Here is a 57,142-nt window from a genome sequence, read left to right on the forward strand (position 1 = left end):
AACCCCGCCCCGGCGCCCGCGCCCCCCGCGGCCCCCCAAAAAAACAAAAAAAAAAAACACCCGGGCCCGGCCGCCCGCCGGCCCCCCCCGGCATCGCCCCCAACGGAATCAAACCAATGCGTTTGACAGAACGGCCGGCATGGCTCCGGACCCTCGTCCGCTTTTCCATCCCCGGCGTCCTCCTCCTCGGCACGGTCCCGGCGGCCCACGCCTCGGACGTCACGCTGGGCATCATCGGCCCGCACGAATACGACCTGCCGGTCGATTTCAAACCGTTCAACGTGCTGGTGCAGTACGGCGACGGCAACGCGGCCGGCTCGTACTATAACGGCTCGGGCCAGCGCACGGCGGGGCAGGGCAGCCACACCTGGTCGGGCCTGACCAAATACGTCCATTTCCGCAGTTTCGACGCCCTTCCCGGTGTCGGCTTCGCCTTCGAAATCATCCAGGGCGAGAGCTTCACGCTGGCCAACGGCAAGAATTACGGCGGTCTCGGCCCCACCATCGTCGGCCCCGCCGCATGGTTCAAACCTAACGCGCACAGCACCTTCGGCTTCCAGACCTTCATGCAGACGCCGGTCGGCACGCGTGATGCCACCTCGCCCAATTACTGGTCGAACATCTCAAGCTTCATCTTCGATTACGAATGGAAGCATTTCAGCTTCGATGGCGACGCGGGCACTGTGGTCGGTTCGACCAAGCATATCAGGGGCCAGAACAGCTATTTCCCCGGCGTCGTGTTCTATTCCAACCTGCGCTGGAGCTGGAAGGCCACCAAACTGCTCGAACCGTTCTTCGCGCTCGACTGGCAGAACGTGACCGGCACCTACAACAACACCCGCCGCGCCTACGTAAAGGATTCCAGCAGCCGCGAAGTGGCGCTCGGTGTCGGCATGATGTTCAATATCGCGAAGAATTTTTCCTTCACAACACGCTATACGCATTCGGTCGAGGGTCGAAACACCCCCGAGAGCAACGCCTATTACATCAAGCTCGTCTATCTCTGGTAGCTCCCTGTCCCGGAACAGGGGCGGTCATCGCGCCCTCCTGCTCTCCGCGCCCTGTTCAGGAGCCCGTTCAGGGGACTGACTCGGTGAAGACTACAGAATGCATATAGGTTTTATGCGCAAAATAGGGCACGGAAGAGCCCGACAGGCTCAAGCGATGCCGTTCCTGCACGGAAGAGGCAGGTGCGGCAGGGCTGGGCGTATTGTGAGCGATGCAGGCGCGGCAAGCGATGGAATGGGCAATTCCCAATAAGAACAATACCAGCACGGCGCGAAACAGCGCCGGCGGCATCATGGTGGAACGGTCGTGGCACCGATGCGCCGCCTCCCACCACGTCGATCCGGCCCAGAACTGGGTGGCCGATATTTTCAGCGGAGCCGAATTCCGCCATCTCAGCGGGCGTTCCGCTCCGCTGATGCGGGCGGCCCAGCCCGAAATGCGGCGTCTGTTCGATCTGGCGCATCCCATGGGCCTGCTGGTCCTGCTGGCGGATACCGACGCCATGCTCCTGGCCCGCTGCGCGGACGAGGCCCAGTCGACGCATTGCCGCCGGATGGGCCTGCAACAGGGCGCGGTCTGGGACGAAGCGATTGCCGGCACCAACGGCGTCGGCACCTGCGTCCGCGACGGCACCCCCATCTTCCTGGGCCAGGGGGAACATTGGCGTTTCTGCTTTTCCCTGCTCGCCAGTTTCGCAACCCCGATCTTCGATGCGCAGGGCCAGATCATCGGCGCGCTCAACCTCGCCGCCTTCCATGGCGATTCCTCGCGCCATGCCGCCCCCCTGCTGATGGACACGCTCACGCAGGCCGGCCGGCGGATCGAAGATCAACTGTTCCGTAACCGCTATGAGGGGCGCAAGATCGTGCTCCTCGACACGGCCGACGGCGTGTCCGCGCCGCTGGTCGCGGTCGATGACGACGGCCAGGTCGTCGGTGCCACGCGCGCCGCCCGCACCCTGATGCAGTGGACCGACGAGATGCTCCGCGAGCAGCCCAACCTGCTCTCGACGCTGGAGGGCGACGCTTCCCCCAGTTTCCGCAAAGCCGAAGAGAGCGTCATCCGCTCCGCCCTGGCCACCACGCAAGGCAATGTAACCCGCGCGGCCCGCGGCCTGGGCATCAGCCGCGCCACTTTCTATCGGAAGATGCGCATGCTGGGCATCGAATAACCCGCGCGGAACCTCACCGAAAATACGGCCCGGCCGCAGGTTCCGTGCGCCCGCTCCGACGCGCGCCAACCAGCACCCGCCAGCACGGGCCGCGCGCCGGATGCCCCGCTCCTGTCCCCCGCCCCCATCGGCGCTTCCGCACCCTCTCCAGACCGCGCATCACCCGCCCGGACTGTGCCGCCTTGCACGAACGTTGCATGTTCGATAATGTGCGAATAATTCGCATTAACATGGTGGCGCGTGCTTCGGAAAATTCATCGCTGGATCGGGCTGGCCCTGATCCTGCCGTTCGCGTTGCAGGGCCTGACCGGGCTGCTGCTGGTGGTCCTGCCGCTGATGCTGGCGGGCCGTCCCGCCGCCCCGGTGGCCGGCCCGCCCATGGGGGCCGAGGCCATGATCGGCGCCGCGCGCGCCGTGGCTCCCACCGGCACGCAGCCCCTGCGCTTCGACCCCGCCCGCTGGCCGGGCGACAGCGCGGTCGTCGCCTTCGGGCCGCCCGGCGAACGCCACCCGGAATACGAGGTGATGGTCGATCCATCCCACGCCGCGGTCATCCGCACGCATATCCTCCCCCACGGGCTGCGCGTGCTGCATAACCTGCACGCCGACCTGCTGCTGCTGCCCTACGGCCAGTATGCCACCGGTGCCATGGGCATCCTGCTCAGCGTCATGGCCATCACCGGCCTGCTCCTGTGGTGGCCGCACCCGGCTTTGTGGGCTTCGGGCAAATGGCGCCGCACGGTCCTCGTCTCGTCCAGGGCAAGGGGCTATCGCCTGTGGCGCGAAACCCATATCAGCTTCGGCTTCTGGACGCTGGCGGTCATGCTGTTCCTCGCCCTCAGCGGCGCGGTCCTGGCCTTCCCGTTCTCCCGCCCGCTCTTCGGCGTCCAGGGCGGCGGCGTCCACCCGGCCCAAAGCCGCCCGCATCACCCCGACCGCACGCCCGCCATTCCCGGCGAACAGGGCCTGGACGCCGCCCTGGCCGCCGTGCACACCCAGATGCCCGATGTCGTCCTCATGTCAGCCCATTTGGGCGGCAACCCGGCCGAGCAATCCTTCAATATCGTCCTGCCGGCCTACGGCCCCAACCGCCCGGCCACCGTGCGGTACGATGCCGATGCCGGCACGGTGCGCTTCACCCGCGACCCGGCCCGGCAGCGCACGGGCGAATTGACCTTCATGTGGCTGCACACGCTGCACGAGGCCAAGCTGGCCGGCCCCGCCGTCATCGCCGGCCTCTGGCGCACGGCGGTCGGCATCGCCGGCGCGGCGCTGCTCTATTTCTCCATCTCCGGGGGCGTCATGTGGGTCCTGCGCCGACGCGGCGCCGCCACCCGCAAGGCCCGCGTGGCAGCCGTGCCCGACCCCAAGCGCACCGCCTGAACACCCCACCATCCGGCGGCGCGGGGAGGGGGACGTACACCGCCGCGCCCCCAGCCCGGCATATCCTCCGCTCCAATGCGCGAAAAGACAGAACGGGCGCGCCCCGCGCCCCGCTCCCGCCGTGTCATGTCTTCCGTAACCGGACAATCCGTAACCCATCGCGAAAATTCAGGGTCATAAGCGCAAGATTGACGGACCCGGCCAGAAGTTCCACGCTCTGCACGCCATAGAACACCCCGTCCAGGCGCAGTTCCGCTGCGCGGGCCGCAAGGAAAAAGGCACAGGGAACGAGCATGCAGATGCCATTGATCCCTATGATCCGCATGCGCTTCAGCTTCACGATTGCCAGACCGCGCGGCGTCCCGCCTGCCGCGCGGTAACCCGACAGACCGGTCAGGGCCAGACAGGGAATGAGAATCATCAGTCCCCACAGAATATGGCCTTTGGTGGCAGCGATGATGAGAGCGTCTCCGTATAATTCAGAGGCGACAGACGCCGTCATGAAACTGACGATGCAAAGGATAGCGATCCCGCCTGCCAGGGGATGGAGGCGGTGGAGCAGTTTTTGCATGATATCGCCCTTGCGAGAATGAACGGGAAGCATTTACATAGCTAGCCATGATAGAAGATAGCAAGCCATATAAATGGCAGGCCCGAGAGCACTCCCTTGGCTATATGGTCAACTGGGCGGCCAGACTCTTCGCACGAGAGATGGATGACGCTTTGCGTCCTTTCGGTCTCATGTCGGGGCAATTGCCGGTATTTTTCGCTCTGGCGGATGGACAGCCACGGTCCCAGAGCGCGCTGGTGCGCCTCGCGGCGGTGGAACAGTCCACCATGGCCAAGACCCTCTCGCGGATGGAGCGGGACGGGCTGATCGAGCGCACGCCCGATCCGAATGATCGACGGAGTGCATTGATCTCGTTATCGTCCGCAGCGTCGGAAAAACTGCCTGATATCGCTGCCGCCGTCGCGACCATCAATGCCAGAAGTCACGTATGCCTCTCCGGCGACGAAAGCCGATTGCTGCTGCAATTGTTACATCAGGTCGTCAACGGTCTGGCAACCTGATCCGGCCCCCCGCCATCCCGATCCATTAGGACCGGATTCTCCTGTAAAATGACGACGTGTGCAGGACACGCATCACGAAAATCGACGGCAAAAAAATGGGTTTCCAAAGGCACCGCCTTTGGCGGGTCCAGGGTGGAACCCTGGCCTTCCACCGCCTCCGCCCCACCCGACACACCCTCTCCTCGTCCACCCGCGCCACGTTGAACCACAGTCACTCGGCGGCAATCCCATCGGCGCTGAACAGCGTCCCCGGCGCGAGAACCACCCCACGCGCCCCAACAGACCGAAGCATGACCATCAGCATCCCACCGAAAAGACAGGCAATGCCGACCCCGACGCACGACCCGGCGGAAAACAGGGCGACGATCCACCCCAACCGCGCCGCCGGCACGACATCGGCCAGGAGGGAATAGACGTCCGCCACCAGCGCCGCGCCGCCGATCCCACCCCCCATCCGGCAGATGAACAGACGCGCAAACCCGTTGGAGAGTCCCCAGCCGATCGTGGCGAGGTTCCACAGGACCACACCGCCAACGACGATTGGCGGCCGCAAAACCGGCCGGCCACCATCGAGATCGCCAGCCCGAGCACCGAATACAGCAGCGCGAACGCGAAACCGTTCAGGATGGTCAACCGAACATCATTCAGATGCAGATCGGCCCTTCCCGGACCGATCATCAGCGAAAGGATCTGCCGATCGATCAACGACAGCACATAAGCGCAGCCGAACAGGATCGTCGTGGCCACCGGATGCACCGCGCGCGGCGGATATGGACATCTTTATCCCCGCTCCCGACCGGCCCTCTGCCCGATGCAGCACCCGCCGCAAAGAATCATGCGGACCCGCGTGAGGGAGTTCCGCTGCCGCGTCAAAACCAGGCTGGAACAGGCTTCCGTCCGGCATGTGTTTTGCACATCGCAGCCTCGTTGACGGCGACCGGCCGCGAAGGACCGCAAACGCCCATCGGCCTGCCGGCAGCATCATGTTTCAAACAGGTCTAACGGCTCCGTCCCCCGTTTCCTCTGCCAGGACCGTGGACCGGCCCAGGGGCGGCGAGGGGACGCCACCCCGGAATGCCGCCGATGAGGATTCGAAAGGCGCGCCTCCACCCCTGATCGTGATTGCCGACAGATTGACCGGTATGGGGCAACCCTGCACTCTGCATGGCATGACACATGATTCCGCCTTCACCCCCCTGCCGGCCGTCGGTTCATGACGGCCCCTTCGAACATCTGCATCGCGGGGATCGGCGCCATCGGCGGCACGCTGGCGGCCTGTCTGACACGCGGAGGCGCATCGGTCTCGCTGATCGCGCGCGGCGAAACCCTGTCGCGCCTGCGCACGCACGGCCTGACCGTGACCGAAGGCGATACCACCTTCACCTGCCACCCCGCCGCCGCCGAGCGCGCGCCCGGCCCGATGGACGTCCTGTTCCTCGCCGTCAAATCGCATCAATTGCCCGACCTGCTGCCGGCGGTCCTGCCGGCGGTCGGCCCCGACACACTGATCGTCCCCATCATCAACGGCATCCCCTGGTGGATGACGGCAGACGACGCCCCGCCGGCCTTCCGCACGCTCGCCCCCCTGCTGGACCCGACGGGCCAACTGGCGGCCCACCTGCCGGCACGACAGATCGCGGGCTGCGTCGCCTACGCCTTTTGCGCCATCGAAGCCCCCGGACAGATCCGCTCCCTGCGGCCGATGCGCCTGGTGCTGGGGCGTTCCGCACCCGACAAGCCCGACACGCCCGGCACGCCCGACGCACCCGGCCCGACCCGCGACCGACTGACCCATCTCGCCGGCCTGCTCAACGCCTGCGGGATCGACGCTCACGTCACCGACGCCATCCACGCCGAAATCTGGACCAAGCTCGCCACCAACGTGGCCACGAATCCCCTGTCGGTGATCACGGGCGCCACGCTCGAAGCCATGGCGACCGACCCGGCCACCCGCGCGATCATTCGCGCCTCACTGGACGAGGCGATCGCCACCGGCGCGGCCTGTGGCATTTCCACCCTCAAACCGGCCGAGACGATCTGCGCCATGATGGCGGCAGCAGGCCCCCACGAAACCTCGATGTTGCAGGATTTCCGCGCTGGCCGAACCCTGGAGACGGTAGCGATCGGCGACGCGCTGGTGGCGCTGGCGCGCGCACTGGCCGTGCCGACACCGATCATCGACACCCTGCTCGGCCTCGTGGCCTTTCAACGCCGTTCCGTAGCTGGAAAGGAACAGACATCATGACCAGCGGCGCGATGCAGGACGAATGGAGCCTCCAGGTCCGTCTGGCCGAATGCTATCACCTCGTCAGCCAGCTCGGCTGGACCGAGATGACTTCAACCACATCTCGCTGGGCCTGCCCGGCGAGCCGACGCGCTATCTCGTCAATCCGTTCGGCCTGCATTACGAGGAAGTGACGCCGGAAAACCTGCTGGTGGTCAACGCCAGCGGCGAACTGGTCACCCAGTCGGACGACAAGCCCAATCCCGCCGGCTTCGCCCTGCACGGCGCCATCCAAGCCGCGCGCGACGACATCCATTGCGTCATCCACACGCACACCAGCGCCGTCACCGCCGTCGCGATGAAGGAAGCCGGCTTCAGCCACGATAATTTCTACGGCGCCCAGTTATTCGGCCGCGTCGGCTATCACGCCTTCGAAGGCATCACGCTCTATGACGAAGAACGTCCGCGCATGCTGGAAAGCCTGGGCGACAAGCATGTGCTGGTCCTGCGCAATCACGGCCTCGCGGTCGGCGAGGCCGACGTCGCGCGCACCTTCTTCCTGCTCTGGATCTGCCAGCGCGCCGCCGAAATCCAGTGCCATACCGGCATGATTCCCGGCACCGACGTCAAACTGTCCGACGAGATCCGGCGTGGCTGCGCCCGCGACGCCGCCGTATGCAAGATGCGCCGCGAACGCGGGCCACTCTGGCCCGGCGACAACGCCGCCTGACGGAAGACCCGTCAGCCAACCCCCAACTATCAGCCCTCAGCCCCCAGCCGTCCGTCCCGATAACCGCGTTTCCCGGAATCCGGGCTGGCGCATGCGTTCACGGTTCGCGCGCCAGCCCGCATTGTCAGATGCGAACGGGCTCAGAAGTTGAAATCAACTGCCGCGCCATGAAAATAGACGCAATTGCCACCACTTCATGTGAACTCGCCACTTCCGTCCCCGCCACCTTGACCTCGACGGAGCAGGTCTGCTTGTCTTCATGGGTCGTGACGATGAAGCTGTCGCCTTTCTTGACGACGGTCGCATGAGGAAGTTCGGCCATCCCTTCCTGCGAGGACAGGTAATAGTCGCTCTGGCTGCCGTTCAGCACCAGTTCGGCCGCCAGGCCACCTCGCTTGGTGGTATAGTGCGTCGGCGCCGCATGGGCCGCAGAGATCACACATAGTGAAAAAAAACCAAAAACAGCCTTTTTCATCGCAGACGGTCCTGTCCGTTCAAGTGAAGGCGCCCGTATAGACCAAGTATCCGGCCCCGATCCAGAGAGCGAACCGCCTGGGCAGCCATCCGATATTGATGCGTCAAAAGTGACGAGTGAATCGGCATCGCCGCCCCAACGACGCCGTCCGACCGCGCACAATTTTTTCGACGCTTCCACCATGTGCGCAAATAGGGGGTGACGCGGTAGGGTATTTAACCCTGTTGCCGCAGGCTATGGTTTATCTCCCCATTTTTTTCAAGCCGAGGGGCAACTTTGGGGGGGAAAGCTGTCATTGGCGGCAGAGGGGCCGAATGTCAGCTTCGCGCCCCATTCCGGTCAACCGGCCGCCGATCGAGCAATCTCGGAAGCCGACATTCAGCACGGATCGGTATCGGCATGGCGGTATCCGTGTCGGAGGTTCTGAACTAAATATCGTCTTTCCAAAACCGGACATGACGACCTCTCCTTTGATCTATAGTTTTCGGGACAAACACCGTTGCGGCCTCGGAGACTTCATGGAGGACCAAGTGCAAGAGCGCATGAATAAAGTGCCAAGGAACAACTTACCGATCACCGGACTGGGACCACTCCTCGATATCCCGCGCGATGTTGTCCAGCACCAAGTGAAATTCTGCATTGAGTTCTTCGGCAGACATCGAAAAAAGGTTTACTTTGATGGCGTCAAAGCGCTCATTAAATTCATCAGTCGGGACATGGCGACAATCAAGATCGTTTTTGAGAACTTGAATGCCTTTCCGAATGATTTGCATTTTGATTGAGCAATCATCCGAAAATTCCTTCCATATATCATCCGATAGCCAGTCGTTATTTTGTAGAAACCGCTCGATCACATGGGGTGCTCTATATTCCAGCTCTTCAAGTAAAGTTATCCATTTCAACTGCTGTGGCCAAGTAATTCCCGAGAAATTCAAGCGGAACCCATAAGTGGGCTCCGTACTTCCTCGATCGATAGGTTCAGAAAACATAGTGATTTGCCGCCACTCGTCGAAATACGCTTGGGCGATTTCTTCGTTTTCTATGTATACCGCGTTTTCAAAAGAGACCGATGCGTTGTATGAGAAGTTGGCTGAACCGGTCCATACAGCCTGGGGAACAGGAAGGGTTCCGTCCAAGCTACAGAAAACCAGAAATTTGTTGTGCATTCTGGGTACGGCTTGTTGGCCGTCAGTGTACCCGACACATCTGAGAGGAGCTATGCCAATTTGAGCTGGGTCATTATCTAACCAGTTTAAGGCGTCAGGGTATATTCGATTGCATATGTCGGAGGTCAAACCGCGTAACAAAGGAGGCACTGAGACCGCGTGTGACGGTTTGTTGATGATCAGAGATAGTCCAGCTTTTTGAACTAACGCTTCCAGAATATCAGTGTCTGTTATCCAAGCCACGCAGCCCACGACTATACTGTATGTTGGGGTTTGGATAATTTCCAAGAGACGTTTCTTTATGTCACGGAAGCAACATTCCAAGTCAGGAGTTTTATGAGAATTATCTTGTTGCAAGACCTTATATTGAGCTCTCCATTCTTCGTCGCTTCCGAAAATCGGAAGGTCCGACAGGCTCATCAATCTCCTGTTTCCCCATGTTGGCTTCGCCATAAACTTACTCTCTGAAGAAACACCGTAGAATAAAATTCTACCCCGGTGTTCTAATTTTGGCAATCTCGAGAAACTGGTGGCAGCATCTCATCCCCTTATTCTGGAGGCCAGAAATGGTCTCCATCCTCTGTCGAGAGGACATAGGAGCTTAGGATGTACACTGACACTACTCGGCACGAGAAATGTCTGTTTTACCGCCCAGCCACCTGAAACCGGCCAGTCCGCTTCCGGCCCAAGCCGGACATGGGCCTCATTTTGCCGAATGTCGCAGTTAAAGCGAAAGCAGCCACGTCCGGAAAGGACAAGACAATCCTCATTCCGCCTTCGACGGATCATCCCCAGGGTTGACGTAAGTCATGCCGAAAGGCCCAACACCGGAAATCTCCATGATAACCGACGCATCGGCCGTTCGCAGGGCGTGCGGGGTCTCCCTGGGCAGATGGACGAATCCCCCCGCCGCGAGTTCGTTCGTCTGCGCGCCGGTAAAGCTCTTGCCGATGTAATGGGTGAAATGGCCGGACAGAACGGTTAAGGTCTCGTCCATGTTATGGGTATGCGGCGCGATCTGCGCATGGGGCGGCATCTTCACGCGGATCACAAACGGGCCAGGCTGGGCCACATTCCCGTAAACATACGCAATTTCGATCCCCTTTGGAAAATCCGCCGGCGCAGCCTGCCATCTGATATCCTGCGGCGTCAGAACGATCGGCCTCTCCTCAGCGCGGGCGCCCGGCCCGACAGTCGCGAATCCCACAGTCACCAACAAGGCAAGAAACGGAATCCTGAACATCGTGCTGTCCCTCCAAAGCGTGGCCGCAAAACCCTTCCAGCCCACCCCTCCCTTGCTAAAACGTCGCCGGATCCGGTCCGATGCGACCATCCGCCCGATCCAGACCTGCAATCCGCTGCATGTCCTCCGCATCCAGGGCAAAATCGAAGACTGAAATATTCTCCACGATCCGCTTCGGCGTGACCGATTTGGGAATAACGATCAGCCCGCTGTCGAGATGCCAGCGAATGACCACCTGCGCCGGCGTCTTGTCGTATTTCCGGCCGATCTCCGCAATCACAGGGTCTTCCAGCACCTGCCCCTGCCCAAGCGGGCTCCAGGATTCGGTCCTGATGCCGTGTTTTTCATGAAAGGCACGCAGCGCACGCTGCTGGAAACGCGGATGCAGTTCGATCTGGTTGACGGCCGGCACCACACCCGTCGCCGCGATGACGCGGTCCAGATCCTCCGCGCGGAAATTCGAAACACCGATCGACCGCACCCGCCCGTCTTTCTGGAGCGCCACCATCGCCTTCCACGTCTCGACAAACCTGCCCTCGGCGGCCCGCGGCCAGTGGATCAGATACAGGTCCAGCACCTCGCGGCGCAGCTTGCGCAGGCTGGTCTCGAATGCGCGCATTGTCGCGTCATACCCCTGGTCATCGTTCCAGAGCTTGGTCGTGACATAAATGCCAGGGCGATCCGCCAACCCATCGCCCACCCCCTCTTCGTTTTTGTAGATCGCGGCCGTATCCACGGCCAGATATCCCGCATCGGCCGCATAGCGCACGATGTCGGCCGTCTTGTCCGCCGGCGTCCGCCACACGCCCAGACCCAGTTGCGGCATCGTCGTGCCGTCATTGAGCGGGATACGCGGCTGCGTGCCTTTTCCAGGCTGGGAGTCGGGATTGCTCATTATCCGTTTCTTTCAATCATGCACGTTACGGTCACTGACGCCGTAACGCCGCACAGGTTGCCTCAGAACCATGGCCGATGGCAGCGCGGCAGGGAAGGGAAGGCGCATCTTCTTCTTAAAATACCAAGCGCCTCCATTTGCTTTCGAAATCCCCGTCCTCCGGCTTGCCTCAAGGGAACGTGTAGAGAAAAAGCAGCTCCCCCCTTGCCCGGCGGATAACCGTGCCGACCTACATTCCCGTGGTCCAACCAACAGGAGGCCATCATGGCAAATCCAACGGACAGATTCACCACCGACAGAATCGACGAGACCCACGACCTCATCGCCTCCGACAAAGTCGAGGGCACGGCGGTCTATTCCCCGGCCCAGGAAAAGCTGGGAACGATCAAACACTTCATGGTCGATAAACAGACCGGCCATGTCGCCTACGCCGTCATGAGTTTCGGCGGCTTTCTTGGAATGGGCAACAGCTACCATCCGCTCCCATGGAAGGCCCTGACATACGACACGAATCTTCGGGGATACGTCGTCGATCTGACGCCGGACCAGTTGAAGAGCGCACCCAGCTATACATCGGAATCCATGCCGAACTGGAGCGACGACCTGTATACGCATCAGGTCGATGACTACTACGAAGGCAGGATCGGGCGTTAAAACGCCCTCAATCGTCACCGATCAGCATCTCGGCGTGGCAGGGGGACCAAACCCTCCGCCACGTCGTTATAATGTTTACCGACGATGCCTCAGCAGTTCGAGCGCGCCGATCATCGCCGGTTCCGCTCCTGAGGTTGCCAACAATACGGTCCATGCCGGCATGGATCGCCGATCAGGAACAGGCCGGCCTGCCGCTTCCACGCGAAATACTGCCCGGCGTGACGGTCGATCACCGCCCAGTTCACCCCGCATCGGTCATTGCGTCCTCGTCAAACCGTGCGCCAGGCCCGTCCGCAAGCATCTTTCCCGCCCCAGATTGGCGTCTCATTCTCACAAATCCTGCGAATCCGGTCGAATGAACACTCATTGGGCGGAAACGCGTTGGCAACCGACGCGCTTGCGACAAGGGCAGGGCAGGCGTCAGGCTTCCGTGTCAGCTTCGGACAATCGCGCCTCCAGCGCGTCGATCCCGCTTTCCGCAAACACCAGCACGCCATAGGCGCGCAACAGCGCCGCCGTCACGCCCATGCCCTCATGCTTTCTGCCACGAAACGTCCCGTCATAAATGAAGACGCTGCCGCAGGACGGGCTGCCGTCGGTCAGGATCGCAAACCGGCACCCCTGCTCCCGCGCCAGGGCCAGCGCGGCCTCGGCCCCGGCAATATAGGGTGCCGACACATCCCCGCCATTGGTGTCGATCACGCAGGCCGTCCTTTCCAGCACCCCTTCGCCGGATTACCCACGCGCAATTTCGGCCGGCGGACGCGGAACGCCGAAACTGCCGGAAAGCTCGGGGCAGACAACCACCAGCCGACCCTTCGCCTGCCACCGGTCCAGCGCCGGATGCAGGGCAGGTTTGGCCGCCCCGTCATGGCGCACAGGGTGGCCCACCAGGCAGCCTCGCGTTGCGTTCCAAAAAAGAGGCAGAAAGACGTCCGATCTCGCATCACTTCATGCCAGGAATCCCGGAAATCGACGGATTAAAAAATGGGTTTCCAAAGGCACCGCCTTTGGCGGGTCCAGGGTGGAACCCTGGCCTTCCCACCGCCTCCGCCAACACCCGATACACCTTCTCGTCGTCGATCCGCGCCACGTTGAACCGCAGGCAATCGGCGGCAATCCCATCGGCGCTGAACAGATTCCCCGGCGCCAGGATCACCCCCTGCGCCAGCGCCCGCCGTGCCACATCGGTCGCCGCCAGCCCGTCGGGCAGCCGGCACCATAAAAACGGGCCGGAATCCGGCTCCACGGTCGGCGTCAGTCCCAGCCGTTTCAGCCGCGCCGTCACCCGCGCCCGGCACTGGTCCAGCCGCGCGCGCATCTGTCCCACATGCCGCCGATAGCCGCTATCGGTCAGCACGGCATGGCAGATTCCGGCCGCCAGCCGCCCGGAGGCAATGGAACTGGCCACGCGCAGATCGACCAGCCCCTCCACCCAGTCCGGCCGCACGGCGATGTAGCCGCAGCGGAAGGCGGCCGAAACCGTCTTGGAAAAACTGCCGATCCGCACCACCCGCTCCAGCCCGTCGAAGGTCGCCAGGCGCGCGGCGGGCGTCGCTTCGAAATCGGCGAAGATGTCGTCTTCCACTATGATGATGTCGTGTGCTTCCGCCAGCCGCAGCACCCGGTGCGCCACCACGGGCGAGAGAACGGCACCGGTCGGATTATGAATGGCGGAATTGGTAATATACAGGCGCGGCCGGCACGCCGCCGCCACACGGTCGAAGGCGGCAACATCCGGCCCGTCGGCCAGATAAGGCACACCGACCACCCGCACCTGATGCGCCCGCAGCAGCGCCAGAAAATTGAAATAGCACGGGTCGTCCACCATCACGGTATCGCCCGGCCGCAGCAGGAAGCGGCAGATCAGGTCCAGCGCGTGCGACCCGGAATCCGTCGTCAGGATCTGCGCGGGCGAGACGCCGATATCCTGCTCCGCCATCCGGCGCGCCACATAGGCGCGGATCGGCGCATGCCCCAGCGGGCTGTCGTAATCGAACAGCATCTCGACTGAACCCTCCCGCGCCACGGCACGCAACGCCCGCCGCACCAGATCCTCCGGCATCCAGGCAGTCGGCAGCCAGCCGCAGCCGGGCGACAGCGCCGCCGGGTCCTGCTCCAGCGACGCCCGCAACATGCCGATCGGATCGACCATCCGCGCCCCTTCCGATGTCGGCACATCCAGCGACAGCGGGGCCAGCGGCGCCGCCACATAAAAGCCGGCACCGGGGCGCGAGCGGACCACCCCTTCGGCATGCAGCCTGTCATACGCTTCGACCACGGTGGATTTCGACACCCCCGCCGCCTCCGCCATGGCGCGGATCGAAGGCAGCCGCGCCCCCGGCGTCAGCAACCGCCGCTCGATCCGGTGCCGCACCAGCCCCATCACCTGCGCCACCCGTGTGCCGTCCGCCTGCTGCCCGTCCATCCGTACCGGTCTCCTGAACAATACAGTTTAGTGTAATTGTACCTGACCGTATCTGGAAATCCACGGCCACGTCCCGCATCACGAACCGGCAGGCAAAGGACGGACCAATGCAGGACAGAACGACGGAAGGCTGGATCGCGGGCCTGATCGGCATGACGATCTTCAGCGGCTCGATGCCGGCCACCAAGCTGGCGATCGCGGGGTTCGACCCGCTGTTTCTCACCGCTGCCCGTGCCGCACTGGCCGGCCTCCTCGGGGCGCTGTGCCTGTGGCGATGCCGGGCCAGCGTCCCCGCACCGCGCGACCTGCTCGCCCTGGCCGTCGCCGCGCTCTGCGTGGTGCTCGGCTTCCCGCTGCTCAGCGCCCTGGCCTTGCAGGGCATGCCCTCCACCCGTTCCATCCTCTTTCTCGGCCTGCTGCCGCTGGCCACCGCGACCTTCGGCGTGCTGCGCGGGGGCGAGCGCCCATCCCCTGCCTTCTGGGCCTGGTCGGCGGCCGGCGCGGCCCTGGTCTGCGGCTTCGCCGCCCACCGGGGCGCGGCAGGGTCCCTGGGCGCGGATCTCACCATGATCCTGTCCGTCATCATCTGCGGGCTGGGCTACGCCGAGGGCGGCCGCCTGTCGCGCACTCTGGGCGGCCTGCGCGTCATCTGCTGGGCACTGGTGGTGGCCCTGCCGGTCTCGATCATCGGCGGCCTCATCACGGCCCCCGCCCATTGGGGCGGCATCGCACCCTCCGCATGGCTCGGGCTGGCCTATGTCACCGTGTTCTCGATGTTTCTCGGCTTCGTCTTCTGGTATCGCGGGTTGGCGCTGGGCGGCATCGCGGCGGTCGGGCAGTTGCAGCTTCTCCAGCCCTTCCTCGGGTTCTTCCTCGCCTCCCTGGTGCTGCGCGAGCCTGTCAGCAGCCAACTGGTGCTCATCGCGCTCGGCGTCGTGTTCTGCGTGATCGGCGCGCGGCATTTCTCGCCGGCCGTGCGGGTGCCGGCCCGCCAGCCATAGCGGGGCTTTGCCCCCCCCCCGCCCCGCCAAAGCCAGAGGCTTTGGCCACCCTTCATTTTAACGGGTGGCCGCGAAGCCGCGATGATAGATCGCGGTGCTCACAAGCCCGATCCCGCCGGCCAGCACAAAGGCAGGACCGAACGACCCGAACCGCGTGGCCAGAAGACCAGTCAGGATGGGGGCCATCGCGCCCCCCAGCGAGGCCCCGGTATTCTGGATCGCTTCCAGCGTCGCCACCCGGTCCTCGGTGGTGATCAGCGTGCCCAGCGTCCAGCCGCAGCTCACCGCCACCCCGTTGGCGAACAGCGCCAGCGCCAGCAGGGTCAGGGCGGGCATGCGCGCCGGTTGCAGCGCCAGCAGGGCGGTCAGCACCGCACAGGCCAGCATGGACAGCACGACGGTTCGCCGGCAGGCCGCCAGCGGCGCCACCCCGCGCCGGCTGACCATATCCACCAGCTTCCCCCCACCCAGGCAGCCCGCGAAGCTGAAGATCTGCGGAAAGGCGGACAGCAGGCCGGCCTGGATCACCGACAGGCTCTCCGTCTTCTCCAGCCACGCAGGCAGCCAGGTGATGTAGAGCGAACTCAGATACACCACCCCGGTAAACCCCGCCGTCGCCGCCCACGTATCGCGCCGCCCCAGCAGATAGCCCAGATCGTCGCGCAGGGCAGACCGCACAGGCGCCTTGTCATGATGCACCCGCACCGGCTCGGCGGCGGACTCGCCGGGCAGCGGATCGCGATAATAGACGATCCACCCGATGGCGAGCAGCAGGTTGACCACCCCCACCACCACCGACATGTCGCGCCAGCCCCACCATGCCATCACCGCCAGCAGCAGCGGCGGCGCCAGCGCCGGACCCAGCGAGGCAGAGCCGTTGAACAGCCCGATCGCTCCGCCCCGTTCCTCGGGCGCATACCAATGCACCAGCACCCGTGTGCCGGCCAGAAACAGCGGCGCCTCGCCCAGGCCCAGAAGCGCGCGGGTCCAGAAAATGCTCGCCGCGCTATCGACAAGTCCAAAAGCGATTTCCGCGCACGAACAGAGTACCAGCGCGGTGCCCAGAAACACCCGCCCGTCCAGGCGGTCCGCCAGCAAGCCCATCGGCACCTGGCTGATCATGTAGGTCCAGGCCAGCGCGGACAGCAACCAGCCCATCGTGGCGTAGGACAGATGCATGTCCGCCATGATCGCGGTATTGCCGATGGAAAGGGTCGCCCGATCGACATAATTGATGCAACCGGCACCAACGAGCAGAAGAAGCGTGATGCGCTGGCGCGTGCGACGGTCGGAAGGCTGCATGGGAACCATAAAATCCTTGGTAAACCCTAACGGTTTCGTATCGTCAGCGCCGCCTGCCGCAACCAGCGGGAGACTTCGTGAGGCTGGATGCCCGACTGGCGGATCAGGCTGTCGAAATGGCGCTGCATCTGCTGGATGGTCGCCTGGTCGTTGAAGACGATATACTGGCTGCCGGCATAGATGGCCGCCCGCTGCGTACCGAAGATCGTATAGGGCACCGTATGCTGCCTGCGCCCGTCGAACAGAAAGATGCGCAGCGACGGATACAGCGCCTCCACCTGCTCCACCATATGCTCGATCTGGGCGCGGCGGATCGAAACCGGCAGCCCGTCCCACGGAAAAACACCGTCGATCAGGCTCGTGACCGTCTGGGTCGGCAGGCAGATTTCCATATCCGTGCCCGGCCCCCGGTTATAATCCAGCTTGCTGACGATCGTCTCGATCGCCTCGGGGTCGTCATGGCCCGGCCCCAGTTCCCACGCCACGATTTCGGACATACGCAGGATATCCGGCAGGCGATAGGGCACATAGCGGATCTTCATGCCCTCGGCCTCGGCATGCCACCGGGTCAGGAGGGGGATATTGTAATAATCCGGATTATCGGCCACCTCCGTCGTGCGCCCGCCGGTCGCGCCGGCACTGTCCGTCATGCCCAGCAGCCAGTCCACGGAGACGTTGTAGCGTCGGGCGATCCGCACCAGCGTATCGGCACGGGGCAGCCGCACGGCATCCTCGGCCAACAACTGGCTCAACGCCGACCGATCGACCTCGATCTCCTCGGCAAAGGCAGAGCGGCTTCTCGAAGACGCCTGGATCAGCGACAACACGCGCTGCTGAAAAACCTGCGATATCAGGCGTTTGCTCATGATGGTTTATTCACATTATAAATCGTGATATGTGTGACAAAAGTGAACATATTTTACAACATACTCATTGAAAAGGTTGTTTTGACGGTTACGAATGAGTTTTATGAGGGACATTGATTATAAAACGATAAGGTGCGGTGGTTTTGCCGCGCAGGCCATGGCGGAATGGCCCACATGGGCTGCCATCCTGCTCTGCTACACGGGCTGGCTCCTGCTCGGCGGCCTGCTCTACCCCGCGCATCCCGTTCTGGCACTGGCAGGCATGGCCGTGACGGTGGCCTTCCATTCCTCGCTCCAGCACGAGGCCATCCACGGCCACCCCACACCGTCCGCCCTGTGCAACGAACTGCTGGTCGGCCTGCCGCTCGGCCTGGCCTATCCCTATCGCCGCTACCGCACGACGCACCTGCTGCACCATCGCGACGAAACGCTGACCGATCCGCACGGCGACCCCGAGAGCTATTACTGGGACCGCGAAAGCTGGTCGCAACTGGGCCGCGCCCGGCGCCTGCTGCTCACCGCCAACAATACGGTGCTGGGCCGCCTGCTGCTGGGGCCGCTGGTGGGCAGCCTGCGCTTCTTCCTGCACGATCTGCGCCATATCGGGGCAGGGGACCGCACGATCCGCCTGGCGTGGGCCATCCACGCCCTCTCGGTTCTCGCGGTCGCCGCCATGGTCACGCGCGGCTTTCACATGCCGTTCTGGCTGTATGCGCTGGGCCCCGCCTATGCTGGCAACGCGCTGATCGGCCTGCGCTCCTATTGCGAGCACCAGTGGCACGAAACGCCCGACGGCCGGACGATCATCGTGGAACGATCGCTGCTGTCATTGCTGTTTCTCTACAACAACCTGCATGTCGTCCATCATGCCCGCCCCGGCGAACCCTGGTTCCGCATGCCCGGCCTCTACGCGCAGGACCGCGCAGGATGGCAGGCCCGCAACCGGGGCTACGTCTATCGCGGCTATCGCACCATCATCCGGCGGCATTTCCTGCGCCCCAAGGAACCCCTGCTGCACCCGGTCTCCCCGGCCGGACCCCGGCCATGAATTTCGTTGCCGCCCTGCCGATGTATGATCTTCCGGAGGAACGCGCGGCCGTCGACGCCGCCTGGCATCAACTGCGCGACGCATTGCGGCAGCGCGGTATCCCCGCCCCGCAAGACCTCGCCCGACGCAACGCGGATCTGCCGGCGGTGCCCGGCGGAATCAGGGATGCCTCGGGCACCCTCATCGCGCCCGACCCGGCAACGCTGCCGCCCGAGGCGTTCGACCTGCACGTTCTCTGGCGTCACCCGGCCCTGCTGCTCGGCGAAACCTGCTGGGGCCCGCTCGACCGGGGCCTGAAACCCTTCGTGCATGTCGTCGCCCAGAACAGCTACGACGGCCTGACGGGCGGCGACGGCCCCCTCTATCGCAGCGCGATCGTCGAACGCCGTCACGCAGGCGACGCGGCCGACATATCCCCCGCTCACGCCGCAGCCCCCATCCTGCCCCCATTGGCCGGGCGTCGCTTCGCCTTCAACGCGCCGGACTCCCGCTCCGGCTACCTGTCCCTGGTGCGCGACCTGGCGGCACGCGGCGCGTCCATGGCGCTCTTCTCCCGCACGATCCAGACCGGCAGCCACCTGTCTTCCCTGCACCGGGTGGCACAAGGCGTGGCCGACCTGGCCGCGATCGACTGCCGAAGCTGGACCTTGGCGCAGCGCCATCATCCGTCTCTCGCGGCCGGACTGCGCGTAACCGGCTGGACCAGCCCCTCCACCGGCCTGCCATTCATCTGCTCGGCATCCCTGCCGGAGGATGTCAGGCGCACCGTCGTGCAGGCAGCGCGATGTTGGCAGCCCGCCTCCCGCTGACCGTTTCCGCATGATCGGTGCTGTGCTGTTTGCGCGACACTTCCGGGGCCAATGATCCCGTCAGGGATTCAGGCCGGATCGCCGCCATGGCGTCGCGCGTTCCATCGGCCACGCAGAGATCCACGCTATTTTTCGCCTTTCAAAGAGTCTCACAATGACCCGACAGAACCTTGCACGTTCCACGATCCTGAGCGGCGTGATCATGATCCCAGCCTTCCTGCCGGGCCACGCGGCGAACGCTGCCGACAGACCCGCGCATGCCGCGCCCGGCCACCCGGCCGCACACGCGCGCACACCCGCCGCCAAGGCGTCCCCTCCGCCGGCGGAACATGAAGAGATCGCGGTCTTCGGCCACGGTTCCACCCGGCAGATGACCAGCATCACGCGCACCATGATGCAGCAGAGCGTGCCCGGCACGTCCCCGCTCAAGGTCCTCAGCCAGCTTCCCGGCGTGGTGTACCAGTCGGCGGACCCGTTCGGCGCCTATGAATATTCCAGCCAGATCTTCATGCGCGGCTTCAGCCAGTCGCAACTCGGTTTCACGCTGGACGACATTCCGCTGGGCGACCAGCAGTTCAACAATTACAATGGCCTCAGCGTGACCCGTTCGATCATTTCCGACAATGTCGGCGGCGTCGATGTCTCGCAGGGCGCAGGCGCGATCGACGTCGCATCCACCAGCAATCTCGGCGGCGCCATCCAGATCCATTCCATCGACCCGTCCCACAGGCGCGGCGGCACGGTCAGCCAGACATTCGGCAGCAATGCCGCCATGCGCACCTATATCCGGCTGGAAAGCGGCGACCTCAACAAGACCGGCACCCGTTTCTACGTCTCCTACGCGCGCACCAACATGAATCTGTGGAAAGGCGGCGGTTACAATTATTCGGATCAGGTCAACGCCAAGCTCGTCCAGCCGCTGGCCCGCAATTCGTCGCTCAAGCTGTTCTTCGACTGGAGTTCGACGCAGCAATTCGACTATCAGGACATGACGACGAACTATCTGCACACGGTCGGCCCCGGACTGGCCAATTACTATCCGGACTACACAGCCGCCTACAGGGCCGCGCAAGGCACCTATCCCGCGTCCTTCCTGGCCACCAACGACCCGTTCGACGCCGCCTATTACGCCGGCACGGCCAACCGCGTCGATTACCTGGGCGGCCTGACGCTGGACGAGAACCTGACCGACCGGCTGAACTGGAAAACCACCCTCTACGGCCACGCCGATACCGGCTACAGCACCTGGACCACGCCCTACATGCCCTCGCCGAACGGCGCGCCGCTGTCACAGCGTATCCAGACCCCGCAGGTCGCCCGGGGCGGCTTCCAGACAGCCCTCAGCTACACGATCGCCCGCAACACCATCAATGCCGGCGTCTGGTACGAATACGGAACTTTCAACGAAGGCCGCTATTTTACCGAAGCCCCCCTGCTGGGCGAAGGCACGCTGGGCAACCCCACAAACGGCTTCCCCGGCGACAAGGTCTTCGCCCATCCCTGGCAGGAAGCGTTCTCGTCCAACACCTTCGTCTTCCATCTTCAGGATACCTACCGCGTCACGGACACGCTGACGGTCAATGCCGGCTTCAAATCCATGATCGTCAACGCGGGCAACAACGTCTCCACGCAGGACCCGTCGATCAATGGCGGCCAGGTCGCGCAGGGGCGGCTGGAAGCCTCGAACGCCTTCCTGCCGCAACTCTCGGCCAACTGGCGTTTCCTGCCGCATAACGAACTGTTCTTCGATGTCTCGCACAACATGCGCGGCTTCCCCCAGGACGGCTACGGCACCAATGTCTCGGCCACGCCATGGACCGCCTCCCAGACCGCGTTCCAGAGCACGAAGAACACGCTGCGTCCCGAAACCGACTGGGTGTACGAGGGCGGATACCGCTTCACCACGCCGCTGATCAGCGCCCTGGCCTCGCTCTACCGCATCAATTTCTCCAACCGCCTGCAACTCATTACCAGCCAGGCGGGCATCAACCCCATCACGGCGGTGCAGAATGTCGGCGGCGTCACCACCAACGGCGCGGAAGCCAGCGTGACCATCCGCCCGCTGGACGGGCTGTCGATCTACAATTCCTTTTCCTACGCCCACTCGACCTACGACCAGAACGTCACGACCGGCGGCATCGTGCAGCCGATCCGGGGCAAGCTGGTGCCGAACTATCCGCAATTCATGTACAAGGGGAATATCAGCTACCGCATCGGCCGTTTCGCGGTGCATGTCGATGGCAGCTACCTGTCCAGCCGCCAGTTGACCTACACGAACGACCTGCACGTCCCCGGTTATTTCCTGGCCAATTTCGGCGCCCGTTATGATTTCGGTGCCGTCGGTTTCCTCAAGGGCGTCACGGCCAGTTTCAATATCTACAATCTGGCCAACAAGACCTACGTTGCCACCACCAACGAACTGGGCAACAATTTCGTAGACACCGGCTACAATTATTTCCTGATGGGCGCCCCGCGCCAGTTCTTCGGCACCATCAGCGCAAATTTCTGACAAAGAAAGACCCTGATCCGTTCAGAAAACGTGCCGAATCCGGCAACAGATTCCCGAACGAATCAGGGTTTCCCGGTTCCCCTGCTCGAAAAGGCGCGGGCTCAGAACGGCGGTGCCGGCACATTCGCCCCCACAAAGGGCCCGACCACGATCAACTGGTTGGTCACCGATGTCACCCCCGGCGTGTTCTCCGCCGCCACCTGCGCCGCCGGTATCAGCCGCTCGTCGGTCACCGCACCGCTGAGGATAACCGCCCCGCGATAGGTTTCGACCTTGACCAGATCCCGCACCGAGGCCCCCAGTCCGCGTTCCAGCGACGCCTCGACCGCTTCGCGGATCACGGTGTCATCGGTGGCATCGGGCGGTTCGGCGGCCAGGGGCAGCAGGGCGCGCAGCACGTCGGCCCGCGCGAGGATGCCGATCACCCTGCCATTCTCGATTACGGGCAGGCGCCGCACATGATGGACGGTCATCATGTCGATGGCGTCGGACAGCCGGGCATCCGGCTCGATGGTCGCCGGCTGCTCGGTCATGACGTTGGCGACCTTGCGGCCGTGGGTATGCACATAGTCCTCAGCCCGCCGACCGGGTGACAGGAACAGGTCCTTCAGCCAGGAATGGGCACCGGCGGTTCCCAGTTCATGCCGACGCAACAGGTCGCCTTCGGTGACGATGCCGACCAGTTCGCCCTGCGCGGTGGTAACGGGCAATCCGCTGATTCTGCGCTCCAGCATCAACTGGATCGCGTCGGCGATGCCCTGCGTCGGTTCGACGCAGAACACCGGTGATGTCATGATGTCCCGGACTCTCATGGCGTGCAGCCTTTGCTAGAGACACACCGATGGTGGGCACGCCCGGCAACCTCTGCAATCGCGTTCCGGATTTTGTGAAGAGGCGCCCGTCCCGATCAGCCGAACCGTTCGCCCACCAGTTCCTCGCTCTCCGCCCACAGCGCCTCCGCCCGCGCCGGATCGACGGCATAAGCCCGCACGCCACCATCCATCAGCCCGCTCGTCGAGTCGTCGGGCACCACGGCGCTCACGTGGCAATCCTCGCAATAATGGCCGCCGACAGCATCGGCATCCGCCACCACGCCGGCCCAGACCGAGGTCGCGGCCCCCTGCGGAATGGTCTTGAACTGGAAGGGCGGCTTGCCCTCGGCGGTGGCGCGTTCGTTGATCTGCGCCATCATGGCCTCGATTTCCCCGGCACCCATATGGCGCACCAGTTCCGTCATGATCCCGCCGGGATGCACGGCCGTCGCCCGCACGCCCCGCGCCCGATGCCGCGCATCGAACGCCACCGCGAACAGGATGTTGGCGGTCTTGGACCGCCCATAGGCCACGAACGGCTCATATGGCGTCCGCTCGAAATTCGGATCGTCCAGGTCGACATCGGCAAAGCGATGGCCCGCCGAAGCCAGATTGACCAGCCGCCCACCGGATTTCATCAGCCCGGCAATCCGGTTGACCAGCACGAAATGCCCCAGATGATTGGTGCCGAACTGCGTCTCGAACCCGTCTTTGGTGTGGCCGAACGGCGTTGCCATCACGCCCGCATTGGCAATCACCAGATCGAAGGGCAGGGCCTGCGCCTTCAGCGCATCGGCACAGGCGCGCACGCTGGCCAGGTCCGCCAGGTCCAGCGCGACCAGTTCCAGCGCCCCGCCGCCACGCGCCGCATCCGCACGCGCCTGTTCGGTCGCCCGATGCGCCTTGTCCAGGTCGCGCGCGGTCCCCACCACATGCGCGCCATGGGCCGCCAGCGCGCGCGCCGTCTCGACCCCGAGCCCGGCCGAAACACCGGTCACCAGCACGCGCCGGCCGGCAAGGGAAACACCGGAAAGAACATCCTCGGTCGTGGATGTCGCGCCAAAATCCTGTGCCATCATTGGCCTCCAGCAGAAAAGGGAGTTATGTGGAAGCATGCTCCGCTTATTGATATGCGGAGCATTCCTCCGTTTAACAAGGGACAGATTGAGGTGGACGGAGAAAAAATATTGCGCCGCAAGCCGCGCAGCGACGGCCAGCGCAACCGGCAGCGCCTGCTGGATGTCGCAAAGGCCGCCTTCCACGCGGGCGAAACCGACATCCCGCTGGACGAGGTCGCCCGCCGTGCGGAGGTCGGAATCGGCACGCTCTACCGCCATTTCGCCAGCCGGGACGCCCTGATCGAGGCGATCTATCGCAACGAACTGGACCGCCTCGCCGTCGCCGCGGTGGACCTCGCCAACACGCATCCGCCGGTCGAGGCCCTGCGTGCATGGATGCTGCTGTTCGTGGACTACATCGCCGCCAAGCAGGTGATCGCGCCCGCCCTGAACGCGCTGGTGGGCGGCCCCAGCGCGCTCTACGCGGCCTCGGCGGATGTCATCAAGGCCACCATCGACGCGCTGGTGGCGCGCGCGGTGCAAAGCGGCGACATCCGCCCCGACCTCGACCCGCTGGATTTCCTGCGCGCCCTGGTCGGCGTCTCCAACGTCGCGGCCGCCCCGGGCTGGGAAGCCAGCGCCCGGCGTCTTGTCGATATCCTCATCGCCGGTTCAAGGCCCCTTTCGCGTTGACGAAGTATAGAGTCATTTCTCACGGCGCCGATGTGGTCCCTGTGTCGACACCGTCAGTGCGTCGGCCCTGACGCACGGAGAAAAAAATCCACGGATAATATTGCCTGCCGAAACCGGTCGATCGCAGTCTTGGCCAGGACGAATTGATACAGGTGCACACGAATACAGACATATTTCTCACTTGCGACCTGACCGCATATGTTTATTTTCGGAGTAACCAAGGCTTCAAATAAAAATTTGATACCGAATTTAATCATAACTTAAGTATTTGGATCGCGACCGGACTGGTCGCGGGCAATCCCATCTGTATAGTGATGCTGCAATGTATCAGCCGGCTAACCGATCCCGTCTCCGAGACGCCACCCACTCCCGCCACGTCATTCTCGACACCCTTGTCGGCAGGATAGACAGCGCCGCTGCCTATCTTGCCTATCTGTCCGGGATCGCAGCCTTCCGCATCAGCGCCGAACAGGCCCTGCGGGCCGCCCCATGGCCCGACATTCTCCAGGGCTGGCAGCCGCAGCACCTCACGCCTCTCCTCATGCAGGATCTCGCCGACCTGGCACTGCCCCCTCCGCCTCCGATCGCCATGCCGCCGCTCGAAACCGCCCCCGCCACGGCGGGCATGCTCTATGTGCTGGAAGGCTCCTCGCTCGGTGCGCGCATTCTGGTCAGGCAGGCTGCGGATCAGGGCTTCACGGCCACCCACGGCGCACGCCATCTGGCCGCTCAGGCCGATCGTCATTCCCCGTGGAAGGATTTTGTCAGCCGTCTCGACCGGCTACCCGCCGGATCGTGCGCGGCAGACCGCGCCGCCATGCAGACGTTCGATTCCGCCATTCTCGCGATGCAATCCGTCGCGCCCTCCCAGATTCAGAAAAAACCATGACAAAGCAGGACATCGAGCCGATCGTCTTCGGCCAGGCGGATCTGACGAACTGCGATCGCGAACCCATCCACATCCCCGCCAGCATTCAGCCTGCGGGATGCATGATGGTATTCGCCGGGTCCGGCCCCGAACTCGTCGCATTTTCTCAAAATACCGCCGATTTCCTGCAATGTCCTCCGCTGCATCACGGCATGACACTGGAACAGTGTGTCGGAGACGCCGCCCCCCTCATCCGCGCCCTGGCCGATAACGGCAATACGACCTACCCGGAAATCGCCTTCAATGTCGCCTTTCCCGGCGACCGGCGGTGTGATGTCGCGGTCCACCGATCGCGCGACAGCATCATCGTGGAGTGCGAGCCCGCCACTCCGGAGCAGATGCACGCCCGCCTCGCCGTCAAACAGCGCAAGCTCCTCCAATGCGCGCGCGATCCGCAGGACAAGATGTCGCTGCTGCGCGCGGTCGCCGCGTCGATCCGCCGGATGTTCGGCTATGACCGGGTGATGGTGTACCGCTTCGCCCCCGACTGGTCCGGCCAGGTCATCGTCGAAGACCGCCGCGACGATCTGGAAAGTTTTCTCGGCCAGCATTTTCCCAGCAGCGATATCCCCGCCCAGGCGCGGGAACTCTACCGGCGCGCGCTCATCCGCGTGATCAGCGACGCCCATTGCCAGCCCGTACCCCTGGTCGAACAGCCCGGTGCCGCGCCGCTGGACATGTCCTTCATGCATCTGCGCGCCGTCTCTCCCATCCATTGCGAATATCTCAGCAATATGGGTGTCCACGCCTCCATGTCGGTCTCCCTGATCGTCGATGGCAGGCTCTGGGGTCTCATTGCCTGCCACCATTACAGCCCGCGTTCCCTGTTCATGGCAGAGCGGATCGCCGCGAAAATGATCGGCGAATTCATTGGTTTGCAGGTCGTCGCCCTCCACCGCTCGCGTCGTCTCAGGCTCGCGCAGGCCGCACAGCGCTTCCTGTCACGGTTTCTGGACGATACGTCCGGCATGACGGACCTGCTGCCCCGCGCCCGGAAATACCTCGTCGAACTGCCCGGCCTCATTTCCTGCGACGGCAGCGGCGTTCTCAGCGGACAGCGATGGATTTCGGTCGGTCGGGCCTTGCCGGAAGCCGACGTCCGCACTCTCGTCGCCCACGCGGGCACCGCCGCCAGCAACCAGCTCTGGCACAGCGACTGCCTGACACGGGACTGTCCGACCCTGCCGCCGTCGGATCTCTGCGGTGCCCTGATCATTCCCTTCTTTCCCGAAAAGGAAGACTGCCTGGTTCTCTTCCGGCGCGAATGGGCGCGCACGGTGGTATGGGGCGGCGACCCCGAAAAGACCTACAGCACCGGCCCCCACGGCCTCCGCCTGACACCGCGCCGCAGCTTCGAAATCTGGACCGAGGAGGTCAGGCAGCATTCCGCCTCCTGGTCGGCGGATCATGTCGAGGTCGCGGGGCTGTTCCGTTCGGCCCTGATGGAAGTCGCCGCCCGATCCAACTGGATGAAGCTGCAGGAAACCCTCATCGCGGACAGAACCCAGCGCATTCTCAACGACGAACTCAATCACCGCGTCAAGAATGTGTTGTCCGTTGTCCGCTCGCTCGTCGCGCGCCTGCCTCCGCGTCAGGACAGCGTGGCCGACTACCGCAGGACGATCCAGGGCCGCATCAAGGCCCTGGCCCATGCGCACGACCTTGCCATCGGCGCCTCGGCCGATACGTCCCTCCATAACCTGCTGATCACGGAACTCGCTCCCTATGCGTCGGGCGAAGGCAAGATCGCCCTGCGCGGCCCCGACATCCGTCTGACCGAACGCGCGTTGACCCTGCTCGCCCTGCTGTTCCACGAACTGACGACCAACGCCGTCAAATACGGCGCACTTTCCATCCCGTCAGGTCGGGTGACCGTGCGCTGGACGCATGATGCCGCATCGGGCATCTGCACGATCCACTGGGCAGAACGAGACGGCCCCCCCGTCCAGGCACCGGACCGCTCCGGCTTCGGCAGCCTGCTGATCGATCGCGCCGTCAGCCACGATCTGCAGGGCACCGCCCGGCGTCGTTTCGACCCGGAAGGCGTCACGGTGGATATAAGCCTGCCCGCCGCCGCCATCATGCGCGACGCGCCATCCGCCAACCCGAAGGCATCCACCCCGAAAGAGACCCCTCCCGAACCGTCGCCACGCCCGGAAGACCTGCTGCGCGGCAGGACTATCCTGATCCTGGAAGATGAATTTCTGATCGCGGCCGATCTGGAGATGACGCTCCTGTCCGACCTCGCGGCCGATGTCTTCCTCGCGCCGGATATCCAGACGGCCCAGGACCTGTTGAAGACACAGAAGATCGACTGCGCGATCCTCGACATGAACGTGCAGGGCCTCTGTTCCGCACCTGTCGCCGGCCTCCTGACAGAGAGGGGCATCCCGTTTCTCTTCGCAACGGGCTACGGCAGCGAAAAACTTGCGGCGCCGTCGTTCGCCGGCGTGCCGATCCTGCACAAGCCATACACCCCGGCCGAGGCCATTGCCGTCCTCGCCACCCTGGTGATGGAGCGCGACTGACCTCAGCACCATTCGCCCACATATCGAATTCTGCACCAGAGCCAGGACGGTCTAATTTTGGGGATTGCATCGTCGAGCCGCGATGCACCGCGTCACGCCGTCAATAAACGGTTCTTCGATCGCTCCAGATGCGTGACCTGCAGGTCCGGCGCAAGGCAAGAGGGCCGAATCAGCCGCCATCCTCCCTGCTGAAGGACGAGACGATCTCCTCGATCACGACGCTGATCCGCGCCGTGTGACGCAGGTCGCGATGGGTGACGAGCCATATGTCATACGGCTCCGAGCGTATCCGGTCGGGCCATATACGCACCAGCCGGTCACGCTCCGCCAGCGGCACAGGGACCTCTCCAATGCCCAGCCCCGCGCCGATCATCGTGCGTACCATGAGACTGGACGTCGCGGTGGCGACCACCCTGCTGGCCGTAATCGCCTCTCCGACAAGCGTAAGATGTCTATCGGTCGTGAGATGGGGTTGATACAGGACCAGGTCGTGATCGGCGAATGCGTTCCCGAAAACAGGCTCCCCCCGACGCGCGACATAGTCTCTGCTGGCATAAAGCCCCATCGGCCATGACGTCATGCGGCGTGCGAGAAGGTCGGGGCTCTCCGGGGCGACGGTCCTGATTGCGATATCGGCTTCGCGACGCACCAGATTGAGTATGTCGGTCGAGGTCGACAGGGCGACGGAAATCGCGGGATATTTCTGCCGCAACCTGCCCATGGCCGGTATGACGAAGCCCAGTCCCAGCGTATCCGTCGTGGTGACTCTCACGCTTCCCTGCAAGCGCGCGTCCGAGCCGAGCACCTGACGTTCGATTTCGTCAGCCCCCCGTTCCATGCGCTCTGCCGCGACGACAAGCCGGTCCCCGGCCTCGGTCAATGTCAGGCCATCCGACCCTCGAAGAAACAGCTTGGCGTCCAGTGCTCGTTCCAGCCCGGCAAGACGGCGCCCGACCGTAGCCTGATCGATGCCAAGGCGCCGGGAAGCCCCACGCAATGTCCCCTCGCGCCTGATGGCAAGGAATATTCGCGTGTCGTCCCAGTTCATGCCGCCTCTCTCCCATGCAGAAATGCATTCGACGCGTGCCGCATTACACCATCCCACGGGTGGATGGATGCACTAAATTTCAACCCGACCGTCGGCTCGTGACGGCCTTAAGATCCCAAGGCAGGAAGGATTTTTCCAGCATGTCGCTTGAGTTCACCATTCCCCGCACGATGACGGCGATCGATATTCGCGAGCCGGGGGGGCCGGAAGTCCTCATTCCGGTTCAGCGCCCTGTTCCCGTTCCCCGCAATGACGAAGTCCTGATCCAGGTGCATGCGGCTGGCGTGAACGGGCCGGACGTATTCCAGAGAAAGGGGCTCTACGACCCACCTCCCGGTGCATCGGACATTCCCGGCCTTGAAGTCGCAGGCGTGGTTGTGGCGACGGGGCAGGCGGTCGCAAACCTGCGTCCGGGCGACACCGTGGCGGCGCTGGTCACCGGTGGCGGCTACGCCGAATACGCGGTCGCCCACGAAAAGCTTGCCTTCCGGCTCCCTGAAGGACTGGACATGGCGGAGGCGGCGGCACTTCCGGAAACATTCATGACCGTCTGGCTCAACATGTTCGAGCGCGGTCAGTTCAAGTCCGGCGACTCCATCCTCATTCATGGCGGCGCCTCCGGCATCGGCACGACGGCGACGATGCTGGCAAGACATTTCGGCGCATCGAAGATCGTGACGACCGTTGGTTCCAGCGAACAGCGCGCCGTCAGCCTGGAACTCGGCGCGGATATCGCCGTCAATTTCAATGACGAGGATTTCGTGGAAATCGCCAAGGCGGCGACCGACGGACGGGGCATCGATGTCGTGCTCGATATCATCGCGGGCGACTACGTGGCGCGTAATTATGATGTCGCCGCCATGAACGGCCGGATCGTGCAGATCAGCGTCATCAAGGGGTCCGCCAAGGATCTCGACTTCTGGCCGATGTTGCGCAAGCGCCTGACCCATATCGGCTCCACCCTTCGCTCCCGCACGAATGACGAGAAGGCCAGCATTCTCGCGGACCTGGAAACGCATGTGTGGCCGCCGATCCGCCAGGGTATCCTGAAGCCTTATGTGTATCGCACCTTCGCGCTGGAGGATGCCAAAGGAGCACACGAGTTGCTCGACTCCGGCAAGCACATCGGCAAGATCGTTCTGGTGACGCCCGCCTCGAACGGCCGCCCGTCATCGCGATAGAAGATGGCCCCGACGGCGGGGGCAGTCTGTGCATATGATCTGTGGCGCCTGGCGGTGGACACCGGGGCCGACCGGCTTTGGCGCCTCAGAGCCTGCGCCTGGAATGTGATCGCCGGTTACCGGACGGCTCCAGCCTGAACCGCACCTATCCGTCCGAACGGGACCGGCGTCACGAAACCAATGCCGTCGTGGTCCGTGTCATCGAATACCGTCCGGACGGCATCGCCGACACCGAACCGAAGCATCAGGCGACGTGATTCAATCCCTCCAGATAGGCGCACAACATATCCGCCATGGCCCCGGCAAAAGCCTCGATCTCGATCGGCGTACACGGCGTTTCCGAATAGGATTTACCGACGCTCCGGATCGTCAACTCGACCAGGCTGCCGGCCAGCGCGCGCTGGTCCGCGCTGGCGTCGGGCAAGACCTCGCGCATAAAAGCCTGCATAATCGCAGCGCCTGCCTTCAAGGCATCGTGTGCCTCCGGCGCGCCGCGATAGAGGGGAGCCGCGTCATCGAGCGCCATGCGGACGCCCGTTTCCTCGCATTCGGAACGAATGAAGGCATGAACCGCCATGCGGAGACGGTCGAGCGGCGGAGTCACCCTCTGCTCCAGTATCCCCCGCAATATCTCGGCCGTGCGCGCCCACTCGTCACTCTGTAGCCGGAACAGGATCGCCGCCTTGTTGGGGAAATACTGGTAGAGCGAGCCGACGCTGACGCCAGCCCGCTCGGCAACGCGGGCCATGGTGAAACGCTGCGCACCCTCGGCCGCCAAAACCTGAACAGCGGCCTCCATTACGGACGCGACCAGTTCCATCGAGCGGGTCTGCCGAGGCTGTTTTCGCGAGGAAATCTGGGCATTGCGGCGATCGGTCATGATGGCTCCCGAATGCGATTAGAGAATACGAATGTTTCGTCGTATTTTGATGGTCGATCACGCTCCCGTCAAACAGCATCGGATTTTGCCTCGTGAACATGCACAGCGCCGATACGATCCCGCCGCCACGGCTCGCCACGACGCCGGGGCGCATCACGCGCGCGCTGCTACGGTGGATGATGCGACCGGCACGGGTCGCGGCCGTCGAAGCCCTTTCTCCGCGCTTTCGGCTCATCGACCTTGAAGGGGAATGCCTGAAAAATGTCGTCTGGCAGCCTGGACAAAAGATTCAGGTGGCGATCGGCGCAGGACTCTCCAGCCGAACCTATACGCCTATGTCCTGGGATGCCGATGCCGGTCGGACGCGGATGCTGGCCTACCTGCACGGCGACGGGACAGGCAGCCGCTGGGCGGGCAGCCTGCTTGCGGGTCAGGTCTGCCAATTCCTTGGCCCGCGCCGCTCGCTCGATCTCTCTGGCGCTGACGGACCAGTCATACTGTTCGGCGATGAAACCTCCTTCGGCCTTGCGGCGGCATTGCGGAACGACCCTGCGGCTACCGAGCTGGTCTTTGAAGTCTCGGACGCTGCGGAATCACGGGCCGTACTAACGGCGATTGGCCTCGACCGGGCAACGGTGATCGAGCGCCGTGATGGTGGTGTGCATCTGGCGGCGATCGGCGCTGATCTCTCGCGCCACGTCACCCCCAACGCGCGCTTCGTGCTGACGGGCAAGGCGCAATCGATACAGAGTGTGAGCCAGGCACTGAAGAAGAGTGGCATGGGCTCATCAAGCGTGAAGTCGAAGGCCTACTGGTCGCCGGGGAAAACAGGTCTCGATTGAGGAATCCCATCATGAACGAAAGCAGAAAAATACTGATCTCCGGAGCAAGCATCGCCGGTCTTACCCTGGCCTTTTGGCTGAACAGGTATGGCGACAAGGTGACGGTCATCGAGCGGTCGAAGACTTTCCGCACCGGAGGCCAGAACGTCGATATCGAGGGACCGGGTCAGGAAGTCATCAGGATGATGGGCCTCCAAGAGAAGATCGAGGCGAAAAACACGCGAGAAAAGGGTGTGGAATTCCTGGGCAGCACGGGCGAACCGATTGCGCGGCTGCCAAAGGGTTCTGTCGGCTCGTTGACAAGCTCTTATGAAATCCTGCGGGGAGACCTTGCACACATCCTCTACGATGAGACCAAGGATCATTGCGACTATCGGTTCGACACGACGATCACGGCCCTGAAGCAGCAAGATAACGGCGTGTGGGTCACCTTTAACGACGGGTCGACCGAGAAGTTCGATTTGGTTGTCAGCGCCGAAGGCGTCGGCTCCTCGACACGGAGGCTGGTAATGAAAGATGATATCCGCTTCCGGTACCTGGGTGTTTACGCCTCTTACTTCAGAATTCCGAGAGACCCCGGGGATAGGGATTGGGCGCAAATCTACAACGGCAAGGGTGGCGTCTTCATGCTGCTGCGCCCCGTCCATGACCAGGACACAACCGTTCTCGTTACCTTCCTGCGCAAGCAATTCGATGCGCGCGACGCGGATGGCGTCGCGCCAAAGAAGATGCTGCGCGATGCGCTACAAGGCGCTGGCGGACCGGCAGACCGCATCCTCGCGAACCTCGATCACGATCTCGATCCATATCTCGGCCCGATGATCCAGGTGATTGGCTCCACCTGGTCGAAGGGGCGCTTCGTGCTCACCGGCGATGCGGCCTGGTGCCCGTCGGCCTATACAGGGATGGGAACCCCGCTCGCGCTCATCGGCGCCTATATCCTTGCCGGTGAACTCAGGAAGCAGCCGACACACACAGCGGCCCTGGCATCCTATGAGGCGTTGATGCGGTCCTACGTGGCCAACGGCCGGACGATACGACCCTTCATGCTTCGTCTCATCCATCCCAGGTCGCGCCTCGGCATCGGAGTGCTCCGCGCAGCCTGGAAAGGCCTGTCGAGCGCTCTTGCACAGTCCATTTTCCGACGCTTTGGCGGCGACACACCCGCGGAACAAGGTTTTGTGCTCCCCAGATACGAGGAACAGCCATGCCCGTCCAACCGCGAGGCGGTCCCCGTACAGATCGACGACACATCGAGCATCATCCGTCGTGATGGGCATTGAAGAACGCCAGTTGCTGGTGGCCATGGACGACATCGACCGTATCGTCGACATCCAGATCGTGGACATCCAGCGTGATCGCATCTGGCGGTCGGGAATAGCTGTCGCACCAGGCATCGACCAGCGCGCATTTGCGGTCAGGCTCTCGGGCGGATACCCTCGCGCAGGGTCGGGGCGTTCTCCCAGCGCGATTATGGTGGGCTGCGAGCACAGATCACGCCCTGTATCGGGCAGACGGCCGCAGGCGAGCCTGAACCCCGGATCGATGCGCAGGTGATCGAGGTCATCGGCATCCTCGTAACCGCACGCGATGGCCAGCATGTGGGTGCACAGGCTATCGCCCGCCGTTCGACGACGACGGAAAGATCTCAGCCTTTATTGTCTGGCAGAATGATGGGCTGGCCATTGATGAGGGTCGCCATCAGGTTGCTGGCGATCTGCGCCTCGGGCAATGGGAAGATGGCCCACACATGGCACTGTGCCTGAAATTCGAAATAGTTGATCGAGCGATTGTCCTGTTCCAATCTGGCGACCAGTTTCTGGCTATCTGCAAGAAAGATGTCGTGCGTTCCCTGAAAAATCGACAGTGGCGGGAAATCGGAAAAGCTGCCGTAAATCGGGCTTATCCGAAAATCACGCAAATCGGTCGTCCCCGCATAGGCTTGCCCCGCCTGCACGAGGCCGCGCGTGCCGAGCAGATGATCACGATCGTCGATTGCGTCCATCGCCGGATTAGACACCGTCACATCGAGCCAGGGAGACAGAACGATAACCTGCTCCGGTAGCGGGCGTCCGTCGTTACGGAGTTTCTGGACCAAACCCAGACACAACCCTCCCCCCGCGGAGTCACCCATGACGACCACCTGATCGGAGGCTATGGTCTCGACCAGGCGACCATACGCCGTTTCCACACAGGCATAAACATCCTCCCATGTGGAGGCTGGGGCGAGCGGATAGTCGGGTATGACAATCGTCGCATGAGTATGGCGACACAAATCTTCGAGAAATACCCAGTGTCTGGAGGTTATGTTCATGACGTAACCTCCGCCATGAAGGTAGAAAATTACCTTGCCCGAGGGTGCGTTCCTGGGCGTCAAGGTCCAGACGGTGCGGTTCTTCGCCAGATCGGTCGTGATAGCGCAGAGATCGCTCAGAGACTGCGGAATGGGCGCCGCAGTCGTAATATTATCCATGCCGGCGAGCTGCTTCAGCAATGTCGGATCGACGCTGTTCGCCATGACTGAGACAAACAGCCCCTTCACGCGATTCTCGTAAAGCTGCTTCTGAAAATCTGCGGCTTCGTTACTGAGATCGTCCCTGTGGAAATATCTTATCCCAGGATTTTCCATTGCGTTTCGTTCCTTTTCCCATGGGCTCGCGACGTCGAACGTCTTTCCAATTTCCAAAGCGTCGGCACATGGCCGCCTCCGTCTGGAGAACGCACCAGCATGACCGGAATCCCGGACTCGTGGAAACACGGTTTTTTGGTATCACGGCACTTTGTTGAAGGAGATTCACCGGCGCGCGGTGGGCGTCACGAAAGACATCGACGAACAGCGCCTCGATCGCTGCCGGGTCATGAGCGATCCGACGATGGCGGCCCGGCTCCGCACGCCCGCGTTCCACCCGGTTCAGCGTCCAGCTTGACCGCCAGTGCCGCCAGGACCGGATCATGCCGAAGCTGATCGTGATCGACCCGATCCTCATACCCCTGCGCAATCCTCGCCACGCGCCGGAGCACCAGGGAGCGAACGTCATGCGCGACAAGATGGGCTGCGTGGCCACCTCCCGCGTCTTCAGTCCTTCCAGACGATGCAGTTCCACCGCGCGCCGCGTCCGTGGCGGCAACTCGGCCAGCGCCTCCTGCACGATCGCCAGTTGCTGCCGATGCAGGATCTCGGCTTCCGGCGCCGGCCGGTCGTCCGGCCGCGAAAGCGTGGTTTCGGGCGTCGCTGCGACAACCAGATAGCGGCCGCGGCTCACCTGCGCGCGATGCCCGTCCACCACGATATTGCGCACGATCCGGAACAGGTAGCGCAGCGGCTCCCGCAGCGCGCCGGGGTCGGCAGCCCCTAAAAGCGAATCCAGGCTTCCTGCACCACATCCTCGCTCTGCGTGGCGCTGCCCAGTATCGTCGTGGCATAATCCACCAGCCGCTGCCGATGGGTCATGAACAGGTCAAGATTATCCTTCTCACTGCCCACGTATGCCATCCAATCCGCAAGACGACCCGCCACCAGGTCATCCGGCCGGAACTAAGAACAATTCTCAGGTTTCGCTACGCCAAGGCATGGCCGATTGCAAGCGCAATGAAAACCGGGCCGCCACGCATGCATTGCGATTAATTCTCAATTCATATAGCAAGACCGAAGGCTTACCGGTACAGACCCGACAAGATGAACGCCAACGCCACGATTCTGACGGAGCTTCTGCTGAAGGAGCGTCCCTCGCTCCTCCGCCTCATCCGGCGCATCGTCGGCACCACGTCCGACGCCGAAGACGTGACCCAGACCCTCTGGCTGCGCATCCAGACGGTCACCGACACACCCCCGATCAACGACAAGCAGGCTTATCTCTACCGCCTCGCCCGCAACGTCGCCCTGGATCGTCTCAGGGCAGGGGAGCGACGGGAGGCCCTGTTCGCCTCCGGCCCGATCTCCGAGGAAATCGCAGCACCGGTCCCGTCGGCCGAGCGGCACCTGATCGACCAGGAAAACCTCGGCATCGTACTGGCCGCGATCGCCGGCCTGTCCCCCCGTTGTCGGGAGGTCTTCATCCTGCGAAAGGTCGAAAATCTCCGGGTCGTGGACATCGCCGACCGCCTGGGCATCTCGCCCAGCATGGTCGCCCGTCACCTCCAGAATGCCCTGACGCACTGCATGGCGCGCCTCGCCGAAACCGAAACCGGCACCGACGCCTCGTGATGCAGTGCTTCACAAGCGACCTCCCTGTTCTCTACAAAGCCTGATTGATGACCCCACCCTCCGCACAGATCGACGACGAAGCGGCAAGCTGGGTCATCCGGCAGGATTCAGACGCCCTTTCTCCTTCCGAGGCGCAGCAACTGTCCGCCTGGCTCCACGCGGACACGGCCCACGCCGAAGCCTATGCCAGGGCCTGCAAAGCCTGGGGCGCCATGGGTGCCCCCGCCGTAACCCGCGCGCTCGCCCGCCAGCCAACCGCGCCGCCCGCTTCCGCCGCGTCCCCTTCCGCCCCATCCCCACCGTCACGCGCCGCCCGTCCGCCCCTGCGCCGCCGGTACCAGGCCATGGCGCTCGCGGCATGCGTCGTCCTGGGCGTCTCCTTGCAGGGCCAGTCCGTACTCATCTGGTGGCAGGCCAGCGCGCGCACGCCGGTCGGCGAAATCCGCACCATCACGCTGGCGGACGGCTCGCGCGTCCAACTGGACAGCGACAGCGCCATCGCGGTCGACGACACGCCCGGCCAGCGCCGCATCCGCCTGCTGAAGGGCGAGGCCGCCTTCACCGTCGCGGCCGCCCAGGGCACGACAACGGCCCTCGGCACCCGCTTCATCGTCAGGCGCGACGGCAGCCGGACCGACATCCTGGTCACGGAACATCGCGTCCACGTCGTCGCCCGGCACCAGGGCGGCCCTTCGGAGGAAGTGGTGCGCGAAGGCGAAGCCGCCACCTACGGCCCGGAAGGACTCTCGCCCCCTCATCAGGTGGATGTCGAAAGCGCGGCGGCCTGGACCCGCGATCGCCTGGTCTTCGTCGACCGCCCGCTCGGCGAGGTCATCGCCGAACTGTCCCGCTATCACCGGGGTTATATCCGCCTGGTCGGCACCGGGCTGCGCGACCTGCGCGTCAGCGGCTCCTTCGTGGCGACCGACCCGGTCGCCGCCATCGACACGCTGGGGCATTCAATGAACCTGCGCGTCACCAAACTCACCAACGCGCTGATTCTGATCAGAAAATAAAATAATCCAAAAAAATCCCGCACCGGCAGGTTCGCGTTTTCGCAGCCCAGGCGTCATCCAGATGAGAGGCATTTGCAACAAGCAACATGCCACCGCGTGATGTCCGATCCGAAGAGGCCAATCGAAAGCGATGTTCCCTACGACCATTGACCACCGGAAGGGCGGGCTCGGAAGCCTCGCGGCCTGCCTCCTGCTCGCCACCGCCTGCCTGCCTCCCGTCGCGGCGCATGCCGCCCCCGCCGCCCAGGCCGCAAGCCGTCAAAGCTACAATATCCCCGCCGGCCCACTTGCCATCGCCCTCAACCGTTTCAGCGAAACAAGCAATATCCAGCTTGTGTATGATGCGTCCCTGACGCGCAACCTGCCCTCGCCAGGCCTCAGGGGAACGATGACCCCCGCCGAGGCCCTGTCCCGCCTCCTCACCGGCAGCGGCCTGTCCTACAATTTCACCGATGGCCGAACGGTCGTTCTCGCCAGGGCTGGTTCGGCCATCACGCTCGGCCCCGTCCGGGTGGGCGGAACCGTCGCACGTCAGGACCCGACCGGCCCCGGTGTCGGCTACGTGGCCGAAAACACCATGGCAGGCACCAAGACCAACACGTCACTCATGGAGATTCCCAATTCCATCCATATCGTGACGAAACAGCAGATGCAGGACCAGCAGCCCCAGAACGTGCTCGAAGCCTTGCGCTACAGCACAGGCGTCTATTCCGAATCTTTCGGAAGTTTTTCGGTCGGCGCCGCGATGGGCGGAGGCGGAATCAAGCAGCGCGGCTTCGCGGCGAGCGAGTATGTCGACGGGCTGTTGAGCACATCCTATGCAGCAGGCGAGACGAGTTTTCTCGAACGGATCGAAGCCGTCAACGGTCCGGCATCGGTCATGTACGGCCAGAACGCCCCCGGCGGCCTGATCACGATGAGCCTGAAGAAACCAACCGCCACGCCGCTTCACCAGGTCAGTCTGGGCTTCGGCAACTGGAACCGGTACGAGGCAACCGTCGATGTCAGCGACAGGGTGACGAAATCGGGCAATGTCCGCTACCGCATCGCGGCGATCGGCAACACCCAGGACCAACAGACGGATTACGTGCATTACCAGCGGGTGGCCGTCCTGCCGTCGGTGACGTGGGATATAGACAGGGATACGTCCATGACCCTGATCGGTTCCTACAACTACACGCCCGACACCGGCACCAATCCCGGCGCGCAATATCCGCAGCGCGGCACCCTGATCACCGACGGCTACAGAAGAATCTCGCGCCACACATTCGCGGGTCTGCGAAATTTCAACGAACAGAGCGTCAAGGATGCCATGTTCGAATATCAGTTCCAGCACAGGTTCAGCCGATACCTGAATTTCAGCCAGATCCTGCGCTGGGAAAAAAGCATCAGCGACGACAGGGATTCCTACGACAACGGCAATGTCGATCTCTCCCGCCCAAACCTGCAATATTATCGGCCGGAGATCCGCGCCTACTCGTCGGAAGGTGTGGCGTTCGATACCCGGTTCGATGGTCGCTTCGACACCGGACCGGTCGCCCATACCTGGGTCGTCGGCTCCGATTTCCGACACTACGACAATCCGCAGAAGAACGTCATCGCGGCATCCGACGTGATCATCGACCTGTACGATCCGCAGGCCACGCATGTCACGCCATGCATGGACACCAGCCCGTCTTCCGGATGCCGCGTCCGAGGTTATGATGGCACCTGGAGCTATTTCCAGGAAGGTGTGTATTTCCAGGATCAGATGAAGTGGAAAAGACTGTCCGTCATTCTCGGCGGCCGCGAAGACTGGTTCAATTCCTCGACCAATTCATACAGCTATCTGGCCCGTTCACGAAGACAGACATCGATCTCCCAGGCAGCCTTCACCTGGCGCGCCGGGCTGGTCTACCAGTTCGATTTCGGCCTGGCCCCCTATTTCAGCTATGCCACGTCCTTCACGCCGCAGACCTCGACCGACTGGCAGGGGAAGCTTTTTCCGCCCTTGTCGGGAAAGCAACTCGAAGCCGGCATGAAATACAAGGTCCCCGGTCGCGACATCCTGCTGACGGCGGCCGCATACCGTATCGACGAAGACCATTACCTGATCAGCGATCTGATCCATACGGGCTATAGTGACGACGCGGGCCGCGTCCGCTCGCAGGGGTTCGAGCTCTCGGCAAATGCCAACGTGACAAAAGGCCTCCGGGTGATCGCGTCATACAGTTTCGCGGATGTTCGCTTCAACAAGAACAATCTCTTCGCCCGCAAGACCGATCCCTATACCGGCGCCTCTGGCGCCCTGACGGCGGAAGCCGGAAAATTCGTTCCGCAGATTCCCCGCAACATGTTTTCCGTGTTCGCCGATTACACAATTCCTTCGACGATCATGAAGGGCCTGGGGTTCAATTGGGGCCTGCGCTATGTCGGCTCCACCTACGCCACCAATGTCGAATCCTACAAGATTCCGTCGTATATTCTCTTCGACGTCGGCGCGCATTACGACCTCGGGGCTACGACCCCGCTGCTGCGTGGTCTCAAGGCCCAACTCGCCATGTCCAATCTGACAAACGCCTATTACGTCACGGCATGCGGAAACTTCAGTTGCTATCTCGGCCAGGGCCGGCGTGTTTATGGAAACCTGACCTACAATTGGTAACCATGTTGCTACCTCGAAGGTTCCCCGAAAATATGGGCCGCGCTCGGCAGAAGTTTCCCCGATAACGATAAAGGCCAGAAACGGCTCTCGCGCCATCCCGGCGGTACAGGCAAGGGCCTTGTCCGTGCCTGCCGGAATCGACGCGAGCAGTTCGTTGAGGCTCTTCCGCATCACAGGGCGACACAATCAGCAGAGGATGCGTGTCCGAAGGGGAGGGTTTGATGTCGCCGGCGTCAACAGGTCGCCCCGTATGCCCAGCGCATCCTGCAACCGCTCCTGCAAGCCGCCCAGGTCGAACCCAGCACCGGCATCCGCCGGATTCAAGATGGTCCGGCTCGATGGCGGGTGAAAATTCACGGGCACCGCATTATGCCCGCCCCGGCGTCAAACCGGCAGAGCGTCGCGGGCGCTACGACTCAAAAGTCTCTTCCCCATCATTGAATACATCCTCGATATGCAGCGCGAAGAAGCGGGCCAGCTTGAACGCCAGTGGCAGGCTGGGGTCATAGCGCCCGGCCTCGATGGCATTGATGGTCTGGCGCGACACGTTCAACGCGCTACCAAGAGCTTCCTGCGACAGGCCGCGCGCCGTGCGCAGGGCGCGGATGTTGTTGTTCATCGGTACCGCCGCGTGGCCACGGCCATCCCCAGCGACCACAGAACGGCCATGACGCCCCACACGAAAAACATCGAGACCTTCGCAAACCCGACGGTTTCCAGAAACCCGTACGAAAAGGTCACGATCGCGGTGCCGGCAAAGGCAAAGCCAAGCGCCTCGAACTGGATTCGGCGCTGCAATTCATCCATCCGGTGAAACTGCCGCACGATCACCCAGCACATCCCGCTACCGGGCACCATCGGGATCAGCGCCGCGATCGGCTTTCCGATGCCGGTCGCGATCCCGTCATTCAGCAGCAGCATCGAGAGCCTGATGGCCAGCACATACAGCCCAAGACAGACGCCAAGCTCGATCAGATACCGTCTTTTCGACTTCAACCGCGACATCAGGTCCCACATCAATCCCTCCTTATGTAAAGTATGCTTTACATTCCTATCGGCGGCCGGCTGGCGGTGTCAAGCACGCTTTACATCAGGCCGATCCCCGTTTCGTGACCAGCCGCCCCACCAGACGTGCTGGCATTTAATAGACGATCGGTCTAATAATGCCCCATGGACGCCACCGCACTCCCCCGTCGGCGCGGCCGCCCGCCCCGCGCACCAGACAGCCACGCGCAGACGCGCGAGCATCTGGTCCGCGCCGGTGTCGCGGCGCTGACCGAACAAGGCTTCACGGCCACCGGACTCGACGGCCTGCTGCGTGCGGCCGGCGTGCCGAAAGGCTCGTTCTATTATTATTTCGAGAGCAAGGAGGCATTCGGCCTGGAACTGATCGCCCGCTACGATGCTTATTTCACAGCCAAGCTGGAACATTGGCTGGGCGACGTCCAATTTCCCCCCATGCGGCGGCTGCGCCATTTCGTGGCCGACGCGGCCGCCGGCATGGCCCGGCACGATTTCCGGCGCGGCTGCCTCATCGGCAATCTGGGGCAGGAACTGGCGGTACTGCCCGACACCTATCGCCAGGCCCTCTCGGCAGTACTGGCGTCATGGGAAACCCGGCTGGCCACCTGCCTGGCCGATCAATACGGGCAGGACACCGCCCGCCACTACGCGGCCTTCTTCTGGACCGGCTGGGAAGGTGCGGTGCTGCGCGCCCGGCTGGAACGCTCACCCCGCCCGCTTCACCTGTTTCTGGATGGATTCGAGGCCATGGCCGGGCAGTGAGGCCCGGCCGGCCGAAAGGAGATCAGACGATGTTCGATGCCGCGATAATCGAAAAATCCGCCGACGGCGCACAGACGGTCCATGTCGGCCCGGTCGATGACGCCCGCCTGCCCGATGGCGACGTTACGGTGCGCGTCGAATGGTCGACGCTGAATTACAAGGACGCGCTGGCCATCACCGGTCGCGGCCCGATCGTGCGGCAATTCCCCATGGTCCCCGGCATCGACTTCGCAGGAGTGGTCGAAACCTCGTCCCGCGCCGACCTCCCGCCCGGCACGCGGGTGGTGCTGAACGGCTGGGGCGTGGGCGAGCGCTGGTGGGGCGGCCTGGCCGGCAGGGCGCGGGTCAAGGGCGAATGGCTGGTCAAACTGCCCGACGCATTCACCACGCGGCAGGCCATGGCCATCGGCACCGCCGGTTACACTGCCATGCTGTGCGTCATGGCGCTGGAACGGCAGGGCCTCACCCGCGCACACGGCCCGGTCGTGGTCACCGGGGCCGCCGGCGGGGTGGGCAGCGTCGCCGTCATGCTGCTGGCCCGGCTGGGCTACCACGTCGCCGCCGTCACCGGCCGACCGGAGGAGGAAGAGTATCTGCGCGGCCTCGGCGCGGCCGAAATCCTGCCGCGCGCCGATTTCTCCAGCCCCGGCCGCCCGCTGGAAAAGGCGCGCTGGGCCGGCGCGGTCGATGTCGCGGGCGGCGTGGTGCTGGCCAATATCTGCGCGGCGATGCTGCCCGAAGGCGTGGTGACGGCCTGCGGCCTCGCGGCGGGCATGGACTTTCCCGCCACGGTCGCCCCCTTCATCCTGCGCGGCGTCATGCTGGTGGGCATCGACAGCGTCATGTGCCCCCAGCCCCGCAGGCTGGAAGCCTGGCGCCGCCTGGCCGAACTGATCGACCCGGAGAAGCTGGAGGCGATGGTCAGTGAAATCGCGCTGGCTGACGTGCCGCAAACCGCAGCGGCGCTGCTCAATGGCGGGGTACGCGGCCGCGTCGTCGTCCACGTACCCTGATGCGCCCCTGATAGGCCCCTTGATGGGCTCCTGATAGGCCGATGGCGCGCCGTTACTCCGGCGCGCCGTCAAGCTGCGCGTGAAAGCGCGGTCCCGCAAACGTCGCCAGCAGCGCGATGGCGCAGCCCGCGCCCCCCACCACGATCATCAGCGCGGGCGCCAGGTCGCCGCCCAGGCCCAGCGCGATCCGGTGCTGGATCAGCCCGGTGCTGGCCGCGATCAGGTTCCCGCACTGATAGGCCACGCCGGGGAAGGTGGCGCGCACGTCGGAGGGCGAAAGTTCGTTCAGATACGCCGGCACCACGCCCCAGGCGCCCTGGATGCAGAACTGGATCAGCACCGCCCCCACGGCAATCCATAGCGGCGTGGCCGAAAGCGCCCACAGCGGCAGCAGCGGCAGCGCCAGCACCGCGGCCAGCGCAATGGCCCGCGCCCGCCCGATCCGCTCCGACAGCGCGCCGAAGCACAGCCCGCCCGCGATGGCGGCGAGGTTATACAGCACCACGATCACGGTAATGGTCGGGTGCGGCAAATGCCGTTGCAGGGCCAGGAAGATTTTCGGAAACAGGTCCTGCGACCCATGGCTGAAGAAGTTGAACGCCGCCATCAGGCACACGGCATACACCACCAGCCCCCGGTAACGCCGCAGCACCGACAGCATGGACGGCTTCGCCGCGCGCGGCATCCCGGCCATCCGCTGCTGGCTGGCCAGCCACACCGGGCTTTCCTTCACGTAAAGCGCGACATAGATCACCGAAAGCCCGGTCGATGCCCCCAGCACGAACAGCCCCTGCCACCCCAGCGCAGGCAGCAGCAGGAACATCAGCGACGCCAGCAGATAGCCCGCCGGATACCCGGCCTGGAGCAGCCCCGATGCCGTGCCGCGCCAGTGCGGCGGCACCGTCTCCATGGTCAGCGATGTCCCCACGCCCCATTCCCCGCCCAGCGCCACGCCGAACAGCAGCCGCAGCGCGAGAAAGATCGTCAGGTTCGGCGCGAAGGCCGACAGCAGTTCGATGGTCGAATAGGTCACGATCGTCGCCATCAGGATCGGGCGGCGGCCGTACCGGTCGGCGGCCCGGCCGAACAGATACGCCCCGACCGGCCGGCTGATCAGCGTCAGCGTCGGCGCCAGCAGGATCGCCTCCAGCGAGGTGGAGAAACTGTGGGCCACATTATCCAGCGTAAACAGCACGATGAAGAAATCGCAGGCATCCAGCGTCCAGCCCAGAAAGCACGCGGCGATAATGTGCCGGGCGTCGCTCGGGCTGCGCAGCGGCGGGGCCGCGCCGGTCGGGGGCAGGGGGGTCATCATCGGGACGGTTCCTTATTGCTTTTCTCCGTTCTAGCGGCAACTGGCCCCGATGGCAGGGGGGAACCGGCCCCGAAGGAAAAATGCCCGCTGCCCACCGTCCGGTCCCGATCGGCGAGGCGGCGAAAAGTTCGCATCACGAGTTCGCATTTCTCGCCGAACTGGCAGGATTCTTTCGAATCAATCACTTTATCGTGATAGTTGTTCCCTGGCCCTTCGCCGTCGTTAGATTTTTTCAGAGGCCCGATCGGGCGCCTTCCTTTCCTCCTGACCAAGAAGGGTACGCGGCATGCACCGTCACCAGCAGGAACAGGAGCCATCGGGTCCGATCCGCGTGCTCTCCGTGGCATCGGAAATGTACCCCTTCGTCAAGACGGGCGGACTGGGCGACGTGGTGGGCTCCCTGCCGGCGGCGCTGCACACCGAGGGCGTGCTGGTCACCACCCTGCTGCCCGGCTACCCGGCGGTGCTGGACGCGCTGGAAGGTCCGGTGCGCGTGGCCGAGATGTCGCCGCTGCCGGGGGTCGAAATCGCGTTGCTCGAAGGCTACGCGGCCGGCCATCGCCTGCTGGTCATCGACTGTCCCTCCCTGTTCCGGCGCAAGGGCAACCCCTACCTGGCGCCCGACGGCACCGACTGGCCCGATAACGGGTTGCGCTTCGCCTGCCTGTCCCGCGTCGCGGCCAGTCTCGCGCAGGGGCATGTGCCCGGCCGCCGGCCCGATCTGGTCATGACGCATGACTGGCAGGCCGGCCTTACGGGCGCCTATCTGCATTATGACGGCCAGCCGGCCGCCCCGGTGGTGCAGACCATCCACAATCTCGCCTTCCAGGGCCGCTTCCCGGCGGCGGATCTCGCACGGTTCGGCCTGCCGCCCCATGCGTTCTCGATCGACGGCGTGGAATGCTACGGCGCGGTCGGGTTCCTCAAGGCGGGCCTGCTCTTCGCCGAGCGCATCATCACGGTTTCGCCGACCTACGCGCGCGAAATCCAGTCCCCCGAATGGGGCATGGGGCTGGACGGCCTGCTGCGCAGCCGGGCGGACCGCCTGCGCGGCATTCTCAACGGCATCGACACCAACGACTGGAATCCCGAAACCGATCCATCGGTCCTCTTCCCCTACCAGGTGGGCGATCTGGCGGGCCGCCGGCCCAACAAGCGCGCCTTCCAGGCGGAATTCGGCCTGCGGCAGGACCCGAACGTCTTCCTGCTGGGTCTGGTCAGCCGCCTGACGGGCCAGAAGGGCGTGGATATCCTCGCCGATATCATCCCCCATATTCTCGACGACCAGACACAGCTCGTGGTGGTCGGCAGCGGCGAGGTCGGGATGGAGCGCGCCCTGGCCCGGCTGTCCCGCCAGTATCCCGACCGGCTGGCCTGCCATATCGGCTATAGCGAGCAGCTTGGCCACCGCATCCAGGCCTCGGCGGACGCCCTGCTGGTGCCCTCGCGCTTCGAACCGTGCGGCCTGACCCAGCTCTGCGCCGTGCGCTATGGCTGCGTGCCCATCGCCTCGCGCGTCGGCGGTCTGGCCGACACCATCATCGACGCCAACGAGGCCGCGATGGCCAGCGATGTCGCGACCGGATTCCTGTTCTCCCCGGTCGATGGCGAGACGCTGGCCGGTGCCATCCGCCGCGCCGCCACGCTGTACCGCCAGCCGGCGCGCTGGGCGGGCCTGCAACGCAACGGCGCGCGATACGATGTCTCGTGGGGGCGCAAGGCGCAGGAATATGCCCGGCTTTTCCGCCGCGTCCTCGGCCGCGCGGAAGTCGGCATGACCGAATTCGACCAGTCCTCGATGCGCCGCCGCCCGCCAATCGCCGGCCCGACCGGCCCGGCCCATTCCGCGCGCAATGCGCGGGCCAGCTACCAGGCGGCCCGGCGTGGGCGGGTCCGCGCCAACGATCCGTTCGGCCGCCCCGGCTGACGGCCCCGCGCCGTCCTCTACCCGGCATGACCGGCCGCCTGTCCGTGTGTTCGTCCGCCATTCTCCGCCTGCATCTCCTGCCCGCCGGAATCCCGCCTCATGAATGTTGCCTCGAACGAAAGTGCCTATTCCCTCCCGCCGGAAGCCGAAGACCTGCTGCGGGGCACCTGCCCCGACCCGTTCGCCATCCTCGGCCGCCAGCCGCACGGGCGGCTGGACATCGTGCGCGCCTTCTGCCCCGACGCGCGGGCGGTGCGTCTGGTGGTGCAACGCCCGCGCTCGGCCCCGATCGAGCGGGCGATGCGCCGGGTGGACGAACGCGGCCTGTATGTCGGCACCGTGCCCGCCGGCGCCCGCTACCGGCTCAAGATCGGCTGGGCCGACGGCTGGGAGGAAACCGAGGACCCGTATTCCTTCGGCCTGCTGCTGGGCGATCTCGACCTGCACCTGTTCGCGCGCGGCGACCATCGCGACCTGGACCGGGTGATGGGCGCCCAGCCGATGGTGATCGACGGCGTGGCCGGCGTGCGTTTCGCGGTCTGGGCGCCCAATGCCTTCCGCGTCTCGGTCATCGGCGATTTCAATGTCTGGGACGGCCGCCGCCACCCCATGCGCCTGCGCCACGCGGCGGGCATCTGGGAATTGTTCATCCCCCGCATCGGCCCCGGCGAGCGTTATAAATACGAAATCATCGACGCCGAACAGCGCCTGCTCCCCCCCAAGGCCGACCCCTACGCCCTGGCGGCCGAGCAACCCCCGGCCACCGCCTCCGTGGTGGCGGACACGTCCCCCTTCGCCTGGACCGACGAGGACTGGATGCAGGGCCGCGCCGGCCGACAGGCCCACACCGCCCCGCTGTCGATCTACGAGGTGCATCTGGCCTCCTGGCGCCGGCCAGAGGGCGACCCCCACGGCATCCTGCGCTGGGCGGACCTGGAACGGACACTGATCCCGTACGTCGTCGAGATGGGGTTCACCCATATCGAGCTGATGCCGGTCATGGAGCATCCGTTCGACGGATCATGGGGTTACCAGACATTGGGCTTGTACGCGCCGTCGGCCCGTTTCGGGGCGCCGCACCAGTTCGCCGCCTTCGTCGATGCCTGCCACCGCGCCGGCATCGGCGTCATCCTCGACTGGGTGCCGGCCCACTTCCCCGCCGACGTCCACGGCCTGGCCCATTTCGACGGCTCGTGCCTGTACGAGCACGCGGACCGGCGCGAGGGCTACCACCCCGACTGGCACACGCTGATCTACAATTTCGGCAGGAACGAGATCCGGGGCTTCCTCATCGGCAGCGCGCTCACCTGGCTGCGGCGCTACCATGTCGATGGGCTGCGGGTCGATGCCGTGGCCTCGATGCTCTACCGCGACTACAGCCGACGCGAGGGCGAATGGCTGGCCAACATCCATGGCGGCCGCGAGAATCTGGAGGCCGTCGCCTTCGTGCGCGACCTCAACGTGACCGTCGCCGAACTCTGCCCCCACACGCTCATGATCGCCGAGGAATCCACCGCCTGGCCCGGCGTAAGCTGGCCGGTGGCCGATGGCGGCCTGGGTTTTTCCTACAAATGGAACATGGGCTGGATGCACGACACCCTGGCCTATATGGGCCGCGACCCCATCTGGCGCCGCTACCATCATTCCGAAATCATGTTCGGTCTGCACTATGCTTTTTCGGAGCGTTTCATCCTGCCGCTGTCGCATGACGAGGTCGTGCACGGCAAGGGCTCGCTGCTGGAGCGCATGCCGGGCGACGACTGGCGCAAACATGCCGGCCTGCGCGCCTATTTCGCCTTCATGTGGGCGCATCCGGGCAAGAAACTGCTGTTCATGGGCGGCGAACTGGCCCAGCCGCACGAATGGCGGGCGGATGGCGAAATCGCGTGGTACCGGCTGGACCAGCCGGAGGGGCGGGGCATGCAGGCGCTGGTCCGCGACCTCAACCGCCTGCACCGCGCCATCCCGGCCCTCCACCGCGCCGACTGCACGCCCGACGGGTTCGACTGGCTGGTCGGGGACGATGTCGACAACGCGGTCTTCGCCTGGCTGCGCCGCGCGCCAGACGCCGCCCCGGTCCTGGTGGTATGCAACATGACGCCGGTGCCGCGCCCGGCCTACCGCGTGGGCGTGCCCGCTGGCGGCTACTGGCGCGAACTGCTCAATTCCGACGGTGGCGAATATGCGGGGTCAGGCATGGGCAATGGCGGCGGCGCGATGGCGGAACCCGAGCCCGCCCATGGCTGCGACCATTCCTGCGTCCTGGTCCTCCCCCCGCTCGCCGTCCTCTATCTCACGCCGGAGTGGGCCGCATGATGGTGTTCAAGGCCGGGCCTGAAGACGCAGGCCCACGCCCGCCCGCCGCCGGTGCCGGTTTCCAGACGGATTCCGCATCGTGATGCGCTTTCCCGCCCGCCTGACGCGCGGCGCCCCGGCGCCGCTGGGCGCCACATGGGACGGGCTGGGCGTCAATTTCGCGGTCTTCTCGGCCAACGCGCACCGGATCGACCTCTGCGTGTTCGATCACTCGGGCCGGCGCGAAGTCGCGCGGTTCGAACTGCCCGAGCGCACCGACGAAGTCTGGCACGGCTACCTGCCCGACGCCCGGCCCGGCATGCTCTACGGCTACCGCGCCTACGGCCCGTACGAACCGCTGCGCGGCCACCGCTTCAACCCGCACAAGCTGCTGGTCGATCCCTATGCCCGCGCGCTGCATGGCGCGCTGACGTGGTCGGACTCCCTGTTCGGCTACCGCGTCAACTCGCCGCGCGCCGACCTGTCGATCGACCGGCGCGACAGCGCGCCCGCGATGCCGAAAAGCGTCGTCACCAACGACGCCTTCAACTGGGGCGACGACCGGCTGCCGCGCGTGCCGTGGGAACGCACGGTGATCATGGAAGCCCATGTGCGTGGCCTGTCGATGCGGCGCAACGACCTGATGCCGGTCGAACGCGGCACCTTCCGCGCCCTGTCCGACCCGCGCCTGATCGATCACCTGCTGCGCATCGGCGTCACCACGCTGGAACTGATGCCGGTCCATTCCTTCGTCAAGGAGCGGTTCCTGGTCGAACGCGGGCTGACGAATTACTGGGGCTACAACACGCTGTCCTTCTTCGCCCCCCAGGCCGCCTATCTGGCCGAAGGCTCCCCGCACGAGATCCGCACCGCCATCCGCCGCCTGCACGCGGCCGGCATCGAGGTCATCCTCGATGTGGTCTACAACCATACGTGCGAGGGCAACGAACTCGGCCCGACCCTGTGCTATCGCGGCCTGGACAACGCCGTCTATTACCGCCTGGTGCCGGAGGACGAACGCCACCTGATCAACGATACCGGCTGCGGCAATACGCTGAACCTGTCGCACCCCCGCGTGTTGCAGATGGTCATGGATTCCCTGCGTCACTGGGCGGTCGATTTCCATATCGACGGGTTCCGCTTCGATCTGTGCTCCACCCTGGGGCGCGAGAGCTACGGGTTCGACCCGTTCAGCGGCTTCTTCGACGTGTTGCGCCAGGACCCGGTCCTGTCCACCCGCAAGCTGATCGCCGAACCGTGGGATCCTGGGCCGGGCGGCTACCAGCTCGGCAACCATCCGCCGGGCTTCGCGGAATGGAACGACCGCTATCGCGACACGCTGCGTCGCTTCTGGCGGGGCGACGCGCTGACGCGCGGCGACATGGCGGCCCGTCTCGCCGGCTCGGCCGACATCTTCGACCGATGCGGGCGACGGCCCTGGGCATCGGTCAATTTCGTCACGGCGCATGACGGCTTCACGCTGATGGATCTGGTCAGCTACGATCATAAACATAACGACGCCAACGGCGAGAATAACCAGGACGGCCATTCCGACAATCTCGGCCGCAACTGGGGGGTGGAAGGCCCGACCGACGATCCGGCGATCCTGGCGGTGCGCGACCGGGTGCGCCGCGCCATTCTGGCCACGCTGTTCTTCTCGCAGGGCACGCCCATGCTGCTGGCGGGCGACGAATTCGGCCAGAGCCAGAACGGCAACAACAACGCCTACTGCCAGGACAACGCCACGTCCTGGCTGGACTGGCCGCTGGCCGCCACACCGGCCGGACAGGCGATGACCGCCTATGTCGGCCAACTGGCCGCCCTGCGCGCCGCCCACGCCTCGGTGCGCGGCCGCGGCTACCTGTACGGCAAGCGCGAAACAGCGCCGGGCCTGCTCGACATCGCCTGGTACGACGCCGAGGGCCACCCCATGACCTCCGACGCCTGGAACGACGAACATGGAAGAATATTGGGGCTTTTCCGCTCCAGCACCGATGACGGCCCCACCGACAGCACCTATCTGATCATGAACACGGGCGACGAGGACCAGGACTGCATCCTGCCGCCGGTTTCGGGCGAATGGACGCTGCTGCTCGACAGTGCCGATCCCACGCGGACCGGCACCCGTTCGGACAGGCTGGCGCGCTGGACGGTCGGTGCCCACGCCGTGGCGCTGTTCGGCTTCACGCCGGATGGCCAGCATGCAAAGGGAACGGCCGATGCGTAAAACCCATGCGTTCTCGGGTCATTTCGGGGCGACCCTGCTCGCGCCGCAGCAGACGCGCTTCCGGTTCTGGGCACCGTCCTGCGCCAGCGTGTCGGTGGAAATCGAAGGCCATCCCCCGGTGCCGATGGCGCGCGATGCCGATGGCTGGTTCGAGGCCACGGCCCCCTGCGGCGCCGGCGCGCTCTACCGCTACCGGCTCAACCCGCATCTGGCGGTGCCCGACCCGGCCTCCCGCGCCCAGCCGCGCGACGTGTCGGGGCCAAGCCAGGTGGTCGATCCCCGCGCCTATGCGTGGCAGGACGACGACTGGCGCGGCCTGCCGTGGGAACAGGCGGTCATCTACGAAATCCATGTCGGCGCGGCCGGCGGGTTTCGCGGCGTGCGCGCGCAGCTTGCCCGGCTCAAGGCGCTGGGGATCACGGCGGTGGAACTGATGCCGCTGTCGGAATTTCCAGGCGGCCGCAACTGGGGGTATGACGGCGTGCTGCCCTACGCGCCGGAATCGTCCTACGGCACGCCGGAGGAGCTCAAGGCGCTGGTCGATCACGCCCACGCGCTGGGCATGATGATCTTTCTCGATGTCGTCTACAATCATTTCGGGCCGGAGGGAAATTTCCTTGCCGCCTACGCCGCTCCGTTCTTCCATGCCGGCCGGCCCACGCCGTGGGGCGACGCCATCGACTTCCGCCAGCCCGAAGTGCAGGCGTATTTCGCCGAAAATGCCTTGTACTGGCTCATGGAATACCGGTTCGACGGCCTGCGCTTCGATGCGGTGCAGGCGATCGGCGAGCGTGACTGGCTGGTGGACCTGGCGGCCCACGTCCGCGCGCGGGTCGAGCCCGGCCGCCATGTGCATCTGATCCTGGAGAACGAGAACAACGATTCCGGCCTGCTGCGCGCGGGCTTCGACGCCCAGTGGAACGATGACGGGCACAACGCCCTGCATGTGCTGCTGACGGGCGAGGACGAGGGCTATTACGCCAATTTCGCCACCGACCCCGCCGGGCGGCTGGCGCGGGTGCTGGCCGAGGGCTTCGCCTTCCAGGGCGAGATGTTCCCCACCCTCGGTCATCCGCGCGGCATGGAAACGGGCGGCCTGCCCGCCACCGCCTTCGTCCTGTTCCTGCAAAATCACGACCAGATCGGCAACCGCGCGCTGGGCGAGCGGCTGACGGTGCTGGCCGCCCCGCAGGCCCTGCGCGCCGCCTACGGCCTGCTGCTGCTGTCCCCGCAGATCCCGATGCTGTTCATGGGCGAGGAATGGGGCTCCCGCCGGCCGTTCCTGTATTTCACCAGCCATCCGCCGATCCTGGGCGACATCGTGCGCGACGGCCGCCGCCGCGAATTCGCGGCCTTCGCCCATTTCAGCGACCCGGCCCGGCGCGAGACGATCCCCAACCCCAACGACCCCGCCACTTTCGCCGCCTCGATCCCGCCGCCGGACGAGGCCGAAACGCCGGAAGGGCAGGACTGGCTGGCCTTCTTCGCCAGCCTGCTGCGCCTGCGCCATGCCCGCATCACGCCGCGCCTGCGCGGCGCGCAGGGGCTGGGGGCACGGGTCGTCGGGCCGGGCGCGGTGGCCGCGCGCTGGCGCATGGCCGACGGCGCGATCCTGTCGGTCGGCCTCAATCTGGGCGCGGACACGGTCGATCTGCCGGACTGGGTCGCCGGCCCGGTCCTGTTCCAGTACCCGCCCGCCGCCGGCACCGAAGCCCGGCTGCCGCGCCACGCCGTCACGATCCATCTGGCCGAGCCCGCCCATGGATGACCGGACCCTGCGCGCACGGGCTCGCAAGGCCGGGCTGGTCACGGTCTGGCAGGATGCCGCCGGCGCTTCGCATCGGGTCGGGCTCGATACGTTGCGCAGCCTGCTGCGCGTGCTCGAAGACGGCTCGATGCCCGAGGAAGACGCATTGCCGCCGATGATCGTGGGGCAGGTCGGGGTCGCCACCGTGCTGCCGCTGCGACCGCTGTCCCGCCAGACGGCGTTCCGGCTGGATTATGAGGATGGCGGCTCGCTCGAAGGCGAGGCCGGCCGCTCGCGCGACGGCCGCGTGCGGCTGCCCGCCATCGCGCGGGTCGGCTATCACCGTCTGGACATCGCGGGCCGGCGCGTCGTGCTGGCCATCGCGCCGGCCCGCTGCCGCACGGTGGCCGATGCGACGGAAGGCGCGCGCGGCTGGGGCCTGTCGGTGCAGATCCCCGGCCTGCGCGCGCGGCACGATGGCGGCATCGGCCATTTCGGCGCGCTGGCCGACCTGGCGCGGCAGGCGGCGGCGGCCGGGGCCGATGCGCTGGCCATCAGCCCGGTCCATGCCATGTTCAGCGCATGCCCCACGCAGTTCAGCCCCTATTCCCCGTCCAGCCGGCTGTTCCTGAACGTGCTGCTGGCCGATATGCGCAGTTGGTTTTCCACGCATGATATCGGGGCGATGATGCGCCGGCTGCGCATCGCGCCGCAGGCCACGCACGCGCTGGAAGAGGCCCCGCTGATCGACTGGCCGGCGGCGGCGGCGCTCCGGCTGCGCATGCTGCGCGGCCTGTATGACGAGCATATCCGCGATACCCCGCCGCCCGAACTGACGGCGTTCGTCGCCGCCCATGGCCCCGCGTTGCACCGTCACGCGGTGTTCGAGGCGCTTCAGGCGCATCAGCTCGGCCGTGGCCCGCGCGGCGGCAACTGGCGCGCGTGGCCCGCCCCCCTGCGCAACCCCGCCAGCCCCGAGGTCGCGCGCTTCGCGGCCGAGCGTCATCACGAGGTCGGTTTCCACCTGTTCCTGCAATGGCTGGCGGCGCGCAGCCTGCATGGCGCGGGCGAGGCCGCGCGCGCGGCGGGCATGCGCATCGGCCTGATCGCGGACCTGGCGGTGGGCACCGATCCGGGTGGCAGCCAGTGCTGGGCGAACCAGGACGATTTCCTGATCGGCGGGGGGGGGGGGGCCCCCCCCCCCCCCCCCCCCCCCCCGGGGGGGGGCGGGGGGGGGGGGGGGGGCGGGCCCCCCCCCCCCCCCCCCCCCCCCCCCCCCCCCGGGGGGGGGGCCGGGCCGCGGGGGGGCCCCGGTATGGGGGGGGGACCCTGTGCGGGCCGAAGGAGCATTTTTTCTTTTGCGGGGGGGGGGCGGGCGCGCCGCCCGCCCCGCTCGGCCCGCTGGGGCAGAACTGGGGGCTGACCACCTTCTCCCCCGCCGCGCTGCGCGCCCACGGCTACAGCGCCTTCATCGACACGCTGCGCGCGACGCTGACGCGCCAGGGCGGCATCCGCATCGACCATGTCATGGGGCTGGAGCGGCTGTGGGTCATCCCCGAGGGCGCCTCGGCCGCCGACGGCGCCTATCTGTCCTTTCCGGGCCGCGACCTGATGCGGCTGGTGGCGCTGGAATCGCACCGGCACGACGCGGTGGTGATCGGCGAGGACCTGGGCACCGTGCCCGCGGGCTTCCGCACCCGTGCCGCGCAGCGTTCCATCATGGGCATGAACGTGCTGTGGTTCCAGCGCGACGCTCAGGGCATGTTCCTGCCGCCGGATCAATGGGGAACGAACGACGTGGCCATGACGACGACGCACGACCTGCCGACGGTCGCCGGCTGGTGGCAGGCCACCGATATCGGCTGGCGCAAGACCCTGCGCCAGTTGCCGCGCGGCACCCGCGCCGAAGACGCGCTGGCCGCCCGCGCGCATGACCGCGCGGCCCTGTGGGCGGCGCTGCACCCGCCCGAGGCGCCAGAACTTCCCCCGGTCACGCCCGACGGCGCGGCCCAGGTGGTCGATGCGGCCACCCGCTTCGTCGGCGCGGCCGCGTCGCCGCTGGCCATCCTGCCGCTGGAAGACGCGCTGGGCCTGCCCGAGCAGCCCAACCTGCCCGGCACCGTCTCCGGCCATCCCAACTGGCAGCAGCGTTATCCGCCCGGCCCGCCGCTGCTGGCCCGGCCGGACGCCGCCCGCCGGCTGGACCTGCTGCGCACGGCACGGAGCCCGGCATGACAGGTGTCCGCGCAACGGTCCGCCTGCAATTCCACGCCGGCTTCACGCTCGACGACGCTGTGAAGCTGGTCGATTATTTCGCCGACCTGGGCATCAGCCATCTCTACGCCTCGCCGCTGCTGGCCGCCCGTCCGGGCTCGACCCACGGCTATGACACGCTCGATTACAGCCGTATCAACCCCGAACTGGGCGGCCGCGAAGCCCTGGCCCGGCTGGTGGCCCGATTGCGCGCGCGCGGCATGGGCCTGATCCTCGATATCGTACCCAACCACATGGCGGTCGGCGGCAGCGGCAATGCGTGGTGGGAGGACGTTCTGGCGTGGGGCCAGGCCAGCCGGTGCGCGCATATGTTCGACATCGACTGGAACCCGCCGGACGAGCGCCTGCGCGGCCGCGTCCTGCTGCCGTTCCTGGCCGAGCCCTATGGCGACTGCCTGGAAAACGGCACGCTGCGCCTGCGCCACGACGCGGCCGACGGCTCGTTCGCCTGCTGGCATTACGAGCATCGCTTCCCGATCTGCCCGGATCATTATGCCGACCTGTTCGCGGACGCCGACGGATCGCCGGACGCCGTCCTGGCGCGCATGGCGCCCGACAGCCCGGAGGGCCGGGCGCGCCTGCACGCGCTGCTGGAGCGTCAGCATTACCGGCTGGCCTGGTGGCGCACGGCCTCCGACCTGATCAACTGGCGCCGCTTCTTCGACATCACCACGCTGGCCGGCCTCAGCGTCGAACATCCCGACGTGTTCGACGCCGTGCATCGTACCGTCATCGACCTGTATGAAGACGGGCTGATCGACGGCGTGAGGGTGGACCACATCGACGGCCTCACCGACCCCCATGCCTACACCTCTCGCCTGCATCGCGCCTTGTCCGCCGCTGCCCCACGCCGCCCTCCCGAGGCCCCATCAAATACCCCCCTCTATGTGGAGAAGATTCTGGCGGCGGACGAAGCCCTGCCCGCCGACTGGCCGATCGACGGCACCACCGGCTACGACTTTCTGGAACAGGTCGACCTGCTGCTCCACGACCAGCGCGGCGCCGATGCGCTGGACGATCTGTGGGTCTGGGGCGCCGGCGGCGCCACCAGTTTCCGCGAGGAAGAACAGGCGGCACGCGAGGTGGTGCTGAACGACACCCTGGCCGCCGATCTCGCCCGCCTGGTCCACGTCCTGTCCGGCCTCGCCCGCCGCGACCCGCGCGCCCGCGACTTCACGCCGCCCGCCTTGGACCGTGTGCTGCGCCAGATCCTGATCCGCTTTCCCGTCTACCGGACCTATGACGAAGACAGCGCGGTCCTGCACACCGTCTGCCAGACCGTGCGCCCCACGCTGGTGCCGGCACAGCAGCCGGTTCTGGACTGGCTGGAGCGTCAACTCGGCCCCGGCGGCCCCGCCGAAGCCATCGCCTGCTTCGTGCATCTGACAGCCCCACTGGCCGCAAAATCGGTAGAAGATACAGGATTCTACCGCTATGGCCGCCTGCTGTCGCGCAACGATGTCGGCACGCATCCCGGCCATTTCGGCGGCACGGTCGCCGCCTTTCACGCCGCCAATATCGCGCGTCAGCGCGACTGGCCCCGCGCCATGCTCGCCACCGCCACCCACGACCATAAACGCGGCGAGGACGCCCGCGCCCGCATCGCGGTGCTGTCCGAACTGGCGCAGGAATGGGTGCGCGTCGCCACCCGCTGGAGCGAGTTCAATGCGCCCTTGCGCCACCGTGTCGCCACCCGGTCCGGCCCCTGCACGGCACCCGACCGCGCCGACGAACTGATCCTCTACCAGACCCTGCTGGGCGCCTGGCCGATCGGCGACAGCCCGCTCGAACACAGGATCACCCCGGACTTCCACGACCGCATAGCCGCCTGGCAGGTCAAGGCGCTCCGCGAGGCCAAGCGTCACACAAGCTGGATCGACCCGGAACCCGCCTACGAGGAGGCTTGCGGCGCCTACCTCGCCGCCCTGCTGTCCGCCCACCCCGAAAACCGCTTCCCCTGGATGGTCGATGCGTTCGCCAACCAGATCGCCCCCGCCGGCGCCCTCAACGGGCTGGCGCAGACGCTGCTGCGCCTGACCAGCCCCGGCGTGCCAGATCTCTACCAGGGCTGCGAGTTCTGGGATTTCAGCCTGGTCGATCCCGACAACCGCCGCCCGGTGGATTTCCCGGCCCGCATGGCGGCCCTGGCCGAAAGCGCGGATGTCGGGTCGCTGCTGCCGCACTGGCGCGACGGCAGAGTAAAACAGACGCTGATCGCGGCCGTACTGCGGTTCCGGGCCACTTATCCGGCCCTGTTTGCCGATGGCGCGTACCGTCCGGTCCGGGTCGCGGGCACGCGGCGGCAGCATCTGCTCGCCTTCACCCGCGTGACGGAAGGTACCACGATGCTGGTGGTCGCGCCGCGCCTGTCCGCTGCCCTGATGCCGGACCCGGCCAACCTGTCCTGCCCGGCGATGCTGTGGCGCGGCACGACGCTGGACTGGGACGATGCCCCCGCCGGGCCGTGGCGCTCGCTGCTCCACCCGGACCGCATCATCGACCGTGCGGCGATGCTGGACCTCGCCATGCTGGCCGGCGGAGCGCCGCTGGATGTGCTGGTATCCGGCTGAACGCCCGATGGCGGCAGTTCGGCCATCCTGCGGATATCGCACGGAAAGGCCGCTCCGTGCATGGGGCACGGTTCCCCTTTCAAAATAACTTCACTGTTTCTGGACCGGACTTTCCGCTGAGTGTCGCGCTGTCACAGCACTTTTTGGCCAAGGGGGGGAAGCCTTGTCGGAG

At 65.1% G+C, this 57,142-nt stretch carries 50 protein-coding genes and 3 pseudogenes (1 of these 53 only partly in view); 32 read left to right on the plus strand and 21 right to left on the minus strand.

Annotation, left to right across the window (positions count from 1 at the left end):
- The first annotated feature begins 116 nt into the window (after positions 1-116).
- The 3 genes from ABF821_RS00225 (at position 117) to ABF821_RS00235 (ending at position 3,562) form a co-directional block, all read left to right on the plus strand.
- Positions 117-1,010, plus strand: a complete 894-nt coding sequence (locus ABF821_RS00225; protein ID WP_415528617.1) for a transporter — start codon at positions 117-119, stop codon at positions 1,008-1,010.
- Between the two features lie 227 nt (positions 1,011-1,237).
- Complete coding sequence (locus ABF821_RS00230) at positions 1,238-2,179, plus strand: helix-turn-helix domain-containing protein (RefSeq protein WP_415528618.1); 942 nt, start codon at positions 1,238-1,240, stop codon at positions 2,177-2,179.
- A 240-nt stretch (positions 2,180-2,419) separates the two neighbouring features.
- Positions 2,420-3,562 carry a PepSY-associated TM helix domain-containing protein gene (locus ABF821_RS00235; RefSeq protein WP_415528619.1) on the plus strand — a complete coding sequence of 381 codons (1,143 nt, stop codon included), beginning with the start codon at positions 2,420-2,422 and terminating at the stop codon, positions 3,560-3,562.
- A gap of 124 nt (positions 3,563-3,686) precedes the next feature.
- Here ABF821_RS00235 and ABF821_RS00240 read toward each other — a convergent pair whose 3' ends face one another.
- Complete coding sequence (locus ABF821_RS00240) at positions 3,687-3,983, minus strand: hypothetical protein (RefSeq protein ID WP_415528620.1); 297 nt, start codon at positions 3,981-3,983, stop codon at positions 3,687-3,689.
- 254 nt (positions 3,984-4,237) lie between these two features.
- On the opposite strand from ABF821_RS00240, the gene ABF821_RS00245 reads away from it, so the two are divergent.
- Positions 4,238-4,633, plus strand: coding sequence for a MarR family winged helix-turn-helix transcriptional regulator (locus ABF821_RS00245; RefSeq protein WP_415528621.1), 396 nt, complete (start codon positions 4,238-4,240; stop codon positions 4,631-4,633).
- 211 nt (positions 4,634-4,844) lie between these two features.
- Here the strand turns inward: ABF821_RS00245 and ABF821_RS00250 are convergent, their stop codons facing one another.
- Positions 4,845-5,186: a hypothetical protein gene (locus tag ABF821_RS00250; protein WP_415528622.1), complete on the minus strand. Its 342-nt coding sequence runs from the start codon at positions 5,184-5,186 to the stop codon at positions 4,845-4,847.
- A 660-nt stretch (positions 5,187-5,846) separates the two neighbouring features.
- Here ABF821_RS00250 and ABF821_RS00255 point away from each other — a divergent pair.
- Both ABF821_RS00255 and ABF821_RS00260 read left to right on the plus strand, forming a co-directional pair.
- The gene (locus ABF821_RS00255) at positions 5,847-6,878 is read left to right on the plus strand and encodes a ketopantoate reductase family protein (RefSeq protein ID WP_415528623.1); all 1,032 of its coding nucleotides are present in this window, start codon (positions 5,847-5,849) and stop codon (positions 6,876-6,878) included.
- 49 nt (positions 6,879-6,927) lie between these two features.
- The gene (locus ABF821_RS00260; RefSeq protein WP_415528624.1) at positions 6,928-7,587 is read left to right on the plus strand and encodes a class II aldolase/adducin family protein; all 660 of its coding nucleotides are present in this window, start codon (positions 6,928-6,930) and stop codon (positions 7,585-7,587) included.
- Between the two features lie 124 nt (positions 7,588-7,711).
- Here the strand turns inward: ABF821_RS00260 and ABF821_RS00265 are convergent, their stop codons facing one another.
- The 4 genes from ABF821_RS00265 to ABF821_RS00280 form a co-directional block, all read right to left on the minus strand.
- The gene (locus tag ABF821_RS00265; RefSeq protein WP_415528625.1) at positions 7,712-8,062 is read right to left on the minus strand and encodes a hypothetical protein; all 351 of its coding nucleotides are present in this window, start codon (positions 8,060-8,062) and stop codon (positions 7,712-7,714) included.
- Between the two features lie 566 nt (positions 8,063-8,628).
- Entirely contained in the window at positions 8,629-9,648 is a 1,020-nt protein-coding gene (locus tag ABF821_RS00270; protein WP_415528626.1) for a hypothetical protein, read from the minus strand.
- A 346-nt stretch (positions 9,649-9,994) separates the two neighbouring features.
- Complete coding sequence (locus tag ABF821_RS00275) at positions 9,995-10,471, minus strand: cupin domain-containing protein (RefSeq protein WP_415528627.1); 477 nt, start codon at positions 10,469-10,471, stop codon at positions 9,995-9,997.
- A gap of 55 nt (positions 10,472-10,526) precedes the next feature.
- A complete protein-coding gene (locus ABF821_RS00280) occupies positions 10,527-11,366 on the minus strand; it encodes an aldo/keto reductase (protein ID WP_415528628.1) in 840 nt (279 codons plus the stop codon).
- 264 nt (positions 11,367-11,630) lie between these two features.
- Here ABF821_RS00280 and ABF821_RS00285 point away from each other — a divergent pair, with 264 nt between their 5' ends.
- Entirely contained in the window at positions 11,631-12,020 is a 390-nt protein-coding gene (locus ABF821_RS00285; RefSeq protein WP_182975441.1) for a PRC-barrel domain-containing protein, read from the plus strand.
- A 420-nt stretch (positions 12,021-12,440) separates the two neighbouring features.
- On the opposite strand, the pseudogene ABF821_RS00290 reads toward ABF821_RS00285, so the two are convergent.
- Both ABF821_RS00290 and ABF821_RS00295 read right to left on the minus strand, forming a co-directional pair.
- Positions 12,441-12,911, minus strand: a pseudogene (locus ABF821_RS00290) (DUF523 domain-containing protein).
- Between the two features lie 55 nt (positions 12,912-12,966).
- Complete coding sequence (locus tag ABF821_RS00295; protein WP_415528629.1) at positions 12,967-14,448, minus strand: PLP-dependent aminotransferase family protein; 1,482 nt, start codon at positions 14,446-14,448, stop codon at positions 12,967-12,969.
- Between the two features lie 107 nt (positions 14,449-14,555).
- Between ABF821_RS00295 and ABF821_RS00300 the strand changes: the two genes are divergently transcribed.
- On the plus strand, positions 14,556-15,449 hold the full coding sequence (locus ABF821_RS00300; protein ID WP_415528630.1) for a DMT family transporter: 894 nt from the start codon (positions 14,556-14,558) through the stop codon (positions 15,447-15,449).
- A 57-nt stretch (positions 15,450-15,506) separates the two neighbouring features.
- Here ABF821_RS00300 and ABF821_RS00305 read toward each other — a convergent pair whose 3' ends face one another.
- Together ABF821_RS00305 and ABF821_RS00310 are read right to left on the minus strand one after the other, a co-directional pair.
- Positions 15,507-16,751 (minus strand): MFS transporter, encoded by a 1,245-nt coding sequence (locus ABF821_RS00305; RefSeq protein ID WP_415528631.1) that lies wholly within the window; start codon positions 16,749-16,751, stop codon positions 15,507-15,509.
- 26 nt (positions 16,752-16,777) lie between these two features.
- Positions 16,778-17,617, minus strand: a complete 840-nt coding sequence (locus tag ABF821_RS00310; protein ID WP_415528632.1) for a helix-turn-helix domain-containing protein — start codon at positions 17,615-17,617, stop codon at positions 16,778-16,780.
- Positions 17,618-17,720: 103 nt separating this feature from the next.
- Here ABF821_RS00310 and ABF821_RS00315 point away from each other — a divergent pair, with 103 nt between their 5' ends.
- The 3 genes from ABF821_RS00315 (at position 17,721) to ABF821_RS00325 (ending at position 21,983) form a co-directional block, all read left to right on the plus strand.
- On the plus strand, positions 17,721-18,665 hold the full coding sequence (locus ABF821_RS00315; protein WP_415528633.1) for a fatty acid desaturase: 945 nt from the start codon (positions 17,721-17,723) through the stop codon (positions 18,663-18,665).
- Positions 18,662-19,474: a phosphate/phosphite/phosphonate ABC transporter substrate-binding protein gene (locus tag ABF821_RS00320; RefSeq protein WP_415528634.1), complete on the plus strand. Its 813-nt coding sequence runs from the start codon at positions 18,662-18,664 to the stop codon at positions 19,472-19,474. The genes ABF821_RS00315 and ABF821_RS00320 overlap by 4 nt, the downstream gene beginning before the upstream one ends.
- Positions 19,475-19,628: 154 nt before the next feature.
- Entirely contained in the window at positions 19,629-21,983 is a 2,355-nt protein-coding gene (locus ABF821_RS00325; protein WP_415528635.1) for a TonB-dependent receptor, read from the plus strand.
- Between the two features lie 101 nt (positions 21,984-22,084).
- Here the strand turns inward: ABF821_RS00325 and ABF821_RS00330 are convergent, their stop codons facing one another.
- Together ABF821_RS00330 and ABF821_RS00335 are read right to left on the minus strand one after the other, a co-directional pair.
- The gene (locus ABF821_RS00330) at positions 22,085-22,777 is read right to left on the minus strand and encodes a CBS domain-containing protein (RefSeq protein WP_246402722.1); all 693 of its coding nucleotides are present in this window, start codon (positions 22,775-22,777) and stop codon (positions 22,085-22,087) included.
- 113 nt (positions 22,778-22,890) lie between these two features.
- Complete coding sequence (locus tag ABF821_RS00335; RefSeq protein ID WP_182975449.1) at positions 22,891-23,871, minus strand: SDR family NAD(P)-dependent oxidoreductase; 981 nt, start codon at positions 23,869-23,871, stop codon at positions 22,891-22,893.
- 54 nt (positions 23,872-23,925) lie between these two features.
- Between ABF821_RS00335 and ABF821_RS00340 the strand changes: the two genes are divergently transcribed.
- From ABF821_RS00340 to ABF821_RS00350, 3 genes are all read left to right on the plus strand, one after another.
- Positions 23,926-24,546 (plus strand): TetR/AcrR family transcriptional regulator, encoded by a 621-nt coding sequence (locus ABF821_RS00340; RefSeq protein ID WP_415528636.1) that lies wholly within the window; start codon positions 23,926-23,928, stop codon positions 24,544-24,546.
- Positions 24,547-24,868: 322 nt separating this feature from the next.
- On the plus strand, positions 24,869-25,435 hold the full coding sequence (locus ABF821_RS00345) for a biliverdin-producing heme oxygenase (RefSeq protein ID WP_415528637.1): 567 nt from the start codon (positions 24,869-24,871) through the stop codon (positions 25,433-25,435).
- Positions 25,432-28,002, plus strand: a complete 2,571-nt coding sequence (locus ABF821_RS00350; protein WP_415528638.1) for an HWE histidine kinase domain-containing protein — start codon at positions 25,432-25,434, stop codon at positions 28,000-28,002. Before ABF821_RS00345 ends, ABF821_RS00350 begins: the two co-directional genes overlap by 4 nt.
- 169 nt (positions 28,003-28,171) lie before the next feature.
- Here ABF821_RS00350 and ABF821_RS00355 read toward each other — a convergent pair whose 3' ends face one another.
- On the minus strand, positions 28,172-29,050 hold the full coding sequence (locus tag ABF821_RS00355) for a LysR family transcriptional regulator (RefSeq protein ID WP_182975453.1): 879 nt from the start codon (positions 29,048-29,050) through the stop codon (positions 28,172-28,174).
- A gap of 140 nt (positions 29,051-29,190) precedes the next feature.
- Here ABF821_RS00355 and ABF821_RS00360 point away from each other — a divergent pair, with 140 nt between their 5' ends.
- Both ABF821_RS00360 and ABF821_RS00365 read left to right on the plus strand, forming a co-directional pair.
- Positions 29,191-30,231: an NAD(P)H-quinone oxidoreductase gene (locus tag ABF821_RS00360; protein ID WP_415528639.1), complete on the plus strand. Its 1,041-nt coding sequence runs from the start codon at positions 29,191-29,193 to the stop codon at positions 30,229-30,231.
- Positions 30,232-30,308: 77 nt separating this feature from the next.
- Positions 30,309-30,488: a hypothetical protein gene (locus ABF821_RS00365; protein WP_415528640.1), complete on the plus strand. Its 180-nt coding sequence runs from the start codon at positions 30,309-30,311 to the stop codon at positions 30,486-30,488.
- Here ABF821_RS00365 and ABF821_RS00370 read toward each other — a convergent pair.
- Positions 30,476-31,111, minus strand: a complete 636-nt coding sequence (locus ABF821_RS00370; protein ID WP_415528641.1) for a TetR family transcriptional regulator — start codon at positions 31,109-31,111, stop codon at positions 30,476-30,478. The two genes, ABF821_RS00365 and ABF821_RS00370, sit on opposite strands and share 13 nt — an antisense overlap.
- Positions 31,112-31,209: 98 nt before the next feature.
- On the opposite strand from ABF821_RS00370, the gene ABF821_RS00375 reads away from it, so the two are divergent.
- On the plus strand, positions 31,210-31,953 hold the full coding sequence (locus ABF821_RS00375; protein WP_415528672.1) for a siderophore-interacting protein: 744 nt from the start codon (positions 31,210-31,212) through the stop codon (positions 31,951-31,953).
- An 11-nt stretch (positions 31,954-31,964) separates the two neighbouring features.
- The gene (locus ABF821_RS00380) at positions 31,965-33,236 is read left to right on the plus strand and encodes an FAD-dependent monooxygenase (RefSeq protein ID WP_415528642.1); all 1,272 of its coding nucleotides are present in this window, start codon (positions 31,965-31,967) and stop codon (positions 33,234-33,236) included.
- Here ABF821_RS00380 and ABF821_RS00385 read toward each other — a convergent pair.
- Positions 33,220-33,572 (minus strand): annotated as a pseudogene (locus ABF821_RS00385) (transposase); the annotation flags it as partial. The gene ABF821_RS00380 and the pseudogene ABF821_RS00385 overlap by 17 nt on opposite strands.
- 29 nt (positions 33,573-33,601) lie before the next feature.
- Entirely contained in the window at positions 33,602-34,582 is a 981-nt protein-coding gene (locus ABF821_RS00390) for an alpha/beta hydrolase fold domain-containing protein (protein ID WP_415528643.1), read from the minus strand.
- A 154-nt stretch (positions 34,583-34,736) separates the two neighbouring features.
- Between ABF821_RS00390 and ABF821_RS00395 the strand changes: the two genes are divergently transcribed.
- Complete coding sequence (locus tag ABF821_RS00395) at positions 34,737-34,880, plus strand: hypothetical protein (protein ID WP_415528675.1); 144 nt, start codon at positions 34,737-34,739, stop codon at positions 34,878-34,880.
- Between the two features lie 174 nt (positions 34,881-35,054).
- Here the strand turns inward: ABF821_RS00395 and ABF821_RS00400 are convergent.
- Together ABF821_RS00400 and ABF821_RS00405 are read right to left on the minus strand one after the other, a co-directional pair.
- A pseudogene (locus ABF821_RS00400) lies at positions 35,055-35,252 on the minus strand (hypothetical protein); the annotation flags it as partial.
- Positions 35,253-35,305: 53 nt separating this feature from the next.
- Complete coding sequence (locus ABF821_RS00405; protein WP_415528644.1) at positions 35,306-35,437, minus strand: sigma factor; 132 nt, start codon at positions 35,435-35,437, stop codon at positions 35,306-35,308.
- Positions 35,438-35,629: 192 nt separating this feature from the next.
- Between ABF821_RS00405 and ABF821_RS00410 the strand changes: the two genes are divergently transcribed.
- From ABF821_RS00410 to ABF821_RS00420, 3 genes are all read left to right on the plus strand, one after another.
- The gene (locus ABF821_RS00410; RefSeq protein ID WP_415528645.1) at positions 35,630-36,157 is read left to right on the plus strand and encodes an RNA polymerase sigma factor; all 528 of its coding nucleotides are present in this window, start codon (positions 35,630-35,632) and stop codon (positions 36,155-36,157) included.
- Between the two features lie 47 nt (positions 36,158-36,204).
- Complete coding sequence (locus ABF821_RS00415) at positions 36,205-37,173, plus strand: FecR family protein (protein ID WP_415528646.1); 969 nt, start codon at positions 36,205-36,207, stop codon at positions 37,171-37,173.
- Between the two features lie 130 nt (positions 37,174-37,303).
- Positions 37,304-39,817, plus strand: a complete 2,514-nt coding sequence (locus tag ABF821_RS00420; protein ID WP_415528647.1) for a TonB-dependent siderophore receptor — start codon at positions 37,304-37,306, stop codon at positions 39,815-39,817.
- Between the two features lie 409 nt (positions 39,818-40,226).
- Here ABF821_RS00420 and ABF821_RS00425 read toward each other — a convergent pair whose 3' ends face one another.
- Both ABF821_RS00425 and ABF821_RS00430 read right to left on the minus strand, forming a co-directional pair.
- Entirely contained in the window at positions 40,227-40,436 is a 210-nt protein-coding gene (locus ABF821_RS00425; RefSeq protein WP_415528648.1) for a helix-turn-helix transcriptional regulator, read from the minus strand.
- Positions 40,433-40,834, minus strand: coding sequence for a hypothetical protein (locus ABF821_RS00430; RefSeq protein ID WP_415528649.1), 402 nt, complete (start codon positions 40,832-40,834; stop codon positions 40,433-40,435). Before ABF821_RS00430 ends, ABF821_RS00425 begins: the two co-directional genes overlap by 4 nt.
- 153 nt (positions 40,835-40,987) lie before the next feature.
- Between ABF821_RS00430 and ABF821_RS00435 the strand changes: the two genes are divergently transcribed.
- Together ABF821_RS00435 and ABF821_RS00440 are read left to right on the plus strand one after the other, a co-directional pair.
- Complete coding sequence (locus ABF821_RS00435; protein ID WP_415528650.1) at positions 40,988-41,602, plus strand: TetR family transcriptional regulator C-terminal domain-containing protein; 615 nt, start codon at positions 40,988-40,990, stop codon at positions 41,600-41,602.
- Positions 41,603-41,631: 29 nt separating this feature from the next.
- Positions 41,632-42,615: an MDR family oxidoreductase gene (locus tag ABF821_RS00440; protein WP_415528651.1), complete on the plus strand. Its 984-nt coding sequence runs from the start codon at positions 41,632-41,634 to the stop codon at positions 42,613-42,615.
- A 52-nt stretch (positions 42,616-42,667) separates the two neighbouring features.
- Here the strand turns inward: ABF821_RS00440 and ABF821_RS00445 are convergent, their stop codons facing one another.
- On the minus strand, positions 42,668-43,927 hold the full coding sequence (locus ABF821_RS00445) for an MFS transporter (protein WP_415528673.1): 1,260 nt from the start codon (positions 43,925-43,927) through the stop codon (positions 42,668-42,670).
- 289 nt (positions 43,928-44,216) lie between these two features.
- On the opposite strand from ABF821_RS00445, the gene glgA reads away from it, so the two are divergent.
- From glgA to ABF821_RS00485, 8 genes are all read left to right on the plus strand, one after another.
- On the plus strand, positions 44,217-45,857 hold the full coding sequence (gene glgA / locus ABF821_RS00450) for a glycogen synthase GlgA (RefSeq protein WP_415528652.1): 1,641 nt from the start codon (positions 44,217-44,219) through the stop codon (positions 45,855-45,857).
- Between the two features lie 99 nt (positions 45,858-45,956).
- The gene (glgB, locus tag ABF821_RS00455) at positions 45,957-48,173 is read left to right on the plus strand and encodes a 1,4-alpha-glucan branching protein GlgB (protein ID WP_415528653.1); all 2,217 of its coding nucleotides are present in this window, start codon (positions 45,957-45,959) and stop codon (positions 48,171-48,173) included.
- Positions 48,174-48,252: 79 nt separating this feature from the next.
- A complete protein-coding gene (gene glgX, locus ABF821_RS00460; RefSeq protein WP_415528654.1) occupies positions 48,253-50,379 on the plus strand; it encodes a glycogen debranching protein GlgX in 2,127 nt (708 codons plus the stop codon).
- On the plus strand, positions 50,372-52,147 hold the full coding sequence (gene treZ / locus ABF821_RS00465; protein ID WP_415528655.1) for a malto-oligosyltrehalose trehalohydrolase: 1,776 nt from the start codon (positions 50,372-50,374) through the stop codon (positions 52,145-52,147). Before glgX ends, treZ begins: the two co-directional genes overlap by 8 nt.
- Complete coding sequence (locus tag ABF821_RS00470) at positions 52,140-53,549, plus strand: 4-alpha-glucanotransferase (protein ID WP_415528656.1); 1,410 nt, start codon at positions 52,140-52,142, stop codon at positions 53,547-53,549. Before treZ ends, ABF821_RS00470 begins: the two co-directional genes overlap by 8 nt.
- Positions 53,546-54,361 (plus strand): 4-alpha-glucanotransferase, encoded by an 816-nt coding sequence (locus ABF821_RS00475; protein ID WP_415528674.1) that lies wholly within the window; start codon positions 53,546-53,548, stop codon positions 54,359-54,361. Before ABF821_RS00470 ends, ABF821_RS00475 begins: the two co-directional genes overlap by 4 nt.
- Positions 54,358-56,970 carry a malto-oligosyltrehalose synthase gene (treY, locus tag ABF821_RS00480; protein ID WP_415528657.1) on the plus strand — a complete coding sequence of 871 codons (2,613 nt, stop codon included), beginning with the start codon at positions 54,358-54,360 and terminating at the stop codon, positions 56,968-56,970. The genes ABF821_RS00475 and treY overlap by 4 nt, the downstream gene beginning before the upstream one ends.
- A 163-nt stretch (positions 56,971-57,133) precedes the next feature.
- On the plus strand, positions 57,134-57,142 hold the 5' end (the start) of the coding sequence (locus ABF821_RS00485; protein ID WP_415528658.1) for an inorganic phosphate transporter. Its footprint extends 1,602 nt past the window's final position; the window shows 9 of its 1,611 coding nt (coding positions 1-9); it begins with the start codon at positions 57,134-57,136; the stop codon falls past the right edge of the window.

Origin of the sequence: Gluconacetobacter sp. (assembly GCF_047721585.1) — a bacterium.
In the GTDB taxonomy this organism is placed as follows: domain Bacteria; phylum Pseudomonadota; class Alphaproteobacteria; order Acetobacterales; family Acetobacteraceae; genus Gluconacetobacter; species Gluconacetobacter dulcium.

What these genes read in the sequence shown, in the direction of transcription:
- ABF821_RS00225 (WP_415528617.1), top strand. Translation starts at nt 117, where the DNA reads ATGCGTTTGACAGAACGGCCGGCATGGCTCCGGACCCTCGTCCGCTTT.
- ABF821_RS00230 (WP_415528618.1), top strand. Translation starts at nt 1,238, where the DNA reads ATGGAATGGGCAATTCCCAATAAGAACAATACCAGCACGGCGCGAAAC.
- ABF821_RS00240 (WP_415528620.1), bottom strand. Translation starts at nt 3,983, where the DNA reads ATGATTCTCATTCCCTGTCTGGCCCTGACCGGTCTGTCGGGTTACCGC.
- ABF821_RS00245 (WP_415528621.1), top strand. Translation starts at nt 4,238, where the DNA reads ATGGTCAACTGGGCGGCCAGACTCTTCGCACGAGAGATGGATGACGCT.
- ABF821_RS00255 (WP_415528623.1), top strand. Translation starts at nt 5,847, where the DNA reads ATGACGGCCCCTTCGAACATCTGCATCGCGGGGATCGGCGCCATCGGC.
- ABF821_RS00260 (WP_415528624.1), top strand. Translation starts at nt 6,928, where the DNA reads ATGCTATCACCTCGTCAGCCAGCTCGGCTGGACCGAGATGACTTCAAC.
- ABF821_RS00265 (WP_415528625.1), bottom strand. Translation starts at nt 8,062, where the DNA reads ATGAAAAAGGCTGTTTTTGGTTTTTTTTCACTATGTGTGATCTCTGCG.
- ABF821_RS00270 (WP_415528626.1), bottom strand. Translation starts at nt 9,648, where the DNA reads ATGAGCCTGTCGGACCTTCCGATTTTCGGAAGCGACGAAGAATGGAGA.
- ABF821_RS00275 (WP_415528627.1), bottom strand. Translation starts at nt 10,471, where the DNA reads ATGTTCAGGATTCCGTTTCTTGCCTTGTTGGTGACTGTGGGATTCGCG.
- ABF821_RS00280 (WP_415528628.1), bottom strand. Translation starts at nt 11,366, where the DNA reads ATGAGCAATCCCGACTCCCAGCCTGGAAAAGGCACGCAGCCGCGTATC.
- ABF821_RS00285 (WP_182975441.1), top strand. Translation starts at nt 11,631, where the DNA reads ATGGCAAATCCAACGGACAGATTCACCACCGACAGAATCGACGAGACC.
- ABF821_RS00295 (WP_415528629.1), bottom strand. Translation starts at nt 14,448, where the DNA reads ATGGACGGGCAGCAGGCGGACGGCACACGGGTGGCGCAGGTGATGGGG.
- ABF821_RS00300 (WP_415528630.1), top strand. Translation starts at nt 14,556, where the DNA reads ATGCAGGACAGAACGACGGAAGGCTGGATCGCGGGCCTGATCGGCATG.
- ABF821_RS00305 (WP_415528631.1), bottom strand. Translation starts at nt 16,751, where the DNA reads ATGCAGCCTTCCGACCGTCGCACGCGCCAGCGCATCACGCTTCTTCTG.
- ABF821_RS00310 (WP_415528632.1), bottom strand. Translation starts at nt 17,617, where the DNA reads ATGAGCAAACGCCTGATATCGCAGGTTTTTCAGCAGCGCGTGTTGTCG.
- ABF821_RS00315 (WP_415528633.1), top strand. Translation starts at nt 17,721, where the DNA reads ATGAGGGACATTGATTATAAAACGATAAGGTGCGGTGGTTTTGCCGCG.
- ABF821_RS00320 (WP_415528634.1), top strand. Translation starts at nt 18,662, where the DNA reads ATGAATTTCGTTGCCGCCCTGCCGATGTATGATCTTCCGGAGGAACGC.
- ABF821_RS00325 (WP_415528635.1), top strand. Translation starts at nt 19,629, where the DNA reads ATGACCCGACAGAACCTTGCACGTTCCACGATCCTGAGCGGCGTGATC.
- ABF821_RS00330 (WP_246402722.1), bottom strand. Translation starts at nt 22,777, where the DNA reads ATGACATCACCGGTGTTCTGCGTCGAACCGACGCAGGGCATCGCCGAC.
- ABF821_RS00335 (WP_182975449.1), bottom strand. Translation starts at nt 23,871, where the DNA reads ATGGCACAGGATTTTGGCGCGACATCCACGACCGAGGATGTTCTTTCC.
- ABF821_RS00340 (WP_415528636.1), top strand. Translation starts at nt 23,926, where the DNA reads ATGCGGAGCATTCCTCCGTTTAACAAGGGACAGATTGAGGTGGACGGA.
- ABF821_RS00345 (WP_415528637.1), top strand. Translation starts at nt 24,869, where the DNA reads ATGTATCAGCCGGCTAACCGATCCCGTCTCCGAGACGCCACCCACTCC.
- ABF821_RS00350 (WP_415528638.1), top strand. Translation starts at nt 25,432, where the DNA reads ATGACAAAGCAGGACATCGAGCCGATCGTCTTCGGCCAGGCGGATCTG.
- ABF821_RS00355 (WP_182975453.1), bottom strand. Translation starts at nt 29,050, where the DNA reads ATGAACTGGGACGACACGCGAATATTCCTTGCCATCAGGCGCGAGGGG.
- ABF821_RS00360 (WP_415528639.1), top strand. Translation starts at nt 29,191, where the DNA reads ATGTCGCTTGAGTTCACCATTCCCCGCACGATGACGGCGATCGATATT.
- ABF821_RS00370 (WP_415528641.1), bottom strand. Translation starts at nt 31,111, where the DNA reads ATGACCGATCGCCGCAATGCCCAGATTTCCTCGCGAAAACAGCCTCGG.
- ABF821_RS00375 (WP_415528672.1), top strand. Translation starts at nt 31,210, where the DNA reads ATGCACAGCGCCGATACGATCCCGCCGCCACGGCTCGCCACGACGCCG.
- ABF821_RS00380 (WP_415528642.1), top strand. Translation starts at nt 31,965, where the DNA reads ATGAACGAAAGCAGAAAAATACTGATCTCCGGAGCAAGCATCGCCGGT.
- ABF821_RS00390 (WP_415528643.1), bottom strand. Translation starts at nt 34,582, where the DNA reads ATGGAAAATCCTGGGATAAGATATTTCCACAGGGACGATCTCAGTAAC.
- ABF821_RS00410 (WP_415528645.1), top strand. Translation starts at nt 35,630, where the DNA reads ATGAACGCCAACGCCACGATTCTGACGGAGCTTCTGCTGAAGGAGCGT.
- ABF821_RS00415 (WP_415528646.1), top strand. Translation starts at nt 36,205, where the DNA reads ATGACCCCACCCTCCGCACAGATCGACGACGAAGCGGCAAGCTGGGTC.
- ABF821_RS00420 (WP_415528647.1), top strand. Translation starts at nt 37,304, where the DNA reads ATGTTCCCTACGACCATTGACCACCGGAAGGGCGGGCTCGGAAGCCTC.
- ABF821_RS00425 (WP_415528648.1), bottom strand. Translation starts at nt 40,436, where the DNA reads ATGAACAACAACATCCGCGCCCTGCGCACGGCGCGCGGCCTGTCGCAG.
- ABF821_RS00430 (WP_415528649.1), bottom strand. Translation starts at nt 40,834, where the DNA reads ATGTGGGACCTGATGTCGCGGTTGAAGTCGAAAAGACGGTATCTGATC.
- ABF821_RS00435 (WP_415528650.1), top strand. Translation starts at nt 40,988, where the DNA reads ATGGACGCCACCGCACTCCCCCGTCGGCGCGGCCGCCCGCCCCGCGCA.
- ABF821_RS00440 (WP_415528651.1), top strand. Translation starts at nt 41,632, where the DNA reads ATGTTCGATGCCGCGATAATCGAAAAATCCGCCGACGGCGCACAGACG.
- ABF821_RS00445 (WP_415528673.1), bottom strand. Translation starts at nt 43,927, where the DNA reads ATGACCCCCCTGCCCCCGACCGGCGCGGCCCCGCCGCTGCGCAGCCCG.
- glgA (WP_415528652.1), top strand. Translation starts at nt 44,217, where the DNA reads ATGCACCGTCACCAGCAGGAACAGGAGCCATCGGGTCCGATCCGCGTG.
- glgB (WP_415528653.1), top strand. Translation starts at nt 45,957, where the DNA reads ATGAATGTTGCCTCGAACGAAAGTGCCTATTCCCTCCCGCCGGAAGCC.
- treZ (WP_415528655.1), top strand. Translation starts at nt 50,372, where the DNA reads ATGCGTAAAACCCATGCGTTCTCGGGTCATTTCGGGGCGACCCTGCTC.
- ABF821_RS00470 (WP_415528656.1), top strand. Translation starts at nt 52,140, where the DNA reads ATGGATGACCGGACCCTGCGCGCACGGGCTCGCAAGGCCGGGCTGGTC.
- treY (WP_415528657.1), top strand. Translation starts at nt 54,358, where the DNA reads ATGACAGGTGTCCGCGCAACGGTCCGCCTGCAATTCCACGCCGGCTTC.